We start from the raw sequence: 56745 nt of genomic DNA on the forward strand, positions 1-56745 counted from the left end.
GCCCCTGCCCCGAGTTGGAGTTGGGCCCTTCTGCTCGGCCCCTGCGGCGCTTCGCGTCCGGGCCGGCTCGCCATGGGCTGCTTGCTCCCGCAGGACCTGGCAAGCCCTCCTCCCCGTCATTGCGTTTCAGTCCGTGGGCGGTCCTGCGTTCGATGCGCGGGCGCACGGATTCGGTGCTCCGCGGCGCGGGAAGACGGGGCGCGCACCTGTAGCACTCAAACTCTCAAACTCGCGGATTCGTTGAGGAAACGCCTTCTGTTGGGCGTTTGACTCGTCGTCCGTGCTGGGTCTAGAGTCCCTCCACTCCGCTTGGTCTCTGCGCCGCCTGCCGCGGTGCGTACCCCCGGCGCCGGGCGGCTCCACGAGATGAAGAAGCCGACCTTCTTTGGGAAGTACCTGCTCCTCGAGCGCATCAACGTCGGCGGCATGGCGGAGGTGTTCATCGCGAAGGCCTTCGGTGTCGAGGGCTTCGAGCGCATCCTGGCCATCAAGAAGATCCTCCCGACGATGGCCGAGGATGAGGAGTTCATCACGATGTTCATCGACGAGGCGCGGATCAGCGTTCAGCTGAACCACGCCAACGTCGTGCACATCCACGAACTCGGGAAGCATGACGACACGTACTTCATCGCCATGGAGTACGTGGCGGGTCGGGACGTGCGGACCATCCTGGAGCGCTACCGTCGCCGCAAGGAGATCATGCCCACCGCTCAGGCGGTGTTCATCGTCTCCAAGATGTGTGAGGGCCTCGACTACGCGCACCGCAAGAAGGACGCGCGCGGTCAGGACCTCCACATCATCCACCGCGACGTGTCGCCGCAGAACATCCTCGTCTCCTACGAAGGCGAGGTGAAGATCATCGACTTTGGCATCGCCAAGGCCGCCAATCGCTCGCAGAAGACGCAAGCCGGCATCCTCAAGGGGAAGTTTGGCTACATGAGCCCGGAGCAGGTCCGGGGCATGCCCATCGATCGGCGCAGCGACATCTTCGCCGTCGGCGTGCTGCTGTACGAGATGCTCACGGGCGAGAAACTCTTCGTCGGCGAGTCCGACTTCTCCACGCTGGAGAAGGTGCGCAACGCGGACGTCCCCACGCCTCGCGAGTTCAATCCGAACATCTCGGCGGGGCTGGAGAAGGTGGTCATGAAGGCTCTCGCGCGAGAGCCTGAGGAGCGCTACCAGTGGGCGTCTGACCTGCAGGAGGACCTCATGCGGTTCCTCCTCGCGGGCGATGCCATCTACTCGTCGAAGCATCTGTCCGGGTACATGAAGGAGGCCTTCGCGGAGGACTTGCTTCGCGAGGCCGAGAAGATGGAGCGCTATGCCTCCGTCGAGCGTCCGGATCAGATTGAAACATCGGGCGTGACGGTCCCTCCGCCGTCGCCGCGCCCGTCTCGGGCCAGTCGCGCGGTCGCGGGGCCTGCTGCGGGCCGCTCGCCCACGGCGCCTGCCGCACCTGCTCCGGGGTATGTGCCCCCGCCCACGGCTGAAGAGCTGGCCGAGATGGATGGCGCGGCAGACAAGACGCAGATCGTCGACTCCACCAACGCCGCTTTCCTCTCACCTGAGACTCGGGTGGCCGAGAGCAGTGTGGTGGTGGATGACAGTGCCACGGGCCGCACCGAGAACCCGATGGCCAAGGTGAGCAGCACCAGCGCCGCCTATCCCAGCCCCTATTCAGGTCAGGAGTCCTCGCGCGCTCCCAAGAGCAAGAGCGGGCCCAAGGCTCAGGTGGTCATCGGCGACGAGGAGGGTGAGGGCTACGCCGGCGCCACGATGATTGGTCCGGCGCCGTCGGCGCCCCCTGCCCGAGGCCGGCCCGCTGCTCCCGAGCCGGAGGAGAGCACTGGGAACATGGTCGTTCCGTCCAACCTGCGCTCGAATGGCGCGCGTGGACGGGCCCGCCAGGAGGAGCCGCCCGAGGATGAGGTCGGCGACGGCTACGACGCGCCTCCGGAAGACGATGGGTACGGCCAGCAGGGGCCGGACGACTACGGTGACGAGGAGCGCGGCGCGGCCGAGCAGGACGAGGAGACCGCGGGCTCTCGGGCGCCGGGTGGGGCGAAGAAGCCCTCCAAGCCCGCGAAGAACCCTCCCGCGAAGCCTGTGAAGGCGAGCGCGCCTGCCAAGGCGAAGGCGTCCAGCGGGAAGGGGATCCCCAAGCCCGCCATCATCGGCGCTGCGGCGCTCGTGGCCTTGTTGCTGGTCGCGGGGCTCGCCGTCGTCATGCGGAAGCCCTCGACGGGCTCTGCGACGTTCGTCGTGACGCCGTCGGCTGGTGCCACCGTGAAGGTGGATGGGCGACCGGTGAAGATCAACGACGTCGTGGCGCTGAAGCCCGGTCGGCATCAGGTTGCGGCGATTGCTCCGGGGTATCAGCCCCTGGTTCAGCAGGTCGACGTGGTGGCTGGGCAGGAGGCCGCTGTCGTCAGCCTTCAGCTCGTCCCCTCGCAGCCTCCTGGGAACACGCCTCCACCGCCGCCCGAGCCGAAGCCCACTCCCGTGGCGGCTCAGGAGCCGTCTGGTGTGAAGCCGACCCCCGAGGTCAAGCCCACGGCCACGCCGGAGCCGGTCGAGAAGCCCGCGCCGGAGACCAAGCCGACGACCGTCGCCACCCCCGAGCCCACACCGCCGCCGAAGCCCGCGACCTTCACCGCTACGTTCGATGGCGATGATGGGGCGGAGATCTCCGTTGAGGGCAAGCCAGCGGGGAAGGCTCCGAGCGCTCGAATGCCTGGGCTGACAGTGGGCAAGTCCTACAAGTTCACGGCGCGCCTTGCGGGCTTCAAGCCGTACTCGGGCCGCTTCGAGTCGGATGGGAGCGATGAGCTCAAGGTGACCTTCGCGTTGGAGAAGGAGCCAGAGCGGGAGCCGCCACCTTCTCGGACGCCGAAGCCGGCGCCGCCGCCGCCCGTTGCCGCGGTGAAGGCTCCCCCCAAGGCCGCGGTGATGGGCAAGTTCGCTTGCAGCACCAAGCCCGCGGGCGCGCAGATCTGGGTGGACGGAAAGAACACCGGACGCGAGACCCCCGTGGCGTTGGGTAATCCGCTGATGCTGCCCGTGGGCAAGCGAAAGATTGTCTTCAAGCTCAACGGCAAGTCGACCAAGCCTCAGGTCGTTCCTATCTCTGAGGACGGGGTCGCCAAGCTGGTCAACGTGCCTATCGAATGAGCGTGCTGGCATCCGACACCCGCTCCGAATTGTTGAAAGGAGAGGGTGCTCGGGGCGTTATGACGCCCCCGCACGCGACGCTAAACGCTAAGGTGACGCGCCCATGACGACGACGCACATTCGGGGCAAGGCCGAGGCCGGCCCTGCTCAGCAGCCCTTTACCTATCCGCTCCGTAAGGAGTTCATCGAGCCCGACTGGCGCCGCATTCCTGGCTACAAGGACGTGACGGCCGCGGAGTGGGAAAGCGCTGTCTGGCAGCGCAAGCACACCGTCAAGAACCTGAAGGAGCTGAAGGCGACCCTGGGCGCCCTGCTTCCCGAGGACCTGGCGGAGAGCATCGAGCAGGACCAGAAGCAGCGCGCGACGATGTCGCTGCTCGTCCCCCCGCAGATGCTCAACACCATGAACCTGGAGGACCTCTGGAGCGATCCGGTCCGCAGGTACATGCTCCCCGCGCTGGCGGACCGTCGCACGGACTGGCCCAACCACCCGAAGGCCAGCCGCGACAGCCTCCACGAGCAGGACATGTGGGTCGTCGAGGGCCTCACGCATCGCTATCCCACCAAGGTGCTGGCGGAGATGCTGCCCACCTGTCCCCAATACTGCGGGCACTGCACGCGCATGGACCTGGTGGGCAATGACGTGCCCCAGGTGTCCAAGCACAAGTTCGCGGTGGGACAGAAGGAGCGCTACGAGCAGATGCTCGACTACCTGCGCCGCACGCCCACCGTGCGCGACGTGGTTGTCTCCGGCGGCGATATCGCCAACCTGCCCATCCAAGCCCTGGAGCCGTTCGTCAGCGCGCTGCTGGACATCCCGAACATCCGGGACATCCGTCTGGCCAGCAAGGGCCTGATGGCCATTCCGCAGCACTTCCTCCAGGATAGCGTCCTGCAGGGGCTGGACCGTCTGGCGAAGAAGGCCATCGAGCGGGGCGTGGACCTGGCGCTGCACACGCACGTCAATCACGCGCAGCAGCTCACGCCGCTCGTGGGCAAGGCCGTGCGCAAGCTGCACGAGATGGGCTTCCGAGACGTGCGCAACCAGGGCGTGTTGCTGCGCGGAGTGAACGACAGCTCGCAGGCCCTGCTGGACCTGTGCTTCACGCTGCTCGATCACGCGAAGATCCTGCCGTACTACTTCTACATGTGCGACATGATCCCCAACAGCGAGCACTGGCGGCTCTCGGTGGATCAGGCGCAGAAGCTCCAGCACGACATCATGGGCTACATGCCGGGCTTCGCCACGCCGCGCATCGTCTGTGACGTTCCCTTCGTGGGGAAGCGCTGGGTGCATCAGGTGGCCGAGTACGATCGCGAGCGCGGCATCTCGTACTGGACGAAGAACTACCGGACCAGCGTGGAGGCGAATGACGCCGACGCGCTCAGCCGGAAGTACGAGTACTTCGATCCGATCGACGTGCTGCCCGAGGCCGGTCAGGCGTGGTGGCGGGAGCAGCAGAAGGCGGCGTGATGATTTCCTCCGTGCTTCCGGTGACCGGTTCACCGGAGCCGCGTACCGCGCGTCCCTCGACGAGTGTTCAGGGGCGCGCGCGTCTGTTCCCCTCCGCGACCGATGCGGAGTGGAGCGATTGGCGCTGGCAGCAGCGCCACGCGGTGCGCAACTTGGAGCAGCTCGAGAAGTACATCGCGCTGACTCCCGATGAGCGTGCGGGCGTGCAGGAGACGTCCGAGCTGTTCCGCATTGGGATCAGCCCGTACTACCTGTCGCTCATTGATCCCGAGCATCCCTTCTGCCCGGTGCGCATGCAGTCCATCCCGGTGCGCGCCGAGGCACGGATCCGCCCGGGCGAGCTGACGGATCCGCTGGGCGAGGACAAGACGCGTCCGGAGGAGTGCATCGTCCACAAGTATCCGGACCGAGTGCTCTTCCTCGCCATCGACACGTGCTCGGTCTACTGCCGGCACTGCACGCGGCGGCGCATCACCAAGGGCGGTGAGGCGGAGCTGACCAAGGATCAGATTCGCCGGGGCATCGAGTACATCGAGCGTCACCCCGAGGTTCGTGACGTCCTCATCTCGGGAGGGGATCCGTTCCTTCTCAGTGAGGAGCGGCTGGAGTCCATCCTGGAGCCGCTGACTCGCATCCCGCATGTGGAGATGATCCGCATCGGGACGCGCGTGCCGGTGTGTCTGCCCATGCGTGTGACGGACTCGCTCGCGCGCATGCTGCGGCGCCATGCGCCCGTCTATGTCATCACTCACTTCAATCACCCGAAGGAAGTGACGGCCGAGGCTCGCGAGGCGTGTGAGCGATTGGTGGACCACGGTGTGCCGGTGGAGAACCAGGCCGTGCTGATGCGGCGGCTCAACTCGGACGCGCGCATCATCAAAGAGCTGTCGCACGTTCTGCTGCGCAGCCGGGTGCGGCCGTACTACCTGCACCAGATGGATGTGGCCGAGGGCTGCGAGCATCTGCGTACGCCCATCGCGAAGGGCGTGGAGATTCTCCAGCAGCTCCGCGGGTTCACGTCCGGGCTCGCGGTGCCACACCTCGCGGTGGATCTGCCCGGGGGCGGCGGCAAGGTGACGCTTCAGCCGGATTACGTCATCGAGCGCAGCGAGCACGAGACGGTCTTCCGCAACTTCAAGGGTCAGCGCTACGCCTACCCCGAGCCGGAAGAGACTGACTGCTCCTGCCCCTATGACGACGTGTGGCGAGCGCGCGACGCTCGGTGACAGGACTCCCGGGGGAGAAGGCCCGGGAGTTTCGAGGTTCAGCACTCACGCCTGAGTTGCTTGGCGCTGTCCTGGGCCAGACCTGTGATGCGGAGACTCTCGGAGGGAAGCGTCGAGGGGCTGCTTGCTCAGTGCGAGCGCTTGCCGTGCTTGGCGCTGCCTGACTTCTTCGCGCTGCCGCCCTTCTTGGAGGACCTCGAGACGGCCTTCGTGGGAAGGGGCTCGGCGTCCTCGGGGGCGGCGGCTACCTCTTCACCTGCGGCGGGGAGGGCTTCGCCCGGCAGGCCCACTTCGACGATGGGAGGGGCGTCCGCAGTGGCCTCCAGCTCCACAGGATCCGCGTCGCTGAAGCCCTTCTGGATGGGGATCTCGCCGTTGGCCGGGCCCTCGGGGGGCTTCTTCGCGGCCTCTTGGGCGGCGGCGACCTTGGCGGCCTCGTCCTGGCGCTTCTGCGCGGCGTCCGCCTGCGCGCTGTCCTCCCGGCCCATCCGCGCCGTGTAGCGCGCGTACTCCTTCGCGGAGACGCCGTGCTTGGCCAACACCTGCGAGGAAGCCTCCGACTGCTGGCGGATGACCTCCTTGCGCTCGGCGCTGCTCAGCTCGGATGGCTTCCGGTTGCCGTTGGCCGCGTCCACCTTGGCCTGGGCCTTGCTCTCGTCTCGGCGAATCTCCGCGACCTTCTCGGGCGTCAGGGCGCTGTCCTCCGCGCGGGAGGAGGCTGGCAACGCGAGGCACGCTGCGGCCAGGGCGAGAGAGAGACGGGGGGACATGGGGGCTCCTCGATGCGAACCGGGAAGACGCGGCATCTAAGCATGCCCCCGAGACGGGCGCACCACGCGATGCGTCCCTTGCTCGAGATGGGCCCGCGTCTTAGCCGTTCTGGCAGCGCGCGCACTCGTCGTTGGCGTTGGCGCACTGCTCGCGGGCTTGGGCGCAGCGGGGCGGGAGATCATCGCGGTCGGCGTTGCGCTCCGCGAGCGCGCAGAGGTGTTCCGCCGCGGCGCAAGTCTCTGGCGCGAGGGCGCAGCGGTCCCCGCAGGACAGGTCGTCCTCGTGGGCTCGCGATTCCAACTCCTCGAGACGGGACGAGGCCGCGTCGAGGGCCGCGTCGTCATCTCCAGCCACACGGGTGTCGACATGCTTCGCGCAGCCAGCCACGGCGAGGCCGACCGCGAGTGCCAGCAGGGAGGTCCGGAGCGTCCGCATGGCATTCCCCATAGGCACGGCTCGACAGGGCGTCCAGCCTCAACGCCGCTCGGGTGAGGACATGTGACGTTCGGGCCGCGGAGTGGGCTCCGGGGGGCGCGTCCAATACAGCCACGCGGTGACTGCCAGGAGGGCCAAGACCGCCAGCCTTCGGAGCCAGTCCTCGCGGCGTCGCTTGGGGGATTCGGCGTCCGCTCGGGCGGCGTCGGCCAGCGCGGCCTCGACCTCGGGGCCGGTGGCGTTCAGCCGACGACAAGCGTCCGCCACAGGCACCAGCGCGACGGGCAGCGGCGCCGAGTCTCGCTCCAAGGCCGTGTCCAGCATGCGCGCCCAGGCGGTCTCCTCATCCGCGCTCTCGGGGGGCCTGGCTGGCGCTCCGAGTCGTCGGCTCAGCGCGACTCCGGAGCGCAGGAGCAGCACCTGGAAGGACTCGATGGGGATGCCGTACCAGGTGGCGCACTCGGGGGAGGGGCGGCGCTCGACCAGTCGGCGGACCAGGACGGCGGCGGCGCGAGGCTCCAGGGCGCGCAGGCCGGTGGCGAGGGCGGCAGGGGCGAGGCGGGCCACGTCGGGGACAGAGGTGCTCACGGTGGGAGTCATAGGGCATCCCGCGGCCGTTTTCTTGAGGCGGCGACTTGCCCTCCTACACTCCCGAGCATGTTGCGACCTGTCGCACTGGCACTCCTGTTGCTCTCACCTCTGCCCGCGCTCGCCGTGGAGACCATGCGCATTGCCATGGAGGATGCCGATGGCGAGGTGCGCGTGAGCGGTCGAGGCCTCGCCATGGGGAGTGACGCGGAGGATGCCCAGTTCGTCCCGCTGTCGGGCGGACAGGCCTTGGTTCGCCGGCGTGGCGGGAGGCTGGAGGTCAACGGCGCGCCCGTCATGGGAGACGCCGTGCGCTTCCGCGCGGGTGCCGATGCCATTGATGCAGGTGTCCCGGGGGATCAGCCGCTGCGCGCAGGGGGCTCGCAGGTGCGCGGTGACGTGGTGGTTCGCACGTTCAAGGACGGGCTCCAGCTCATCAATGTCATCTCGTTGGAGGACTACCTGGCCGCGGTCCTGGGCAGCGAGATGCCCGTGTCCTTCCCGCTGGAGGCGCTCAAGGCCCAGGCGGTCGCCGCGCGCACGTACGCGCTCCAGAAGAAGCTGGAGGCCTACAGCAACGCCTTCCACCTGGGCAGCAGCGTGCTCCATCAGGTGTATGGCGGCGTCAATCGCGAGGACCCCAAGACGCGCGCCGCCGTGGAGGCCACTCGGGGCGAGGTGCTCACGTTCGAGCTGGCGCCCATCGAGGCCTACTTCCACGCCTCGTGCGGGGGGCGCACCGAGTCGGGGCTCGCCGCCCTCCAGCGCGACCTCCCGTACCTGCGGCCCGTCGACTGCCCATGTGGCCGGCTGCCGGCGAGCAAGTGGACCGCCACGATGTCCGACGGCGAGCTGCGCTCCGCCCTGCGCGCCTCTCCCGAGGGGCTGAAGGTGACGGGGCGCACGGACACGCACCGGGTGACGCGGGTGACGCTCGGGGATGGCTCGGTGGTGGACGGGGTGCAGCTGCGGCGCAAGCTGGGCTACACGCGGCTCAAGAGCCTGGACTTCGACGTCGAGCGCACTGCGCACGGCTACACGTTCTCCGGCCGGGGATACGGCCACGGCGCGGGGCTGTGCCAGTGGGGCGCCAAGGCCCTCGCGGACCAGGGCCGCGACTACCGGGCCATCCTCTCGCACTACTACCCAGGGGCTGAGCTCCAGCACCTGTACTGACCGAGCCTCACCGCGAGATTCCGTGACGGCGCGCGGGCTGCTACAAGCGCTGCCCCCGTGTCGTCACGCCTGTCTGACTACGATTTCGAGCTGCCCGAGGCGCAGATTGCCCAGGCGCCCCTGGCCACCCGCGATGCCTCGCGGTTGATGGTCGTCCGCCGCTCCACCGGCGAGCGAGCCCACCACCAGTTCACGGAGCTGCCGGACCTGCTGCGTCCGGATGACCTGCTCGTGGTGAACAACGCGCGTGTCATCCCCGCGCGGCTGATTGGCCAGAAGGTTGGGACCGGCGGTCGGGTGGAGCTGTTGGTGGTGCGGCCCTCGGCGCCGACGCTGACCTCCGCCGCGCTCGGCGAGGCGCCCGAGGCGCTCGATTGGGTGTGCCTGGGGCAGGCCTCCAAGGGACTCAAGCCCGGCCAGTCCGTGGCGTTCGCCGGTGGGCTGACAGCGGAGGTGCGCGAGGCGCTCGGGGGCGGCGAGTATCAGGTGCGCTTCCACGCGGCGCCGGGCACCTCCCTGGCCACGCTGCTGGATGCGGCCGGGCGATTGCCGTTGCCGCCCTACATCACCCGCGAGCCCGACGCCGCGGACGCCGAGCGCTACCAGACGGTCTATGCGCGCGCGTCTGGAGCGGTCGCCGCGCCCACGGCGGGATTGCACTTTACGGAGGCGCTCTTCGCGACGCTCGCGGCGCGAGGCGTCAAGCGGGTGGAGGTGACGCTGGACGTGGGCCCGGGGACGTTCCTCCCGGTGCGCGACGAGGCGTTGGATCTGCACCGCATGCACCCGGAGCGCTTCACCGTGCCGCAGGCCACCGCCGACGCGGTGAACGAGGCGCGGGCGCAGGGGCGGCGCGTGGTGGCCGTGGGGACCACGGTGGTGCGCACGCTCGAGTCCGCCACGGACGCGCAGACGGGGCGGGTGCGCGAAGGGCCCGGGGAGACGACGATGTTCATCCGGCCGGGCTACGACTTCCGGCAGGTGGACGTGCTCCTCACGAACTTCCACCTCCCTCGGTCCACGTTGGTGATGCTGGTGAGCGCGCTGCTCGGCCGTGAGCGCACGCTGGAGGCGTACCGGGACGCGGTGCGCTCGGGGTACCGGTTCTTCAGTTACGGCGATGCCATGCTGGTGACGGAGTGAGCGCGATGGGCGACGCGGTGCGAAAAGAGAAGGGTGACACGCGGGTGGCGCCGGGGCGGGTGGGCTTCGAGCTGCTCCACGAGGACGCGGGCACGAAGGCGCGCCGAGGCCGGGTCCTCACCCCGCACGGCCCCATCGAGACGCCCATCTTCATGCCGGTGGGCACCGTGGGCAGCGTCAAGGGCGTGGGGCCGGATGACCTGCTCGCGCTGGATGCGCAGATCATCCTCGGCAACACGTACCACCTGATGCTGCGCCCCGGAGAGCCGCTCATCGGGGAGATGGGGGGCCTGCACCGCTTCATCTCGTGGGAGCGGCCCATGCTGACCGACAGCGGCGGCTTCCAGGTGTTCAGCCTGTCCGAGAAGCGGAAGATCACCGAGGAGGGGGCCTTCTTCCAGTCGCACCTGGACGGGGCCCGGCACTCGCTCACGCCCGAGCGCTCCATCGACATCCAGGAGACGCTCGGCGCCGACATCATCATGGCCTTCGACGAGTGCCCGCCCTCCACCGAGGACCGCTCCTACCTGGAGAAGTCCCTGGCGCGCACGACGCGGTGGCTGCACCGGTGCGTGAAGGCCTGGAGCCGCGAGCGCTCGTCGCTGTTCGGCATCGTCCAGGGTGGCCTCCACGAGGACCTGCGCAAGCGCCACGCCGAGGAGGTGTGCGCGGTGGACCTGCCCGGGTACGCGCTGGGGGGCTACTCCGTGGGCGAGGCTCCCGAGGCGATGCACGCCGGGGTGGCGTACTCCGCGCCCCTCTTGCCGAGGGACCGGCCGCGCTACCTGATGGGGGTGGGGACGCCGGTGGACCTGGTGACGTGCGTCGAACACGGCGTGGACATGTTCGACTGCGTGCTGCCCACCCGTTGCGCGCGCAACGGGCTGCTCTTCACCTCGGAGGGCAAGCTCGTCATCCGCAATGCGGCATACGCGAAGGATCAGCGCCCGGTGGACCCGGCCTGCTCCTGCTACACCTGCAGGACGTTCAGCCGCGCCTACCTGCGCCACCTGTTCGCGGCGGGGGAAATCCTCGCCATGCGGCTCAACACCCTGCACAACCTGCACTACTTCCTCACGCTCATGGCGGATGTGCGCAAGGCCATCGCGGAGGACCGCTACGCCACGTTCGCCCGGGAGTTCCGGGCCAAGGCCCACGCCCAGGAGGCCGAGCGGACCCGTGGCCGGTAGACAACCGGTTGGATTGCCAGGGTTCCGGCGTTCACTTGCTCGCGTGGGACGCCCTTGCTAAGAGGCCCCCCTTTCGGATGAATTTTCGCCCCCCCGATTCCAGGGGGGAACGTTCCGGGTCCTTCCTCAACGAACGAGGCAGTGCGTGGCAGAGAGCTTTCTGATTCTGGCGCAGGCAGGTGGCGGGGGCCCGTTGCCCACCGTGGGATTCCTGATCTTCCTGGTGGCGATCATGTACTTCGTCATGATCCGGCCCCAGCAGAAGCAGCTCAAGGAGCACCGCAACCTCCTGGCGGGCCTGAAGAAGGGCGACGAGGTCGTCACCGCCGGCGGTCTGCTCGGGAAGATCCACCAGGTGGACGAGCGCACCGTGACGATCGAGATCGCCAACGGCGTGCGTGTCCGCATGCTCAAGACGTCCATCACCGCTCGGGGCGGGGTGGCGGAGGGCGCGCCGGCCAGCGCCGACGAGAAGAAGAAGGAGGAGAAGTAATGGACCGCGGCTGGTGGTGGAAGTTCAGTTTCATTGTCGCGGTGACGCTGGGGACCATCTGGTTCCTGGTTCCCACCTACTACTCGTTGGTCGTGCTCGATCGCTCCGAGCGCAACAACATCGCCGTGCTGGAGCAGCGGCTGCCCAAGTGGGCGCCCCCCGCGAAGTACCGCCTGAACCTCGGGCTGGACCTTCAGGGTGGCATCCACATGGTGATGCGGGTGGACACCAAGACGGCCCTGCAGAAGCGCACCGAGCGCCGCGGGCAGCAGATCGCCAACTTCGTCAACGACAAGAAGCTGGCGACGGTGACGGCGGACACGGATCCGGAGCGGCTCCAGCTGACGCTGACCGTCAGCCCCGAGAGCGCGATGGACGCCGTGGAGAAGGACGTCCTCAGCACCTTCGGTGACTTCAGCAAGGTCGGCCGCAATGGCGACAAGCTGGTGCTGGCGCCGGACGAGGGCCAGATGACGCGCTTCCGCGAGGAGGCCGTGGATCAGGCGATGCTCGTCATCCGCCGCCGCATCGACAAGTGGGGCGTGGCCGAGGTCGACGTGCGCAAGCTGGGCACGGACTCCATCCAGATCTCCCTGCCGGGCCGCAGCAACCCGGAGCAGGCCAAGGAGTTGGTGGGTACCACCGCGCAGCTCGAGTTCCGGATGGTGGATGACACCAATCCCCAGTTCTTCGCGGAGATGGTGAAGCAGCACCCGCCCTCTCCCGAGAGCAAGGTGACGCTGACGGACACCGAGGGCTTCCCGCAGCTGTCTTCGCCCAGCCGCGAGGCGCTGCTGGAGTACGCGAAGGGCAAGGTCCCGGACAACCGCCAGGTGCTGACCGAGTGCGTGGCCAACCCGGTGAAGAAGAACGACTGTCTGTCGTACCGCAGCTACCTGGTGGAGAAGGAGTCGCCGCTGACGGGTGAGAGCCTGTCGGGCGCGGATGCCTCCATCGGGCAGATGAACGAGCCCGAGGTGAACCTCGCGTTCGACGCCGCGGGCGCGCGCGAGTTCGAGAAGCTCACCGAGGCGGGCGTGGGCCGTCGCATGGCCATCGTGCTGGATGACAACGTGCACTCGGCGCCGCGCATCAACGAGAAGATTGGCGGCGGTCGGGCGCGCATCACCATGGGCCGCGCGGGCGCTCGCAGCTTCGATGAATGGCTGGGCGAGGCGCAGACGCTGGCGCTGGTGCTCAAGGCGGGCGCGCTGCCGGCCCCGGTGACGGTGGGCGAGATTCGTCAGGTGGGCGCGACGCTGGGTGACGAGCTCATCAAGAAGGGCAGCCTCGCGGCGGCGGTCGGTCTGGCGCTGGTGGTGGTCTTCATGGCCATCTACTACCGGAAGACGGGCCTCATCGCGGACGTGGCTCTGCTCCTCAACGGCCTGCTCATCCTCGCAGGTCTGGCGTTCTTCAACGCCACGCTGACGCTGCCGGGCATCGCGGGCTTCGTGCTGACGCTGGGCATCGCGGTGGATGCCAACGTGCTCATCAACGAGCGCATCCGCGAGGAGCTCAGCCACGGCAAGAGCGCGCGGGCGGCGGTGGACCAGGGCTACGATCGAGCCTTCTGGACCATCTTCGACGCGCACGTCACCACGCTCATCGCTGGCTTCATCCTGTTCTTCACGGGAACGGGGCCGGTGCGAGGCTTCGCCACCACGCTCATCGTGGGACTGCTGGCGTCCCTGTTCACGTCCATCGTGGTGACCCGCGTCATCACGACCTACTTCGTCCACGGCCGTAACGCGCAGACGGTGTCGGTCTAAGCCGGCGCCGCGCACGGGAAACCGCCATGCAGATCATCAAGCACAAGACGAACATCGACTTCATCGGCAAGCGCAAGCCTGCCATCTTCATCTCCACCCTGGTGAACCTGGCCATCATCGTGGGCATCGCCACGGTGGGGTTCAACTTCGGCGTGGACTTCGCCGGCGGCACGGTGGTGGAGCTGAAGTTCAACCACCCGACCACCGCCGCGGACGTCCGCGAGCGCGCCCAGAAGGGCGGCCTGCACGACGTGAGCGTGCAGGGCATCGGTTCCTCGGAAGAGAACGCGTTCCTGCTCCGCATGGGCGGCGTGACGCAGCTCACCGAGGAGGGCGCGGAGAAGGCCAAGCAGGCCATCCAGGGGCTGGGGCAGGTCCGCAACGTGTACGCGGACATGGCCAACGGCATCATCAACTTCCGCTCGGCGACCCCGCTGGCCGCCGCGGCCGTGAAGCAGGCCGTGGAGAGCACGGGCACGGGCGTGCAGGAAGTGCGTGACCTGGGCGCCTCGCAGGCGGGCAACGGCTTTGACTACCAGGTCGTCGCGAGCGGCATGGCGGACAAGGTGTTCGCCGCGCTGGGCGCCGGGCTGGACAAGCCGGACTTCGAGCAGCGCCGCGTGGACTACGTGGGTCCGCAGGTTGGCAAGCAGCTGCGCAACCGCGGTGTGATGGCGCTGCTGTACTCGATGTTCGCCATCCTCATCTACGTGGCGTTCCGGTTCGACTTCAAGTTCGGCCCGGGCGCGCTGCTCGCCATGGTGCACGACGTCATCATGGTCGCCGGCTACTACTTGGTGAGCCAGCGCGAGTTCAACCTGACGTCCATCGCCGCGCTGCTGACCATCGTCGGCTACTCGGTGAACGACACCATCGTCATCTACGACCGCATCCGCGAGGACATGGCCAAGTACAAGGGCAAGCCCCTGGCCGAGGTCATCAACATCGCGGTGAACGACACGCTGGCCCGCACCATCCTCACCTCGGGCGTGACGGCGCTGTCGCTCATCGGTCTGCTCATCTTCGGCGTGGGCGAGATCTGGGACTTCGCCATGGCGATGCTCGTCGGCATCGTCGTGGGCACGTACTCGTCCGTGTACATCGCGAGCCCGCTGACGCTGTGGCTGGATGAGCGCGCGGCCGCCCGCGAGGCCCGTCACCACGACGGCGCCAAGCACCAGCCCAAGGTCGCCTGAGTCGTCCGCGCGACACTCGCGCGGCGCAACGTGAGGGCCCTCCTCCCGAGGAATCGGGGGCGAGGGCCCTTCGTTTTTTCCCTCGGGCGCGATGCGTTTCTCGGCCTCGCGCAGAGGCTGCCGAGCGCGCGAGGGGGTGGCTGAACGCCTGAGCAGGAAGGAAATGTCGTGGTAAAGGTTGGACTCCCTTCGTCAGACGTCTGAGGTACTGTCCGCCGTCATGCGGTGGCTGATTCCAGACGTGGTGGAGCAGGAGGTGGGCGCGCTGGCCGGAGAGCTGTCGCTGCACCCACTGGCGGCGAAGGTGCTGTTGCACCGGGGGTACCGGACGCCTGAGGCGGCTGCCGCCTTCCTCTCTGACCGACTGGCGGACCTGCCGGACCCGTTCCGGATGAAGGGCATGACGGGCGCGGTGGAGCGCCTGACGCGCGCCCTGCGGCAGCGCGAGAAGGTCACCCTCTACGGTGACTACGACGTGGATGGGGTCAGCTCCACGTCGCTGCTCTACCTGTTCCTCAAGGAGCTGGGCCTCACGGCCGCGACGTACATCCCCCACCGGCTGGATGAGGGCTATGGCCTCAACCTGGGCGCGGTGGAGCGCATCGCCGCGGATGGGACACGGGTGCTGGTGACGCTCGACTGCGGCATCACCTCCGTGGCGGAGATCTCCCGCGCGAAGGAGCTGGGGCTGGACGTGGTGGTGGTGGATCACCACACGGTGCCGCCCACGCTGCCTCCCGCGGTGGCGGTGCTCAACCCGCACCAGCCCGGCTGCGAGTACCCCACGAAGGTGCTGTGCGCGGCGGGCGTGGCCTTCAACCTCTGCATGGGCCTGCGCAAGCGCCTGCGCGAGGATGGCTTCTTCGCCACGCGCAAGGAGCCCAACCTCAAGTCGATGATGGACCTGGTGGCGCTGGCCACCGTGGCGGACGTGGTGCCCCTGACAGGCGCCAACCGCATCCTCGTGGCGCATGGCCTCCAGGAGCTGTCCCAGGGGCGTCGTCCGGGCATCCGCGCGCTGAAGGAAGTGGCGGGCATGGACCCGGACGCCACCGTCACGGCGGGGCAGGTGGGCTTCCGCCTGGGGCCTCGCATCAACGCCGCGGGCCGCTTGCATGACGCGTCCCTGGGCCAGCAGCTCCTGTGCTCCGAGTCGCTGGAGTCCGCGCGCGCGCTGGCGGGCGTGTTGGACCGGGCGAACGCGGAGCGGCAGGGCATCGAGAGCGGCATCCTCACCCAGGCGCTGGCGCAGGCCGAGTCGCTGGGCGACGTGCGCGGCTTCGTGCTCTACGACGAGGGCTGGCACCCGGGCGTCATCGGCATCGTCGCCTCGCGCGTGGTGGAGCGCTTCTACCGGCCCACGGTGATGGTGGGCGTGAAGGACGGCATCGGGAAGGGCTCGGCGCGCAGCATCGAGGCGTTCCACCTGTTCGACGCGCTCAACGGCTGTGCCGACCTCTTCCTGCGCTTTGGTGGCCACAAGCACGCCGCGGGCCTCACCATCGAGGCGGACCGCCTGCCGGCCTTCCGTGAGGCCTTCGAGCGCATCGCCGCTCAGCGCCTCTCGCCCGAGGACCTCATCCCGCGCTGCAAGGTGGATGCGGTGGTTCGACCTGGAGACCTGGACGCCACGGCGGTGGAGTCGCTGCAGCGGCTCGGGCCGTTTGGTCAGGGCAATCCGGAGCCGGTGCTCGTGCTGCGGCACCAGGTGGCCCGTCCGCGCGTGTTGCCGGCGAAGTCGGGTGGTGGGGCGGGGCACCTCAAGCTCGCGCTGCTGGACGCGCCCGAGGTGGACGCCATTGGCTTCGGCATGGCGGACCGCGTGTCGCTGGTGGAGGGGCCGGTGGATCTCGCCTTCCAGGCCGGCTTCGACACGTTCCGCGGGCAGAGACGGTTGTCCCTGCGGCTCAAGGACGTGCGCCAGGCGGCGTGACGGCTACGCGAGTCCCCAGCGCACCCGACCTGGGGTCATCAGCGCGCCGGCCCGTGCCAGTTCGTTGAGGCGGAAGCGCTCGGCTTGATGCTCGAAGGCCCGGCGACAGCGCTCCGAGCAGAAGAAGTACCGACGCTTCTTGTACTCGGCGGAGGGCTGCTCCTCCGTCTCGTCGAGCTGCTTGCCACACACGGGATCCCAATACTTCCCCTGGCCCTGCACGCCTTTCATGGCTCGCCTCCCACCTGGAGGGCCCGCGCCCTCCACACCCACGCCCCATCGTGATGAGAAGCAGGGGGTGTGCCAGGGCTCAACTCCCTGGAACGCCAGGGAGCGAGGAGGCGAGAAGGGAAGCGGCAGGCAAAAACTACCGGCCGCTTCCCTCGGGTGGAGCGTCAGAAGCCGACGCCCGCGCTGGCGCCCAGGTAGAAGTCATTGAGGTAGCCGCGACGCAGCCCCATGGCCTCCAGGCGGAAGGTGAGGTGGAGGTTCCCCTCACGGTTGAGGCTGGGGCGTCCGCGCAGACCCACGCCGTACTGCACCACGGGCTTGAGGCCGTTCACCTTCGTCTCGGCGTCGCCCACGGTGATGGAGGTGTTCTGGTAGGCGAGGCCGGCGCCGGCCTGGGCATAGAAGCCGAAGCTCGACTGGCCCAGGCGCAGCAGGTACGCGGGCGCCACCGTGAGGTAGTGGATGCGCGTGTCGCCGCGGATGAGCGTGGTGCCGTCGCTGAGGCTGCCGTAGAGCCAGCGCAGGTCCGCGAAGAGGGCCTCGTGCAGCGTCTCGTTGTCGATGAGGCGACCGAACTCCCAGGTGACGCGCAGGCCCGCCGCGAGGCGCTTGTCGGAGCCGTTGCCGCGAGCGCTGTCGAGCAAGAGCAGGCCGCCCATCAGCTCGGCGGCGATGCCGAGGTTGGGGTCGTCCAGGCGGGACATCTTCTCGAAGCCTTCCTTGTCGTCGCCGTGCTCGGCGGCGTTGCGGAAGTCATCGGTCTGGTCGACGGTGCGGCGGCGCTGGGCGTACGGGTCCTCCGCGTCGTTGGTCGTGCGCGCGGGCTCGTCGTCCGGGTAGTCGTAGGGGGCGTCATCCTGCTGGGCCAGGGCGGGCGTGGCGAGGAGGAGGGCGCCGGCGAGGAAGGTCTGGAACCAGGTCTTCACGAGGGCGGTCCTCACTGTTTGATGGGCATGCACTTGTTGCCACCAGCGGCGCTGGGAGGGCAGAGGTTGGTCCCCGTGAGCCGGTCGGACGCGATCTGCAGGTGGTCCATGAGCTGATTGCACACGGCCTTCTTCAGGTCCGTGTCCGTCAGGTGCGAGATGATGGGCTTCACGGCCTCGGCCAGCGTGAAGCTGTTCTGGTCGTTCTGGTACTTCTTCATCACTTGGTAGAGACCGGGCGTGACGGTGCTGTCGTCGTTGTACGCGGCCGCGACGGCGCGCATCAGCACCTTCTGTTGATTGGTGGACTGTCCAGCCTGATAGAGCGCGGTGGCCAGGATGGTGCCCAGCCGGTACTCGTAGCCGTTGCCGGACCACGTGGAGAGGTCCATCGAGTACAGGTTGTTGAGGAGCGTGGCATCCAGGCAGCGGTCGGCGCGCGCCAGGTCGCGGCGCTCCACTTCATCCGTGAACGGGCCCTCGAACGAGGTGGCCATGAAGCGGGTGTCGCAGCCGCTCTCCGTGAGGCAGGTGGAGCCGTAGGCGTGGTAGTCCGCCAGGCCCTCGTCCAGCGCCTTCACGATGTTGGCCCCGGGGCTCGGGCTGTCGCTGGCCCAGACGCTGAAGACCTCCGGGAGGCGCTGACCGCCATAGGCCAGGCGGTTGAAGACGTGGTGCGAGTACTCGTGCGCCATGATGCCCGCGTTGAGGGGCAGGGGCGCGCGCTGGATCTGATCGAACGGCAGCACCAGGAAGGCGCGCAGCGGCGAGTAGAAGATGGCGTTGTCCTTGCCCGGCTCCTTGCTCACCTGCGTCTGGATGAAGTCCGGGAAGTAGTGGACCGTGGGGGCCGGACCGAAGTCGGCGACCTTCACGTTGGCCACGGTGCGGAAGTACTCGTTGGCCTTCTCCAGGTTGTAATACGACGTCACCATGTTCCAGGTGTGGAAGTCCGCGGGCCACAGGACGCCGCCCTGGTTGATGTAGCTGGCGGACACGTCGTGCCCCGACTCCTTGATCAGGATGTCCGGCAGCGTCGCCTCCGTGGCCGTGGCGAGCTCGGGGTCGTTCGGGTCGATGACGATGCGCGCGCCACCCTGGAAGTCGGCGATGGTGCCCTTCAGGCCGACGATGTCCTCGATGGTGGTGAGTTCGACTTCCTTGGGTGCGTACTGGCCATTGCTGGAGCGCACGAGGGCGCGGACCTTGACCGGCGCCGGTTCATTGGGCGCGCAGCCGACGGCCAGCCCCAGCACGGCGGCGGCGGCGGTGACTGTTCGGAGCATGGCGTCGTTTTACTCCGGACGGACCGGAACGTGTATTCCCCTGGGAGTGAAGGGACGCGGACTCGGGCGGGCTCGGATTCCTTGACGCGCTGTTTCCTCTATCCGCTATGGTGCTCCGCCTTCTTTCTTCCCCCCGAAAACCAAGCAGGCGGGTGTCATGGCGGTCCCGTTCATTTCCGAGGTCAAGCGTACCCACACTTGCGGCCAGCTCACGGCCGCCAATGTCGGCGAAGAGGTCGTCCTCTTCGGCTGGGTGCACAACCGCCGCGATCACGGCGGCGCGGTCTTCATCGACCTGCGAGACCGGGACGGGCTCACCCAGGTCGTCTTCGAGCCGGACCACGCCGAGGCCCATGAGACGGCCGGGCACCTGCGCCTCGAGTACTGCATCGGCATCAAGGGCAAGGTCGTCTCGCGCGGCCGCAACGTGAACCCGAACATGAAGACCGGGGAGATCGAGATCAAGGCGAGCGATCTCACCATCTTCAATCGCTCGGAGCCCACGCCCTTCCTCATCGAGGACAAGGTCGACACGTCCGAGGAGAAGCGGCTGGCGTACCGCTACCTGGACCTGCGCCGCGGGCCGCTGCAGCGCACGCTGATGACGCGCTCGAAGATGAACTCGCTGACCCGCTCGTACATGGTGGGCAACGGCTTCATGGAGCTGGAGACGCCGTTCATGGGCAAGTACACGCCCGGTGGCGCTCGCAACTTCCTGGTCCCCAGCCGCATCAACCCGGGGAAGTTCTACGCGCTGGCGGAGAGCCCGCAGCTCTACAAGCAGCTCTTCATGGTCGCGGGGTTCGACCGGTACTTCCAGATCGTCAAGTGCTTCCGTGACGAGGACCTGCGGGTGGACCGGCAGCCCGAGTTCACCCAGGTCGACGTGGAGATGAGCTTCGTCACGCAGGACGACATCTTCACCATCATCGAGGGCCTGCTGAAGAAGCTGTGGGGCGAGGTGCTGGGCATCGACATCCCCACGCCCTTCATGCGCATGGACTTCTACGAGTCCATGGCGAAGTACGGCAACGACAAGCCGGACCTGCGCTTCGGGCTGGAGCACGTCGTCCTCACGGACCTCATCCGCGAGCACGGCGAGGCGGGCGGCGTGCCGATGATGTGGGAGGCGGTGCAGCAGAAGGGCATCGTCAAGGCGATGGTCGTCCCGGCGGAGAAGGCGCTCAGCCGCGCGGAGAGCGACAAGCTGGAGGACTTCGTCAAGCAGGCGGGCGCCAAGGGGCTGGCGCGCGCGAAGGTGAGCGAGACGGGCGAGTGGACGCAGTCGCCGCTGAAGACCATCAGCCCCGCGCTGCGGCAGGCCATCAACGCCGCGTGCAACGCGAAGACGGGCGACCTCATCCTGTTCCAGTTCGGCCGCGAGTCGCTGGTGCACACGGTGATGGCGAACCTGCGCGTGCACGTGGCCAAGAAGCTGGGCCTCATCCCCGAGTACGGCAGCGGCGGGCAGTGGAAGTTTCTCTGGGTCGTCAACCCGCCCCTGTTCGAGTACGACGAGGAGACGCACACCTGGGCGGCCGCGCACCACGCCTTCACGCGCCCGCATGACGAGGACGTGCCGTACCTGCTCACGGATCCGGGCCGGGTGAAGTGCCACCGCTACGACGTCGTCCTCAACGGCTTCGAGATTGGCGGCGGCTCCATCCGCCTGCATGACCCGAAGGTCCAGGCCGAGGTGTTCAAGGCGCTGGGCATCCAGGACGAGGAGGCGCGCGCGAAGTTCGGCTTCCTCCTGGACGCGCTGAAGTTCGGCGCGCCGCCGCACGGTGGCATCGCGCTGGGCATGGACCGCCTCGCCATGCTGCTCACGGGCGCCGAGTCGCTGCGCGACGTGATTCCGTTCCCCAAGTCGAAGACGGGCACGGACCTGATGACGGGCGCGCCGGGCGACGTGGACGAGAAGCAGCTGCGCGAGATCCACGTGCGCACCGTGCCGCCGCCGCAGAAGTAGGCCACGCGCGCGGTCGCTTGAGAGGGAGGGGGCGCTGCCTTACGGTGGTGGCCCCTCTTTCGTTTCCGCGGTGCCGCCGCCATGGACCTCACGCTCTGGGCCGCCTTCACTCTCACTCAGTTCCTGTTCGCCATCACCCCGGGCCCCGCCGTGCTGCTGGTGGTGACGCAGGCGATGTCCCGGGGCTTCCGGGCAGGCATGGGCTCGGCGCTAGGCGTGCAAGCGGGGAACGCGGTGTACTTCCTCATCTCCGTGGCGGGGTTGGGCGCCGCGCTCGCGGCCTCGCAGATGGCCTTCAATGTCATCCGCTACGCGGGCGCCGCGTACCTCGTGTACTTGGGCGTGCGCACGTTCCTGTCCGCGGGCGAGAGCGCCACGCGCGAGCTGAAGCCGCCGCCGCTGTGGCGCAGCCCGTTCGCGCAGGGCTTCACGAAGCAGCTCGCCAATCCCAAGTCGATTCTGTTCTTCGGCTCACTGTTGCCGCAGTTCATCCACCCGGGGCCTCACGCGGGTTGGCAGTTCGCCGTGTACGGCATCACGTGCATCGTGGTGGAGGTCCCCGTGCTCGCCGTCTACGCGCGGCTGGGCGTGGCGGGTCAGCGACTGTCGAGTTCGGCGCGCGCCCTCGTCTGGCGTGAGCGGCTGTCGGGCGCGGCGCTCGTCTCCATTGGCGCGGTGCTCGCCACCATGCGCGGCGCGGCCCAGAAGTAGCGGCGACCTGGCGAGCCCCTGACTGCTCGGAGGGCTGTCCTAGGGGGCATGTAATCCCTACGGGCTTTCGGCCCCACCTTGGCGCCATGCGCGCCAAGTGGCTGTCTTGACTGGGGCTGGCAGGGCACCCGTGTGGCATTCCCCTTGCTCGACATCCCGGGACGCGAGGAGTTCGGGTCACGCCTTGGGGGGCGTGAGTCGCGCGGCTGCGGCGCCGACTCCTCGAGAAAGGGAGTGCGATGTCTTCTTCCGTCGAGGCTCATGAGCCGGGACACCTGCCGCTCTATCTCAAGGAGATTGGCAACCACGCGCTGCTCACCGCCGCCGAGGAGCAGGCGCTCGCGCGTTCATTCATCCAGGGGGACCTGCAGGCGGGCCACAAGCTCGTCACCTCCAACCTTCGCTTCGTGGTGAAGGTGGCCTACGAGTACCGCTCGTATGGCTTGCGGATGGCGGACCTCATTCAAGAGGGGAACATCGGCCTGATGAAGGCCGTGCAGAAGTTCGACCCGGACAAGGGCATCCGCCTCATCTCGTATGCGGTGTGGTGGATCCGCGCCTTCATCCAGAGCTACATCCTCAAGAGCTGGTCGCTCGTGAAGCTCGGAACGACGCAGGCTCAGCGCAAGTTGTTCTTCGCGTTGGCCCGCACGCGCCGCGAGCTGGAGCGCGGCGGCAACGGCACACCCACCGAGGTGGACGCGGCCGCCATCGCGCGCAAGCTCAACGTCAAGGCGTCCGAGGTGCGCGAGATGGAGCAGCGCATGGGCGGACACGACTTGTCGCTCGACGCGCCGATGGGCGGTGAGGACGCCACCAGCCACCTCGACTTCCTGGAGTCGGGCCATGTCACCCAGGACGACGAGGTGGCCGAGCGACAAGAGGCGGACGTCACGCGCGAGCTCATCGCGCAGGCCATGTCGCGGCTGGATTCGCGCGAGCGCTTCATCATCGAGCAGCGGGTGATGAGCGAGTCGCCGATGACGCTGCGCCAGTTGGGCGAGCACTTCGGCTTCAGCCGCGAGCGCGCGCGTCAGCTGGAGATTCGCGCGAAGGAGAAGCTCAAGGTCCTGCTCGCCGAGTTGATGGCCGTGCGCGACGGCGACACCGCCGCCGCGTGAGCAGGCTCCCGTTGTGACGGGGGCGGCCCAGCACTTGGGCCGCCCCCGTTTCTTTTCCCCGGACGTCCTCCGCCAGGAGCGCGGTGTGCTGCTCCCGCGGGCGGTGCGTGGAGCGCTACTTGCCGCCTCGCCGCTTGGCGTGGCTTCGGTCTCGGCCTGCCTCGGTGCGCTGCTTCAACCAGCGTCGGTGGTCGGCCTGCGCGAGGGGATCCGTGAGCCTCGCCTGTCGCGCTTGTTCGCGCTGGAGCTTCTCGAAGTTCTCGAGGCGCTCCGCGGTGAGGGTGCCGCTGGCCACCGCTTCGCGCACCGCGCACCCAGGCTCCGCGCGGTGCTGGCAGTTGGAGAAGCGGCAGTTCGCGGACTGGTCGATGATGTCCGCGAACGTCGCGTCCACGCCTTCCTCGTCGGCGCCCCACAGCCCCAGCTCGCGCATGCCCGGCCCGTCGATGAGCATGCCTCCGCCGGGAAGCTCGAACAGCTCGCGATGGGTGGTGGTGTGCCGGCCCTTGTCGTCCTCGGTGCGGACGGACTGGGTGGCGAGGCGCGCCTCGGCCAACAGGTGGTTGACCAAGGTGGACTTGCCCACGCCCGAGGAGCCGAGCAGGACGCCCGTCTTCCCCTCCGGGAGCCAGACGCGCACCGCGTCCAGGCCCACGTCGTGCGGCGCGCTCACCGCGACGACGGTGACACCGGGGGCCAGCGCCTCCACTTCGCGGACGCGCTCGGTGGGGTCCTCCAGCAGGTCTGCCTTGGTGAGCACCACCACGGGCGTGGCGCCGCTCTGCCAGGCCAGGGTGAGGGCGCGCTCGATGCGGCGGGGATTGAAGTTCGCGTCCAATCCCGCCACGAGGAAGGCCACGTCCACGTTGGCCCCGATGAGCTGGGGCTCGTGCTCGGTGTCGGCCTCGCGCCGCGCCAGGAGGGAGCGGCGGGGGAGGACGGCGTGCAGGCGCGCGTCACCCTCTCCGGTGGGCGGGGGCGCCAGGGCCACCCAGTCGCCGATGGTGGGGAGCGCCTCGGTGCTGGCGGCGTGATGCAGGAGGCGGCCCGCGGTGCGCGCCAGCCAGGTCCGCTCGGCGGTGCGCACGCTGAGCAGCCCGCGCGTGTAGCGCACGACGCGACCGGGGACGAGGGACAACGCGGACTGCGATGACAGGCGTGAGAATGCGTCGGCGAGGTCGGGGCCCCAGCCGAGTGAAGTCAGTGAAGCGATGGACACGGAAAGAACTCCAGGCAGAGCGGTGCCTACGGCGCACCTGGTTTCAGGGCGCCCAGCCGGGAGCGAAGCCACGCGGTGCCGGACCTTCGGGACCGGCCTAGGCGGCGAGCGCCCGCTGAGCGAACAGGACTGCGGCCGAGGCAAGGACAAGGGGCGAGTTCATGGTGCCTCCGACAGTTCGCGTGCGGCGTCCATCGCCGCGCTGCGCCCGCATCCATAGCACCGATGACGCCGGCGCGGCATGCGGGACGTCTCGTGCCCAACGTCTCGGATGAGGGCCCCGCCGCGGTGCACTCGCGCCGTGGCTCGGGCTCCGTGCCGCGCGGGGTGTTGTCCGACCACGCGCCTGGGGGGATGTCATGAGCAAGAAGTTCCCGACCGCGGCGGAGGCCCGCCTGTGCGTCGACCGCATCGTTCCGCTGGACCTCAAACGTGAGGCCGCTCGGAGCGCCATCGCGCAGAACCCGCTGAATGACCCGGCGCCCTACCTGCTCAAGGTGAAGCGGCCGGGCGTGTCGCTGCACCCGCTCAAGATGGCGCTGGAGACGGGCAAGCGATGGAAGCCCGGGCAAACGCTCCGGGTGCGCTTCCTCGATGGCAGCAGGCTCCAGCGCCAGCGCGTGACGGAGCAGGCGAACACCTGGATGGCGGACGCGAACGTGAAGTTCCAGTGGGTGGCGAGCGGCGCCGCGGAGATTCGCATCTCGTTCACGGCGGATCCGGGCTCCTGGTCGGCCGTCGGCACCGACTGCCTGCTGACCCAGTACTTCCCGAAGTCCGGACCGACGATGAACTTCGGCTGGCTGCAGGACGACACGGATGACGTCGAGTACCGCCGCGTGGTCGTCCACGAGTTCGGTCATGCGCTGGGCTGCATCCACGAACACCAGAATCCCAAGGGCGGCATCGTGTGGAACGTGCCCGCGGTCATCGCGATGTTCAGCGGCCCTCCGAACAGCTGGTCCGAGGCGGAGATCCGCTCGAACATCATCGACAAGTACTCGTTGGATCAGCTCAACGCGACGCGCTTCGACGTGAAGTCGATCATGCTCTACGCGTTCCCGAAGGAGCTGATCAAAGGCCCGGCGTCGCTGCTGGCCACGGGGACACCGGAGAACACCCAGGCCTCGGCGCGAGACAAGGCCTTCATCCGCAAGATGTACCCGTAGCCCGAGCCGCTACGCCGCGAAGGCGCGGATGGCGGCGATGAGCTTCGCGACGGAGTCCTCGCTCACGCTGAGGGGCGGCATGAGGCGCACCACCTCGGGGTCGTGTGAGCCGCCCACCAGGATGCGCGCGCCGAGCAGGTGCTTGCGCAGGGCCGCCGCATGCGGTCCCACGCGCAGGCCCAGGAGCAGGCCCGCGCCGTGAATCTGGCGCACCACCGTGCCGGCCAGCTCGCGGCGCAGCACCGCCTCCACGTGAGTGGCCCGGTCCATCAAGCGCTCGTCGTGGAGGATGTCGAGCGTGGCGATCATCGCGGCGCACGCGAGCGGGCCCCCACCGAACGTCGAGCCCAGGTCCCCGGACTTGAGTCGGCGCGCCACCTGCTCGGACACCAGGGTTGCCCCCATGGGCACGCCCGAGGCCAGGGCCTTGGCGGACGTGAGGAGGTCCGGCGTCACGCCGAAGTGCTGCGCGGCGAACGGCGAGCCCGTGCGGCCCATGCCCGTCTGGATCTCGTCGAAGATGAGCAGCGTGCCGCTCGCGTCGCAGGCCTGGCGCAGCGCGCGCAGCCACTCGGGCGTCGCGGTGCGCACGCCGGCCATGGACTGAATGGGCTCGACGATGACCGCGGCCACGTCCGTCAGGTCCACTTGTGCCAGCGCCGCCACGTCGTTGAAGGGCAGCGTCTTCGCGGGCGTCAGCAGGCCCGAGAGCGGCTGGGTGATGGGCGCGTCGTCCGTGACGGAGAGCGCCAGCAGCGTGCGGCCGTGCCAGCCACCCTCGCAGCCCGCCAGCTTCTTTCGGCCCGTGAGCAGGATGGCGATCTTGAGCGCGTTCTCGTTCGCCTCCGTGCCGGAGTTGCAGAAGAAGACGGACGCGATGGCCTCGGGCGCGAAGTCGACCAGCTTCTGCGCGGCCAGGTCACGCACCGGCAGCGACGCCGCCATGGAATAGAACATCAGCGCGCGCGCCTGCGTGGCCACCGCCTCGGCCACGCGCGGGTGCGAGTGCCCCGTCGCGCACACGCAGTGCCCGCCGTACCAGTCCAGGTAGGCGTTCCCCTCTGCGTCGAACACGCGGTCCCCCTCTCCGCGATGAACCGCGAAGGGGTAGGGCGCATAGGTCGGCAGGAGCGCCGGGACTTTGGACGACACGGTCATGGACAGAGCCTTTTTGCGCGCGGGGGAGCCGCGGCCGCTGGAGAGGCGCCGTGAATATTATGCGACCCACCCCGGTGCAAGCGGCACGTGAGGCTCTGCGTCACGGAGTGCGGGTGGTTGGCTTATGCAGGAATATGCACCGGCCTGGCGGGCGGAGGACTCAGCGCTTCCGCTCCAGGCGGTGCTCCTCGCCACGCACCAGGGCGCGCGCGACTGCTTCGGCGCCGCTGCGCAAGAGGTCCGCGGGAGGCGCGGACCAGGACTCGAAGCGGAAGGCATCGCGCCAGAGCTTCTTGGCGGTGTGATCCAGCCGCAGGCCCTGGGACTCGAGCAGCCAGTCCAGCGCTTCGTCCGCGAAGAAGTACCAGGCCTCCTCGCAGAAGGTGGCCTTCTCGGTGAGCTCGACCACGCGCACCAAGGCCTCGGCGATGGCCAGTGCGCGGATGTCCGCGTCGGTCTCCACCGAGGGCAGCTCGCGCGACAGCTTGTCGAAGAGCGCCCCGAGCTGGCTCAACCACGCGTGGGCCTTGCCCAGCGCCTGGAGCATGTTCTGGACGTTGTGCTCCACGCCCAGGTTGGTGATGGGCTTCTCGTTGAAGAACGTGTGGCACCAGCAGTAGCCGCCGAGGCTCTCGTTGCCGAGCTGCACGCCGGTCGTCGTGTACCAGGGGCCCAGGTTCTGGGAGAGCAGGGCTTGGACGTCGCGGGCCATGCCCTCTCGCACGTCGTCAGTGAGCTTGCGAGTCCCCGGTGGCACGCGTGGCGTCAGGTACTCGCGCAGGAGCGCGGCGATGCGCTCGGGCTGATAGCCGTCCAGGCTGTTGTGGACGGCCTCCCAGGAGTCGGTCGGGGTGCGAGGCATGGCGAGGTCCTTTCAGCACGCATTCAGGCACGGAGCGGCGGGGCCCGCGATGGCTCGGGCCATTCGTCGCGCGAAGCGGAGGTAGTTCTCGGCGTCGCCCGGACGCTTGGGGTGCAGCACCAGCGGGTGCAGCGCGGGCGTGGGAAGTCGGGCCCGACGCAACAGGTACTCGAGCCACACGCGCGCCGCTCGCGCGTTGCCGTCCGGGAACGGGTGGAAGAAACACAGGTCCAGATACAACCGAGTGGCCTGTGCCACGGGATGGCATTCATCCCGCGCGTCCTCCTCCACCTTGCGCGCGAACGTCGCCTCCAGCTCCGGGGTGTGGCGATAGCGGTGCGTGCCGCGGTGCGCAAAGGCCTCGCCCTGGCGGAAGTGGACGGGGTGGCCCATCAGCAGGGACTGGGTCTCTTCCAGTCGCGCGTAGGTGAGGGGCGCACCGGAATCGGCGAGGGCTCGCACCTGCGCGAGGGCGGAGTGGAAGCGCGGACCTCGCGCGTCCTGGACGGGCTCATGGGCGGGCAGGTCGAAGTTCGCGAGGTAGTCCTCCTGCGCGCCGGTCTCCTCGAAGGGGCGGGAGGACGCGGCCTCCAGGTCCGCGCGCAGCGAGGGCAGGCGCCAGTCCAGCGCGAGCGTGGCCTGGAGGTGTGGCGCGAGCTGCTCGGTGGCGTCCGGCGGTTCCATCCAGACTCCGGAGGTGGCGAGGCGACCGGCGCAGCATCGCATGGCCTGGATTTGTGGTCGCGGAGTGGAGTGAGGCGCCACAACCGCGTAAACAGAGGGCCATCTCGGAGGGGCAGGTGACGATGAAGACGTTCCTCGTGGTCAACCCGCGCAGTGCCAACGGGCAGACGGGGAAGCGATGGGCGGAGATCTCCGCTCAGGTGAGCCGGGCGCTGGGCGACTTCGGGCACGCATTCACCTCGGGCGGCATGGATGCCGCGAGGCTCGCGCGCCAGGCCATCGAGGAAGGCTACGAGAGCATCGTCGCGGTGGGCGGAGACGGCACGCTGAACGAGGTCACGAACGGCTTCTTCCGCGACGGGAAGGCCATCAACCCGAACGCGGCGCTGGGGCTGATTCCGCGTGGCACGGGCGGCGACTTCCGCCGCACCTTCGGGTGGGACCTGGAGCTGGACTCGGCGCTGGAGCGCCTGCGCACCGACAAGACCGAGCCCTTCGACGTGGGCCGCATCGACTTCACCAACAACGAGGGCCAGCCGGAGACGCGCTACTTCGCGAACATCGCCTCGTTCGGCGTCAGCGGACTGGTGGCGAAGGAGGTGAACCAGAGCAGCAAGGCGCTCGGTGGCAACCTCAGCTTCGTGTGGGGCACGGTCAAGGGCCTGGTGAAGTACGCGGACCGCACGGTGCGCTTGTCCGTGGATGGCGGGCCCCCTGAGTCGGTGTCCATCACCACCGTGGCCGTGGCCAACGGGCGCTACTTTGGCAGCGGCATGTTCGTGGCGCCGGACGCGGTGACGCACGATGGGTACTTCGACGTCACGCTCTGGTCTGGCTATGGCCTCAGCGACTTCGTGCTGAAGTCGAAGGGCGTCTACAACGGCGATCACGTCAACTGGAAGGGCACGCGCCGGCTGCGCTGCCGCACGCTGCGCGCCGAGCCCGAGGATGGTGACGTGTTCCTCGACGTCGATGGTGAGACGCCGGGGCGCCTGCCGTGCACGATGACGCTGGTCCCCTCGGCCATCCGGCTCAAGGTGTAGCGCGCCGTCGCCGCTCTTGTCGGCGCGCGAGCGGACCTGCCCATTGCTTCGAGAACGTGGTGCGTCGCCTCGGTTTGAGGCAACCTCCTGCATTGTGTGCGCCCCGGTGTTGTCCTGGATGGACACCCGGGGAGATGCGGGAAGGAGCAGACCATGGCGCCACAGCGAGGACCGGCACAGCTCGACCTCTTCACCGGGGCCGCCGTGGAGCCACCCGCCTCCGCGCGTGCTCGGCGCGGCCAGCCGGTGGGGCCCGCGGAAGTCTCCGACGCCGTGCGTGCGCTGGGTGAGGCGCTGCCACAGGGCATCTATCTGGGCACCTCGTCGTGGACGTTCCCGGGCTGGGCGGGAATCGTGTTCGATCAGGACGCGAGCACCTCGCAGCTCGCGCGGGAGGGCCTGGCCGCCTACGCGCGCCATCCCATCCTGCGCACCGTGGGAATCGATCGAACGTTCTACGCGCCCATCCCCGCCACGGCCTTCGCGGAGTACGCGGCGCAGGTGCCCGAGCGCTTCCGTTTCCTCGTGAAGGCCCACGAGGCCTGCACGCTGGCCCGCTTCCCCCTGCATGAGCGTTATGGCACGCAACGAGGCCAGCCCAACGAGCGCTTCCTGCACGCCGCCTATGCGGCCGAGCACGTGGTGGGCCCCTTCGTCGAGGGGCTGGGCGAGAAGGCCGGGCCGCTCGTCTTCCAGTTCCCGCCGCAGGACCCGGCGGTGCTGGGCGGGCCCGCGCGCTTCGTGGAGCGCCTGCATGCCTTCCTCGCCGCGCTGCCGAAAGGGCCGCTCTACGCGGTGGAGGTGCGCAACGAGTCGCTGCTCACCGAGGACTTCGCCCAGGCCCTGGCGGACACAGGGACGAGCCCCGTGCTCGCGGCCTGGAGCCACATGCCGCCCGTGGCCCGTCAGGCGCGGCTCACCCGGACGTTCGAGGCGCGCGCGGTGGTGGCGCGCTGGATGCTCCCTCCGAACCTGGGCTACGAGGAGGCACGCGCTCGCTACGCGCCCTTCGACAAGCTGGTGGAAGAGGACGCGCCCACGCGCGATGTGCTCGCCCGCGTGTGTCTGGCCGCGGTGCGCGCGGGCCGCCCCGCGTTCCTCACCATCAACAACAAGGCCGAAGGCAGCGCTCCGCTGTCCGCCATCCGGCTGGCCGAGCGCGTCATGGCCTACCGCGAGCAGGGCGGCCAGCGGGCCGTCCCCGGGCAGTCGTAGCTTGCCTGCGAGCGCATCTGTTGCTTACCGTGAAGCGTCATGAATGCCATCACCGTGGCGGCGCTGCTCATTCAGCTCACGACTGCCGGTGGCGCGAGCGGATCCGGCGCGCGCCCGGTGCCACGTCCCGCGACTCCGGGGCGTGGGGGTGACCTGGGCAAGGACATCACCGCCCTGAAGAATGAGATCTCCTCCCTCAAGGAGGAGTACCGCGCCGCGCGCCAGAATCAGCGCCTGGCCGCCGAGCAGAAGCAGCGGCTCGAAGAGGCCCGCTACGCGACGCCGACCTACGAGAGCCAGAAGTAGGCGGAGGCGATCATCGACCGCTTCTCCGTGACGCGGGCCTTGTTGGCCAGCTCCGCGAGCTGCCGGTCCTTGGAGGCGTAGCGCTTCTCCTCCTCGTTGCGCAGCGAGGACAGCTTGCGGCGGTAGTCGCGCTCCATCCTGTCCGAGTGCGCTCGCGCCTTGGCCCGCTCCGCGATGTCCTCGGTGTGGGCCACCACCTTGCGCGCCTCGAACCACGCCTCGCGCGCGGCGTCCACGGACTCGCGCGACTCCAGGAGGCAGTCCTCGACGTAGCGGTCCGCGCGCTCCTTGGCCTTGTCCAGCTCGATCGCGTTGCGGCGCTCGGCGGCGCGGATGATCTCATCCTTGGCGGCCATGAGCGCCTGCTCGTGCATGAGCTGCACGGACACGGGCGCGGGCTGACGGCGCTTCTCTTCCTTCGCCGCCAGCTTCACGAAATGGCTGCCGTCAGCCAGAGGCAGGGCGCGGAAGTTGCCGTCCCGGTCCTTCACGACGACCAGGTGCACGAGCTTCTCCTCGGGCTTCAGTCCGGTCGTCTCGAACTTGTAGGCGAACCACCAGCCCTCGCTGCCCGCCAGGCGCGCGAGCCGTGACGGCAAGCCCGCCGCATCGAGCTGCAGGTAGCTGATGGCGTCCTGCGTCCGGTCGCGCACCGCGTACGCGGCCTTGGCCACCTGGAGCCGCCCCGAGGCGCGGCTGCCCAGCACGGAGCCCGTCAGCGCGCGCGCCTCTTGCTGGCGCTTGGCCAGGCTCTCCTTGGCCTGATCTCCCGCCACGCGCAGGCGCCGGCGCACGTCACCGTCGAAGCGCTCCAGCACCACCGAGCGCATCTCCGTCATGCGCTTGCTGATGGTGCCTTCCAGCTCGCCGCGCAGCTTGTCGAAGGCGGTGTTGATCTCGTCTGGGTGCCGGCACGACTGGTAGATGTCGAGCACGCGGCGCTCGAAGTCGACGCCGCTCTCCAGCGCGCCCAGGATTTCATCCGATGCGCCGAACACGCCGTCGAAGAGGCTGAGCTTCTTCTCCAGCAGCTCGAACAGGCGTGCGTCCGCCGCGTTCTGCCGGTTGAGGAAGTTGACCACCAGCACGTCGCGCTGCTGGCCGTAGCGGTGGCAGCGGCCGATGCGCTGCTCCACGCGCTGCGGGTTCCAGGGCAGGTCGTAGTTGACGACCAGGTTGCAGAACTGGAGGTTGAGTCCCTCGGCGCCCGCCTCGGTGCAGATGAGGATCTGCGTCTTGTTGCGGAACTCGTCCACCAGCGCCCGGCGCTCTTCCGGGGTGCCGCCCGCGTCGCCCGACAAGAGGGAGATCTTCCCCCGGTAGCCGTGCTCGGACAGCAGGTCGGTGAGGTACTGCTGCGTGCGCTTGGACTCGGTGAAGATGAGCGCCTTCTCCGGCCAGCTGTGCGCCCGCATCACCGTGAAGGTGCGATCCAAGGCGCGCTTGAGGGCCTCGCCCTTGGCGTTGATCCGGATGGAGTCCGCGAGGTCCGCGTACTGGCGCAGCTCCCAGACCTCCTGCTCCAGCGCGCGCAGGCTGGGCGACTTCGCCGGATCATCCGACCACTCCTCGCCCTCCTCGACGAACTGCTTGGCCTCCTCGGGCTCGAAGAGCGACAGGGCCTGCTGTCCCAGCCGGGCCGCTTCCAGGCGCTTCTGGAGGTTGTCCGAGAGCCGCCGCAGGGTGGGGGCGATGGCGTACGTGGAGGAGGCCAGCAGCTTGCGGTAGCAGAGCGTCAGCAGCGTCTTCTTGCCCGGCTCGATGGCGCACGACTCCGCCCGCCGGAGGTACTCGCTGACCTTCTCGTAGAGGTCATGCTCCTCGGGCGAGGGCATGAAGTCTTCCACGATGCTGCGCCGGTTGGTGTAGCGCACGTACTCGCGCACCTGACGGCGCAGCGTGCGCTGGACCACCGGGGCCAGCCGCTCCTTGAGTTCGCAGGCGGCGGACTCGGACATGCCGCCGCCCTCGTCCACACGGTAGCGGCTGCGGAAGGCGTGCTCAGGCCCGAGGATCTGCTCGTCCAGGAGCGACGTCAGCCCGAACAGCTCCATGAGGTTGTTCTGGAGCGGGGTGGCGGTGAGCAGCAGCTTGGGGCGGCCCGCCAGGGACGCGCGCAGCGCCTGGCCCGTCTTGTTGTTGGGCCGGTGCGCGTTCCGCAGTCGGTGGGCCTCGTCGATGATGACCAGGTCCCACGGAATCTCGGCCACCAGGTGCGACTTGTTGGCGGCGAACGGGTGCGAGCAGATGACGGGGAAGGGTTGATCGAAGCAGTTGCCGTTGGCGCGCACGTTGCGGCCGTCGATCAGCACGCTGTCCAGGTCGAACTTCTCGCGCAGCTCGGCGTTCCACTGCGCGCGCAGCACGGCGGGCGCCAGGATGAGGATGCGCGCCTTGCCCTCGGCCATGAGCTGGCCCACCACGAGGCCCGCCTCGATGGTCTTCCCCAGGCCGACCTCGTCCGCGAGCATGCAGCCGCCGCGCGACAGCGCGTCGAGCGCGAACATGGCCGCCTCGACCTGGTGCGGGTTGAGGTCCACCTTGGCCTCGGACAGCGCGCCGGCGAGCCGGTGCTGCGAGTCCGCGCTCTTTGCCAGCAGTTCCTCCGCGAGCAGCCGCTCGTGGAAGGGCGTCAGCGTTCGCGAGGACTCGCCATCACCGCGCGGCGGTGACGCGTCCGCTTCGACCTCGACCCTCAAACCCCTCGCGACCTCCGCCAAGACCCTGTCTCCATCCGTCGTGTCGAGCCCGTCCGCCAGCCGGGCGATCCGGTAAAGCGCGCCATTTTGTTGACCGCAACATGCATGTAAAGGGGGTCTTCTCCGAAGCCGAAAAATCGGCCTCCGCGCGATCGGCGCACGCTCGCGTCGGCGGCATCTACACCCTCCGCAGCGCGCGGTGCATGAAAAGTTCCAAGGGGCTTGACGAACGGGCTCAGAGTAGTCCGCGAGCCTTGACATCCAGGTACGCGTTGAGCGCCGCGGCGCCGAAGCCGTGCGCGGGGGCTCGCACCACGAGCGCACCCGCGTCGCGCAGGGTGTTGGCGGTGCGGAGGTATTCGCGCTCCAGTCGGCTGGCGACCTGTCGCGCATAGGCAGCGGGAACGTCCGCGGGCACGTCGGTGGCGGCGGCTTCCAGGTCCTCGTCACGCAGCGAGGCCACCAGGGGGAGGTGGCGCGGACGCAGGGCCAGCGTGCGGGTCAGGAGCGCTCCGGATGCGCCCGGATCCACCAGGTCAGTGAAGAGGACCACCAGCGCGCGGCGCGTCTGGCGCGCGAAGGCGAAGTCGAAGGCCCGGCCGTAGTCGCTCTCTTCCAGGTCCGCTTCGACGCGGTAGAGCGCCTCGGTGATGAGTCGCAGGTGCTCGCGGCCCTGTCGCGGAGGGAGGAACGCGCGCACGTCGCTGGCGAAGGCGAGCACGCCCACGCGATCGCCCGCGTCCAGGCTCACGCGCGCCAGTCGCAGCGCCGCGTCCACGGCGTGGTCGAGCTTGCGGCGTCCGCCCACTTCGCCGGCCATGTGACGGCCGCAGTCGAGGAGCAGCAGCACGGGCTGGTGCCGCTCGGGTTGCCAGGTGCGCACGCGCATGTCGCCGTGGCGCGCGGAGGACTTCCAGTCGATGTGCCGGTAGTCGTCACCGGGCCGGTACTCTCGGAGGGACTCGAACTCGCGTCCCTCGGTGGCCTTGAGTCGGACGGTGCGCGCGGAGGATGCGTCCTCGGACCGAGTGAGCGCGAGGGCCTCTCGCGAGAGGGCCGTGAGGTCCGGGTACACCTTCACGTCCTGCGCCGCGGGCACGTGCACTTGTCGCGCGCACAGGCCCAGGGGGCCCATCAACCTCAGGTGCAGGTCGCCGAAGTGGGCATCGCCGCGCGCGGTGGGATGGACGCGATAGGTGACGGTGGTGGGGACGAGCCCCGGCTGCGCGATGAAGGGCTGCCGGTGTCCATCGCTCCGCAGCTCGGGCGGTGGCTCGTCGCGCACTTCGCCTCGGAGGGCGGTGGCGCCTCGCGCGTGGATGCGCACGCGAACCGGGTTGTCCACGCCCGAGGAGAGGATGGGGTCCACATCCCGATGCACGACCACATCATCGGCGCGGGGGGCGCGAACGAAGTCCAGCGCGATGAGTGAGAGCACCGCGACGTCGAACGCGAGCACGAGCCATCCGAAGGCGGATGACACTCCCGCGAGCGCCGCGGGGATGAGGCCCGCGACGAGGAGCGACACCGCGAGGCCCGTGGGGACCGGACGCCCGATGCTCACCTCGGCACTCGTACCCGCTCGAGCGTCTGGCGAAGCACCTCGTCCGCGGTGATGCCCTCGACCTCGGCTTCGGCCTTCAGCAGGAGGCGGTGGTTGAGCACGCTTCCCGCCACGGCCTTCACGTCATCCGGGGTGACGAAGTCGCTGCCCTGGAGCGCGGCGCGGGCCTTGGATGCGGCCAGGAGCGCCTGGGCCGCACGAGGGCTGGCGCCCAGACGCACGCGCGGATTGGTGCGAGTCTCGCGCGCCACCTGCACCACGTACTGGAGGATGGACTCGTCGCACGCGACACGGGCCGCGTGCCGTTGCAGCTCCACCAGGGTCGGGGCATCCAGCACGCGCTCCACGTCGATGGGGCGGCCCTCTCGCTGGTGGAAGGCGCGCAGCATGGCGCCCTCGGCGTCCGCGTCCGGATAGCCCACCCGCACGCGCATCAAGAAGCGGTCGAGCTGCGCCTCGGGCAGGGGATAGGTGCCCTCCAGCTCCAGCGGGTTCTGCGTGGCGACGACGAAGAACTGCGGAGGCAGAGGATGCGTCACCCCGTCGATGGTGACCTGCCGCTCCTCCATGGCCTCCAGGAGCGCGGCCTGCGTCTTGGGCGGGGTGCGGTTGATCTCATCCGCGACCAGGACCTCCGTGAAGATGGGGCCCTTCATCAGGCGGAAGCCGTGCTCCTGCGGCTGGAAGATGTTGGTGCCGAGGATGTCCGCCGGCATCAGGTCCGGCGTGAACTGGACGCGCGAGAACAACAGGCCCAGCGCGCCCGCCATGCTGCGCGCGGTGAGCGTCTTGGCCACGCCGGGCACGCCCTCCAGCAGCACGTGTCCACGCGCGAGGAACGCCGTCACCAGGTCCGCCAGCACGCGCGGCTGGCCCTGGACGGCGGCGCCCAACGAGGCGAGGAGGCGATCGAGGGGCGTGGCGCTCGTCATGTCGGGAGTCCGCTACTGCGCGGACTTGTCCTTGAGGCCCATGAGCGTCCCGCCCAGCGCGGCCAGGGCGCCCAGCACCGCGAGGAAGACGCCCATGCTCGGCGAGGAGTTCATCATCTCGGTGTTGCCCATGGGGGTGGGCACGCGCGCGGTGTCCGAGGCCAGCTTCATGAAGATGAGCCCCCAGAGCAGCGTCACGATGGACATGCCGAGCTGCGCGAGCCACGGCACCATCGGGTTGAGCTGCGCGAGCGAGCGCCGCACGCGGACGCTGATGGCGATCATCACGCCCACGGACAGCAGGCACGCGCCGACTCCCGCGCTCATCAGCCCCAGGATGTCGCCATCCGCGGCCGTCTCCTTCCACGGCAGGAAGCACGAGAGGACGACCGCCGCGGCGCCCCAGAACGCGATGCGGTCCGCGCCCTTCAGCTCCCGCAGGAAGTCGCGACCCTGGAGCATCAGCACCTCGGGGTCCTCGATGGCGCTGCTGCCGGGGCGCCGCTCGGCGCGCTCCCACGCGTCCTCGACGTCGGAATACGAAGGCTCGGGAGGAGGGGCCGGAGCGCGGCGCGGAGCGGGGGCGGCGGCGCGACCACCACTGCCCGAACTGCTCGGCCGGGCCGCCGGGGCGGGGCGCGAGGGCGGACGCTGGGCGCGCTCGCGGGTGATCTGCTCCATGCTCTTCACGTTCGTCGCGTCATCCGACGGCGCAGGGCGAGCGGGCTTGGCGGGCCGCGCACGCGCCGCGGGCTTGGCCGCCGCGCGAGGATCCTCGGCCGCGCCGGTGGACTCATCATCATCCTGCTCGGGCGGCGGTTCGGCGGAGAGGAAAGCGGAGTCGATGATGTAATCGCAGACGGGGCAGATGGACGAGCCTTCCGCCACCTGGGTGTCGCAGCCAGGGCAGTTCAGGGCCGGCGCTCCTGAGAGAGAAAACGTGCGCGCATCTTCGAGGCGCCGGGCCATGGCTGTCAAACCCCGTGAGTCCTAACCCCTGGATTTTCGCGGAGAATTGACCTACGCCAAGCCCATGCGCCGCCTGCCCGTCGACCTGTTCGTCCGCCTCGCGCTGCTCTCCGCGCTCGCGGGGTGTGCCCACTCCAATCCCGCGTCCCCAGGCTCCGCGAATTCGGCGCGGGCGCGCCAGGACATCGCGCGATGGGAGGATCAGCGCTCGCTTGGGGATGGCCAACTCGTGGCGTGGGCCGTGGGTGCCGAGGAGCCGCTGGTGCGAGCGCGAGCATTGCGCGCGCTGGCCCGCATCCAGGACGCCTCGACGCTCGACGCGGTGGTGGCAGGACTGACAGCGCCGGCGCCCGAAGTGCGAGACGAAGCGGCCTTCGCGGCAGGCGAGCTGGCCTTGTCCTGGGAGCCGCTGCCCGAGGCCGCGCGCGAGCAGCTCACCACGGTCCTGGTCGCCGCCGAGTCCCGAGAATCCGAGGGCCGCGTGCGCGCCTCTCTGGTGGAGGCGCTCGGGAAGCTGGGCACGCGCGACGCGATTCGGCACCTCACGGGGCGGATGACGGAGGGCCCGACGGAGTGGCGAGCCCGCGCTGCGCTGGCGTTGGGCGTGGTGGCGCGGCGCGGAGGTGCGGCGGGCGTGCGCGAGGTTCCGATGGCGCCCGCGGCGCAGCTCCTCGCGGCAGGGCTTCCTGAGGAAGCGCGCTACGCGGGCGCGTACCTCCTGGCGAACCTCCGCCGAGCCGAGACCCTGGCGGCCCTGCGTGCGTGTCTGGGCGATGTGGCGCCGGACGTGCGCGCGCTGTGCGCGAAGGGAATGGGTGACGTGGGCGGACCTGAGGACGCCGCGACGCTGGCCGCGCTGCTGGCGAGAGAGACGACGCCCCGAGTGGCGGCGGAGACCGCGCGGGCCCTGGCGAAGCTCACGGCGTCATGCAGCGGGCCCTGCCTGCCCATGGATGCGCTGAGGGGCCTCACGCCCAGCCTCGAGCACGTGGCGCGAGGCGAGTCTGCCTGGAGTCATCCGGTGCTGGCGGTGGCGCAGCTGGGCCTTCCGGGATTCGCTCGGCCGCTGTGGGTCGAACTGCGGAAGGAACTCGCGGGAGCGATGGCGCACGCGTCGTCGGAGGTCGCGCGAGCAGACCTCGCATGGCTCGATTGTCGTGTGGCCGCGGCGATGGATCAGCAGACGGGCGCGCTCGCCGAAGTCCTGCGTTGCGGCGACGGCAGGGTGCCCGAGCCGAGGCGCCTGGCGCTGGGCCTGCGTGAGGTCGCGCGTGCCAAGGGCGCGGGAGGCGCGGACTTCGCCGTGGCGTTGCTGAGCCACCCGGACACGCGCGTGCGCCTCGCCGCGTTGGAGGCAGTTTCCGAGCGCCCCGTTCCGGGAGCGGCCGATCCCGTGCGCGCGATGCTTGATGGCACGGATCTCGTGGAGGCAGGCGCCGCGGCGTCCGTGGCCGGTCGACTGAAGGATGCCCAGGCGCTGCCCGCCGTGGAGCGTCTGGCCGCGCGAGTGGCCCAGGCGTCGGATCTCGCGGAGCCCGTCGCGGGCGCGCTGGTGGCGCTGAAGGGGAAGGGCGCCGAGCCGCTTCTGCGCGAGTGGCTCCAACATCCCCACGCGAACGTGCGCCGCGTGGCGGCCGACGCACTCACCGAACTCACCGGCCAGCCAGTGCGCTCGGCGCGCGTGGCGCTCCCCTCAGAGACGGTCGCGCCCGCTCAGCCCGTGGGGGCCCGGCTGCGCTTCCACACGGCGAAGGGGAACTTCGAGGTCGCCCTGGATACGGAAGAGGCCCCTGTCACCTCGGGCAACCTGCTCGCGCTGGCCCGCCGCGGTTACTTCCAGGGCGTCGCGTTCCATCGCGTCGTCCCGGACTTCGTGGCGCAGGGCGGAGATCCGCGCGGCGATGGGGAAGGGGGCCCTGGCTACTCCATCCGCTGCGAGATGACGCGGCGACTCTACCGCCGAGGCGTCGTGGGCATGGCGCTGTCGGGCAAGGATACGGGCGGCAGCCAGTTCTTCTTCACGCACGCGCCGCAGCCCCACCTGGACGGTCGCTACACCGCGTTCGGTGAGGTCATCTCCGGGATGGATGTGGTGGACGCGTTGCTGGAGGGCGACGTGATGACCTCGGTGGAGGTCATCGAGCCCGGCGCCTGAGTTCGCGCTTCAGCTTCCGCTCGCCCTCGCGGGCGGAACGGGCGGGCCGCCACCGAGCGGCTCGAGGTTCCAGCGGCGGTTCTCCGCCTCCTCCATCTGCTCGACGTCATGGCGGATGCGGGCCCACTCGCTGTCGGGGATGCGCAGGAAGGCCTCGGCGAGCGCCGGGTCGAACTGCGTCCCGGCACACCGGCGGATCTCATCCTTGGCCACTGCCAGCGGCCGGCCCTTGCGATAGGGCCGGTCCGAGGTGATGGCATCCAGCGTGTCCACGAGACAGAAGATGCGGGCCCCGATGACGATCTCTTCACCCGCCAGGTTCTGCGGGTAGCCCTTGCCGTCCCACCGCTCCTGGTGCTGCATCACGATGAGCGCCGCGTCGTGCAGGTAGGGCATCTTCGCGAGCATGCGGTAGCCGAACTCGGGGTGCTTGCGCATCTCCACCCATTCCTCGGGCGTCAGCGGACCGGGCTTGAGCAGGATGGAGTCGCGCACGCCAATCTTGCCAATGTCATGCAGCAGCGCGCCTTGCTCGACCACGTCCAGCGCGTAGCCGGCCAGCCCAATCTCCTCGGCCACCCGCCGCGCATAGAGCGAGACGCGACGCGAGTGCCATTGCGTCTCGGTGTCGCGATAGTCGAGCGCGCTGATCAGCCCGTCCAGAAGGCCCGTGGTGCGCTCCACCACGCGATGCTCCAGCTCGCGGTTGATGGCGAGCAGCTCCGCGTTCTTCTCCGCCACCTCGCGCGTCAGCCGCTCGTTGGCCTCCACCAGTCGGTAGTGCTCGACCGCCTGACGCACGCTGCTGGTCAACTCGCTGAGCGCCCAGGGCTTGCCCAGCAGGCGGAACACCTCACCCCGGTTGACCGCCTCGGAGGCGGTGCGGAAGTCCGCCGCCGCCGTCAGCATCAGCCGGACTGCGCGCGGGTTCTTCTCACGCAACGCGGACAGCAATTCGATGCCGTTGAGGTACGGCATCATGAAGTCCGTGAGGACGACGTGGAAGCCCACCTCTCGCGCGGCGAGTACGGGATCACTGTGCGTGACGACGTCGTACCCCTCCGTCTGCAGGATCCGAGACAGCGCGGCCAGGATGAGCACGTCGTCATCCACCACGAGGATGCGGTCCATGTCGGCGAGGTCTCCAGTGCGGCGGGCCTTCTCGCAGGCCGTCCCGGCCTTATACATCCCTTGCCTCCCGCCCAAACAGGACCCCCCCTGACGATTCCGGGCCTCCAAGCCATGGAAATCCTTGGAGAATGTTCCAAACTGGAAGTCTTGCGGATCCAAGTGATGCTTGCCTGCCCGGCAATGCGTGGTCTATGGTGACGAAATCGCCTGTTTGTTGATGTAACCCCTTGTAATTCTGGAGCAATCTCCGATGGCTAGAGCCCCCGCAGGGCCGGTGCCGGTGGTGGTGATGGGGCTGGGGTTCATTGGGCAGGAAATTGCCAAGGCAGCCCTGTCCTCTCAGGAGGTCGAGCTCATCGGCGCAGTGGATACCCAGCCGGCACTGGTGGGTCGCGCGCTCGGTGAGGTGCTCGGTCTCCCCGCACCCAAAGTGAAGGTGATGGACACGCTGGAGCGCGCCGTGGGGCGCCGTCAGGGCGTGGTCCTCTTGCATGCGACCGGCTCCCGGTTGCCCGACGTGATGGCGCAGCTGCTCGAGGCGCTGAAGCTGGGCCTGCCGGTGGCGAGCACCTGCGAGGAGCTGGCCTTCCCGTACCTGAAGCACCCCGAGCTGGCGGACAAGCTGGATCGCGCCGCGCAGCGCGCCGGCGTGGCGGTGGTGGGCACGGGCGTCAACCCGGGCTTCGTGTTGGACCGGCTCATCGCGACGGCAGGGCAGGTCTGCGGTCCGGTGCGCAAGGTGACGGCGACGCGGGTGGTGGACGCGCGCACGCGCCGCGAGGCGCTCCAGCGCAAGGTGGGCGCGGGGCTGAGCGAGGATGAGTTCTTCGCCTTGGTGGACAGCGAGCAGCTGGGCCACGTGGGGCTGGTGGAGTCCGCCGCGCTCGCCGCGCTGGGGCTGGGGCTGGACTGTGACGATTACGAAGAGGAAGTCGCGCCCGTCTTCGCGGAGGAAGACATCTCCGGGGGCGCGTTCGCGGTGAAGAAGGGTCGCGTGGCGGGCATGTTCCAGTCCGTGGTGGGACTGGAGGATGGCCAGGAGCGCGTGCGTCTGGAGTTGACTATCGCTGTGGGGGCGGAAGACCCCAAGGATCGGATTGAAATCGACGCGGATCCTAAGTTGGTGCTGGAAGTTCCGGGGGGTGTGGCGGGGGACCGGGCCACCGCGAATGCGCTGGTGAATGCCGCGCCACGCTTGACGGCCGCCGAAGCAGGGCTCCTCACGGTGCTCGAGCTTCCGGCAGGACGGTAACTGTCAGGAGAGGGACATGCTCGACAAGAACGCGATCGGCCGTGCCTCGCCGCCGACGCTGAATGAAGTGGAGAAGGGGTCCATCCGGCGCTTCGCGGAGGCCATCGGAGACTACAATCCCATCTACTACGACGAGGAGTACGCTCGAGCTTCGGGCTACCCCACCATTGTCGCGCCCCCTACCTTTCCCGCGTCGTTCCACTCCGCCGCCGACCTTCGAGAGCTGCTCGGCGTAGGCATCAAGAGCTTGCTGCACGCGGAGCAGGGCTTCGACTACGAGCGTCCCATCTTCGCCGGAGACCGCATCTTCGTCTCCACGCGCGTGGCGGACGTCTTCGAGCGGCCCGGCATCGCGGGGAAGATGGACATCGCAGTCATCGAGGACGAGGGCCGAGACGAGGAAGGCAACCTCGTGTTCCGTGCCCGCAGGACCCTGGTGGTGCGTGCTTCCAAGGAGACTCCCTGATGCCCGCGCGCAAGCTCTATTTCGAGTCCATCCGCGTCGGTGACGAGCTGCCGGCCCTGGCCAAGGCTCCCATCGACCGCGTGCAGTTGTCGCGCTACGCGGGGGCCTCCGGCGACTACAACCCGGTGCACGTGGACGAGGTCTACGCCAAGAGCGTGGGCATGCCGTCCGTCTACGCGCCGGGGATGCTGGTGATGGGCATGCTCGGCCAGCTCATCAGCGACTGGGCCCGGGGCGGCCAGCTGCGGCGCTACAACGTCCGCTTCATCAAGATGGTCTGGCCCGGGGACACCGTGGTCTGCAAGGGCCGCGTGAGCGACCGGCACGGCTCCGGCGGTCGCTACTTCGTGGAGATCGACCTCTGGGCGGAGAACCAGCGGGGCGAACTCGTCATGAAGGGCGGCTCGCAAATCCAGCTCTTCTTCTCGCTCGAGGACGAGAGCCGGCAGCGCTCCGGTCAGGCCCCCATCGTCGTCGAGGTGCCCCGCGAGAGCCTGGCCACCGCCAGCGCCAACGCGGGCGGGTCCTCCGTGCCCCGCGCCCCGGAAGAGGGCGAGGACTCGGGCGAGCCCCGCACTGGCGCCTCGTCCAAGAAGACCGCCCCCCGAGAGAAGCCCGCCGCCAAGACGGCGACCCTGCCCTCGGCACGCAAGCCCAAGAAGTAGGCCCGCCCGGGGAGCAACCCTGCGTTCAGCCCGGTGGCTCTGACCGCCCCTCAACGCAGGGTGTCATTCAAGGTTGACTCAAAAATCAGGCGACGCCAAACTTCCTGCGTCCTTACCGGGCCTCTGACCCCAAACCGCTCTTCCGCGTGGCGAGCGGCGGGCAGCGAGCCCTCACGCAGGAGTGGCCATGTCCGCCGGCATCAACACCTACAAGACCGACCTTCGAGAGATCTTCTTCACGCTGTTCGAGCAGTTCGGCTTCGGCCAGGTCGCGGGCCAGGTGCCCTACGAGGCCTGGGGTTCGGACGAGGCTCGGGCGGTGTTGACGGAGACGTACCGCTTCGCGCGCGAGGTGCTGGGGCCCCTCAACTCGGTGGGTGACCGCGAGGGCTGCCGCGTGGAGAAGGGCTCGGTCTTCACGCCCACGGGCTTCAAAGACGCGTGGAAGAAGCTCTACGAGCAGGGCTTCAAGACGGTGGCGGTGAGCCCGGACCACGGCGGCCAGGGCGCTCCGATGATGCTCCAGGTGACGGTGGAGGAGATCCTCTCGGGCTCCAACACGGCGTTCAACATGTACCCGGGCCTGGCGTTCGGCGCGGCCGAGGTCATCGCCGAGTGCGGCACGCCGGAGCAGCAGAAGCAGTTCGTGGAGCGCATGCTCAACGGCACGTGGGGCGGCACCATGTGCCTCACCGAGCCGCACGCCGGCTCGGACGTGGGCGCGGCCAAGTCGACGGCGCGGCGCAACCCGGACGGGACGTACAGCATCCGCGGGACGAAGATCTTCATCTCCGGCGGCGACCACGACATGGCGGACAACATCATCCACCTGGTGCTCGCGCGCATTGATGGTGCGTCGCCCGGCACCAAGGGCCTGTCGCTGTTCATCGTCCCCAAGCGCCGCATCAACGCGGACGGCTCGGCGGGCGCCGCCAATGACGTGGCGGTGGGCTCCATCGAGCACAAGATGGGCATCAACGGCTCGGCCACCTGTGTCATCAACTTTGGCGAGAGCGACAACTGTGTCGGCGAGCTGGTGGGCACCGTCGAGCACGTCGGCATGAGCCAGATGTTCAAGATGATGAACGGCGCGCGCATCGCCGTCGGCATCCAGGGCCTCGGGCTCGCGTCGGCCGCGTACTACAACGCGCTCGACTACGCGAAGGACCGCAAGCAGGGCTCGCACTTCACCAAGTGGAAGGACCCCACCGCGCCGCGCGCCGCCATCATCGAGCACCCGGACGTGCGCCGCATGCTGCTGGAGATGAAGGCCCACATCGAGGGCATCCGCTCGCTCATCATCAAGCTGGCCATGCACCTGGACAAGGCGCGCCAGCTCGCGGGCAAGGATGACGACGCGGCCAGCTACCACCGCGGCCAGGTGGAGGTGCTGACCCCGCTGGTGAAGGCGTACTCGTCGGATCAGGCCTTCCGCCTGTGCGCGCAGGCCATCCAGGTGTACGGCGGCGCCGGCTACATCCAGGACTACCCGGTGGAGCAGTACACGCGCGACTCGAAGATCTTCTCCATCTACGAGGGCACCAACCACATCCAGGCCATGGACCTGGTGGGCCGGAAGATGGGCCAGGCGGGCGGCGCGCACTTCCAGCAGTTCATGGGCGACGTGGGCACCTTCGTGGAGACCCACCGCGAGCACGCCGTCTTCGGCGATGCGGTGAAGACGCTGGCCGCGGCCCAGGAGGGCCTCATGTCCAGCGCGATGGCGCTGTTCGGCTGGTCGCAGGACGGGGCCAAGTTCCCGCTCATCCCGCTGTCCGCCAACCGCTTCCTGCAGATGATGTCCGAGGTCGCGGTGGGCTGGCTGCTGCTGGATGCCGCCATCGTCGCGGAGAAGGCCGCGGCGTCGCTGTCCGCGGACCACCCGGACAAGGCCTTCTACGACGGCAAGAAGTACAGCGCGCTCTGGTACGCCCGGAACGTGCTGCCCAACGTGGAGCACGCCGCTCGGCTGATCGCCCTCGAGGACACCTCCCCGATGGACATCACCGACGCGGCCTTCGCCTCCGTCTGAGCCGAAGGGCGGGGTGCGCGGGGGCTACTCGCCCTCGCGCACGCCGATGGCGAGCTGGGCCAGTCCGGCCTTCTTCGCCAGCTCCATCACCTGGACCACCGTGCCGTGGGGAACACCCTCGTCCGCCTGGACGATGACCACGGTGTCCGGGTTCTGTCCCCGGGCCTGCTCGAAGGCCTTCTTCAGCTCGTCCTGGGACACCACGTTGCCCGCCACGACGAAGCGGCCATCCGCCAGCACCGCCACGGACAGGTCCGTGGTGCGCGCGGTGACGTCCGCGGCGCCGCCCTTGGGCAGGTTCACCTTGAGGCCCGTCTTCACGCCGCCGCCGGGGCCCTGCTGGACGATGACGGTGCTCGTCACCATGAAGATGATGAGCAGCACCAGCATCACGTCCGTCAGCGGCGTGATGTTGATCTCCGCGAACACGCCCTCGTTCTCGTCATCCGACCCTGGCGTCTTTCCCATGCCCATGGCGCGGTCTCCTTACGTCGAAGAGGGCGCGGGCTGCGCGTCCGGGCGGGGAGGGGAGGCGGGGGCTTCCACGACGGGGGGCACGCCCGCGGCGCGCTCCTTGAGCAGCTCGACGAACTCGTCGCCCAACAGGCGCAGCTCCACGAGCACGCGCGACAGCCGGGCCTGGAAGTAGTTGTAGAAGACCATGGCCATGACGGCCACGAGGATGCCCACGGCGGTGGCCACGAGCGCCTCGGAGATGCCCGTCATCACCGCCGACGTGCCGCCGGTGCCGCCGGCCTCCACGTCCAGGCCCAGGTCCTTGAACGAGCGCATGATGCCAGCCACGGTGCCGAACAGGCCCACGAACGGCGTCGTCGAGCCGATGGTGGCGAGGATCCACAGGTTGCGGCGCAGCTTGAGGCCCACCTGGGCGCGCTCGCGCTCCACCGCGGACTCGATGCCCGAGCCGCCCGTGGTGCGGGCCCGCTCCCAGCGCTCGAACCCCGCGAGGAAGATGTCGGCGGCCACCGCGTCGGAGCGCTCGGCCGTGGTGCGCGCGGCGGGCACGTCCCCTCGCAGCAGGTGCTTGTGGATGGTCTCTCCCAAGGCGCGCGAGCGCTCGCTCACCCCCCAGAGGGCGAGCAAACGTTCGATGGCCACGCCCAGCGCGACCACCGAGGCGGCCAGGAGCAGGGCAAGGGTGACACCGCCGAGGCGAAGGTAGTGCAGGAGATCGTTCAGGCTCATGGAGGATGACCGGGCAGGGCCGCCTGGCCCAGACTAGGACATATGAACCGCGCAGCCGCTGCAATCTTCCTGGCCCTGCTTTGTTCGGCCTGCCCCAAGCGACTCGAGTTTGGTCCAGAAGGCCGCATCAGCGACCCGCAGGTGCTCTACCAGCACGTGCGTGAGCGCCAGGCGCAGGTCGTCACGTTGGAGGGCGACGCGAAGGTGCACATCGAGTCGCCGCAGGGCAGCGGCACGCTCAGCATGTTCGTGGGCATCAGTCGCCCCGCGCTCGTCCACCTGGAGACGTTCGACTTCTTCAACCGGCCCGTCGCCTCGCTCACCAGCGACGGCGAGCGCTTCGGTCTGCTCCAGGCCCGCGAGAACACCTACTACCAAGGGCCCTCGAGTCCGGAGAACGTCTCGCGCTTCCTGCCCGTGGTGTTGCCGAGCGAGGAGCTGGTCGCCGTCATGCTCGGCCAGACCCCGCTCATTCCCCCGGAGCGGATGACGCTGGAGCTGGATGAGAAGAACCGGGTCTATGTGCTCACGCTCTACCGAGGCCCCGCGCGTCAGACGCTGCGCGTCGATCCGCGCTACCTGCGCGTGGTGAAGAGCGAGGTGAGCGGCGTGCCGGGCTACGACCTGGCGTTCGATGACTTCAAGCTGCGCGGCGAGCTGCTCTTCCCGGGGAAGGTCTCCCTGGATGCCGCCGCGGCCAATACCAGGCTGGAGCTTCGGTATCAGCGGGTGACACTCAACGGCCGGCCGGATCTCACACTCTACGAGTTGGCGGCCCCCGAGGGCGCGAAGGTGGTGGACGTGGACGCTCAGGGGCGCGAGCTGTCGGGCCCCCACCCGGTGGGTCCTCCGCCACCGGTGCCGGGCTCCTAGGCGGCCGGGCGCGGAAGAATCAGTGGTTTGGCCCAACTCGGGTACACTGGCCCCTACGACATGGCACAGATCAAGCTTGGCGAACTGCTGATCAAGGCGAACGTGCTCCAGGAGAGCCAGCTCAAGGCCGCGCTCGCCGAACAGGCGAAGTGGGGCGGAAAGCTGGGGGAGATCCTGGTCCGGATGAACCTCGTGTCCGAGGACATCCTGGTCCGCGCCCTGTCCAAGCAGCTCGGAATGCCCGCCGTGAACCTGGAGGCGGTGCAGAGCGTTCAGCCGCACGTGAAGGCGAAGATCTCCACGCAGACGGCGCGGGACTTCTCCGTGCTGCCGCTTCAGCTTCGGGATGAGGGCAAGACGCTGGTGGTGGCCATGTCGGATCCGCTCAACGTGCGGATGCTCGACGAGCTGCGCGCCATCACCAAGTGTCGCATCGTGGTGAACGTGGCGGGGCGGACGTCCATCGCGCGCGCGTTCGCCCGCATCTACGAGGAGACGGCCGAGCTGGAGGACGCGGACACCAACTTCAAGGTGGTGGACGCGCAGGGTCGCACTGTCGTCAAGAACCTCAAGGACCTGGACCCTGCCGCGGCCGCGGTGGTGAGCGCCGGGCCTCCTCCTCCGACGAGCGCGGCGCCCCGGAGCGCCGCGGCGCCTCGCGCGCAGGCGCCCGTGGTGGAGGCTCCTCCAGCCCGCGCTGGCGGCAGCCCGGCGGACATGCTCCGCAGCGTCGAGGACGTTCAGCGCAAGGAAGTGGCCGCGCTCAAGGCGATGGTCGAGCTGTGCATCGAGAAGGGCATCTTCTCGCGCGAGGAGTACCTCGCGAAGGTCAAGCGGTAGCCCTCACCCATGCGCAAGAAGATTGGCGAGCTGCTGGTCCAGGCCGGCGTGGTGACCGAGGAGCAGGTCAAGACCGCGCTGGCGTCCGTGCGTCGCGGCCAGGGACGGAAGCTGGGCGAGGTCCTCATCTCCCAAGGCGCGTGCAACACGACGGACATCGCGCGGGCGCTGGCGACTCAGTACGAGCTGCCCTTCGTGGAGCTGCCCGAGAACATCCCCGTCGCGGTGGCGTCGCTCGTGTCGGTGGACTTCCAGTCCGAGCACCGCATCCTCCCGTTCCGCCTGGAGTCAGAGGGGCGGGGCGAGAAGCTGCACGTGGCGGTGGAGGATCCGGCGGACCTGACCATCGTGGACGAGCTGCGGTTCCAGCTCAGCAAGCAGCTGCGCATCTTCGTCGCGTCACCTGACGACATGGACACCGCGCTGGCGCGTGCCCGGGGAGAGCCCTTGGACATCGTGGAGGCAGAGCCACTCGACGAGGAGCCGGTCGCTGCTCCGCCGCGTCCGCGTCCAGCCGCGAGCGCCGCGGCGATGCCCTGGGAGCTGCCCCCGCCTCCGCCGGACGAGTCCAAGTCCTCAGGCGTCGATGTGCTGGAGGACTTGCTCGGGGCGAAGGCGCGCCCGAGTCCCGCGAAGCCGCCGCCGCCGCCCGTTCCGGATGAGGATGAGGCGGAGTCCGGGTCGGGCAAGCCGCGCGTCCCGGTGGTGATGTTCGGGGGCGCCGCGCAGGGCTTGCGACCGTCGGTGGTGCTCACGCCCACGCCCAGCTTCTCGGACGAGGACCTGGCGGTGCTGGACGACCTCGACCGCCTGTCCAAGGGCGAGGAGCCGAGCCTCGACACGGAGAAGGTGAAGCCCGCGCGCATGGTGGCGAGCCTCATCCGGTTGCTGATCCGCAAGGGACTCATCCAGGAGTCGGAGTTCCTGGAGGAGCTGGCGCGGAAGTGACCGTCGGGACGCACCCCGCCTCCGCCGAGCCCGTGCTGGAGGTGCGAGGGCTGACCACGGAGCTGCGGTTGGAGGGCGGCCCGGTGCGCGCCGTGGACGGCGTGTCGTTCTCGGTCCCAGCGGGGAGCACGCTCGGCGTGGTGGGCGAGAGCGGCTGCGGCAAGAGCCTGACCGCGTTGTCGGTGATGCGGCTCGTCCCCGAGCCTGTCGCGCGCATCGTCTCAGGTGAAGTCCGCCTGAGTGGTGTGGACCTCCTGTTGCTCCCGGAGGCGCGGATGCGCGAGGTGCGCGGACGCGCGCTGGGCATGGTGTTCCAGGAGCCGATGACCTCGCTCAACCCCGTGCACACGGTGGGCGAGCAGCTCGCCGAAGGACCTCGGCTCCACCTGGGGGAGTCCCGCCGTCGCGCGCGCGAGCGGGCCGTGGAGTTGCTGCGCACCGTGGGCATTCCGGCGCCCGAGGAGCGCGTGGACGCCTATCCGCACCAGCTCTCCGGGGGCATGCGCCAGCGGGTGATGATCGCGATGGCGCTCGCGTGCGACCCCTCGGTGCTCATCGCGGACGAGCCAACAACTGCATTGGACGTCACGGTCCAGGCGCAGATTCTGGAGCTGCTCAAGCGCGTGCAGGCAGCGCGTCACATGGCCGTGCTGCTCATCACCCACGATCTGGGCGTGGTGGCGGGGCAGTGCGACACCGTCGCGGTGATGTACGCGGGCAGGGTGGTGGAGCACGCGCCCGTGCGCGAGCTGTTCGCGCATCCCGCGCACCCGTACACGGCGGGGCTGTTGCGCTCGATTCCCTCCTGGGATGCGGCACGCGGGGAGTCGGCGGAAGGCGCGCGTCCCCGGCTGCGCGCCATCCCGGGCATGGTGCCTTCCCTGCGACAGCTCCCGAAGGGCTGTGCCTTTCGCGAGCGCTGCGAGCGAGCCGTGGAGCGCTGTGCCCAGGTCGCGCCGCCGCTGGAGGTGAAGCGAGGGACGCAGCTCGCCGCATGTCATCAGCCGGTGCCCGTGTCATGACCGCGCCGCTCGTCCAGGTCCGGGGCTTGAAGGTGCACTTCCCGGTGCGTCGAGGACTGCTAGGGCGGACCCACGGGTGGGTGCGCGCGGTCGAAGGCGTGGACTTCGACGTGGCGCGAGGCGAGACGCTCGGCGTGGTGGGCGAGAGCGGTTGCGGCAAGAGCACCCTCGGGCGCGCATTGCTCCAACTGGTGGACATCACCCAGGGCTCCGTTCGTTTCGACGGGCAGGAGCTGGTGGGGCTCTCTCAACGGCGCGTTCGTCCGCTGCGGCGGCGCATGCAGCTCGTCTTCCAGGACCCGTTCGCGTCGCTCAATCCCCGGATGACCGTGCGGGACATCCTGAGCGAGCCCTTCGTCATCCACGGGCTGGCGCGCGGCGCGGAGCGAGCGCGCGAGCTGCACGGTCTGCTGGACGTCCTCGGGTTGCCGAAGGACGCGCTGGAGCGCTATCCGCACGAGTTCTCCGGCGGTCAGCGCCAACGCATCGGGATTGCACGTGCCATCGCGTTGCGCCCGGAGCTGGTGGTGGCGGACGAGCCGCTGAGCGCGCTCGATGTCTCCATCCAGGCGCAGATCGTCAACCTGCTGGCGGACCTTCAGCGCGAGCGAGGGCTGACCTACGTCTTCATCGCGCACGACCTCAAGGTCGTGGAGTACCTCTCCACCCGCGTGGCGGTGATGTACCTGGGCCGCATCGTGGAGCTGGCTCCGGCGCGGCGGCTGTCGCAGGGGGCTCGGCATCCGTACACCCGCGCGTTGCTGTCCGCGGTGCCCGTGCCCGACCCGATGCATCCGCGCACGCGCCAGGTCCTGCCGGGCGAGCCGCCGTCCCCGCTGTCTCCGCCGGCGGGGTGCGCGTTCCATCCTCGGTGCCCGCAGGCAATGGAGCGGTGCCGGCGCGAGTCACCCCCGCTGTATCCGTTGGCCTCGGGGCACTCGGTCGCCTGCTTCCTCGCGGAAGGCGACGCGCTCGGTGCCGCCCAGGCTTCTTCCCTCGCAGGAGGTTCCGGTGTTCTGGCTCAGCCATCATCACCCGGATGAGTACAACCGCACCTACCTGCTGGGCGGCGTGCGCGTGTGCGCGCGTTGCCTGGGCACGTATCCGGTCCTGGTCGCTGTCTTCCTCGCGCTCTTCGCCCTGCGCGCGCCGCTGATGTTCGGCGCGGAGGTGCCGGTGGGGCTCGTGCTCGTGACGCCCGCGGTCGTCGACTGGGCGGTGGGACGCTTCCGGCCTGGCGCAGGGTCCAACGCCCTGCGCTCGTTGACCGGCGTATTGCTGGGCGCGGGGCTCGGACGCTCGCTGTTCATTCACGTCCAAAGGCCATTGCCCACGGTCCTCTTGGCTCAAAGCGCGCTGGTGACAGCCGTCGCAGTCCCTGTCATTCTGGCTACTTACCGGAAGCCACGTCCGGAATAGACCCTGACCGCGGCATGGTCCGTTAGAGGGCCTGGGCGGTGGGAAGGGAAAGCACCCGTGGCTCCATGAGCAATGGGGGAGTGTTGGGACCGGAGATCTCAGACGAGCGGCTGATGCTCGCCTTCCAGGCGGGAGATGCTCGTGCATTCGAGGCCCTGGTGCGCAGGCACCGGGCGCCGGTCTTCAACTTCATCCTGCGCTTCGTCGGTCACCGGTCGCGGGCGGAGGACGTGCTGCAGGAGACGTGGCTCAAGGTCGTGCGCAGCGCCCGGGAGTACGAGCCCAAGGCCAAGCTGACGACGTGGCTCTACACCATTGCGAGGAACCTCTGCGTGGACAGCACGCGCAAAGAGAGCTACCGCCAGACCTCCTCCTTGGAGGCACCCGCCGCCGGCACCGACGGCGACGAGGGGCGTGCGCTCGGGGAGAGCCTTCCGGACGAAGGCGCCAGCCCGGAGCGGGGCGCTCACAACGCGCGGCTGCGACCCTTGTTGGAGCGTGCGCTCGCCAGCCTTCCAGAAGAGCAACGCGAGGTCTTCATCCTCCGTGAGTACAGCGGCATCCCCTTCAAGGAGATCGCCGAGGTGACGGGCGTGTCCGAGAACACAGTGAAGAGTCGGATGCGCTACGCGCTGGAGGCGCTGCGCCGACGCCTGGGCGAACTGGGCGTGGACGGCGATCTGGCGGAGGATGGAAGGACGGTGGCGGGATGAAAGCGCAGAATCCACACGCGCACGAGGACCGGCTCCTCGACTTCGCCTATGGCGAGCTGCCAGGCCCCGAGGCTCAGGCCGTGGAGGCGCACCTGCAAGGGTGTGTCCGGTGCGCGCGGGCCCTGGAGGACATCCGAGGCGTGCGCGTCACCATGGCCCAGCTCGCCGACGAGCCCGCGCCCGACGCGGGGCTGGAGTCCTTGCTCGCTTATGCGAACCAGGCCGCCCGTCGCGCGGTGGCGGGGCCCGAGCCCAAGCCTTCGCGGTGGCGTCGCTGGCTCCTGCCCGTGGCGGGACTGGCCGCGGTGAGCACCCTGGGCATCCTGTCCATCACGGTGAACGAGAACCTGAAGCTGGCCCCTCCGCTGAAGGAGGCGGACGTCGTGGGTGCCAAGTCGCCCGGCGCGCCGCCCGCGGTCAGCGCGACGCCTGGACTCGAGGCCAAAGCCAAAGGCGCAGTGGCTCCGGCCGCGGCGCCGCGCGACGAGGAGGCCTTGCTGGACAAGGCTGCTCCGAAGCGCAGGGATCGAGGGGCCTACCCGGATCGCTCGGCGGAGTGGATGAACGCCGGCAGCGGGGGGGGGCTGGACACGCGCGCCGAGAAGAGCGCGCCCTCGAAGAAGCAGGTGCTGGAGCTCGGTCAGAAGGACCGGCCACCGCCGCCTCCTCCTCCCGCGCCCACGGCGGCCGTTGTCACTCCCGAGCCCTTGGCGCAGGCCGTCGCCGGACCGCGCTACGACGACTTCGCCAAGGAGGAGCGCTCGTCCTTGCGCATCGGAGGTGCCTCTCGCGCACAGGCAGTGGCGGGCGAGGCGGAAGCCTCCGACGGGCTCGCGGAGAATGCCCCCAGCGCCTCCGCACCAGCCGGTCGAGGAGTCCCAGCCGAAGCTCCGAAAGATGTCGAGGCGCCGAAGCCTGTCGTGGTGTCCAAGCCCGTGAGCAAGGCTGCCCCCGCTCCGTCGCGGCCGTCCGAGCAGGACATGGAGCTCCCGCGCACCTCCGTGGGGAGCGTCATGCCCGGCAAGGCGGATCCGTCAAATCAGGCCCCCAGTCAGGCTCCGATGGCGACTCCCTCGTTGACCTGGCAGGACCTGTCTCGGCAGGCGCAAGCGGCGGCGAGCCAGGGGGATGACGTCCGCGAGCTGCGCCTCCTGCGACAGGCCTTGAGTTCCGGAGCCCCCCGGACGGAGCGCATTCGCATCCTCAACCGCATGTGCGAGCTGGAGTCCGCCCTGGGGCAGGACGACGCGGCGGAGGCGACCTGCAATCGTGCCTTGGCCGAAGCCCCCAACTCGCGAGCAGCCGAGGTGGCGCTGAAGCGGATGCGCAAGAAGTCCGCGCCGGAGCCGGCCCCGGCGGCTGCCTCGCCGGCGCCCCCTCGGACTGAGCCGCCCAACGGCGGAGCCCGCTGAGAGGGTTTGTGTACTTGGCGTGAGAAATTGAGACACCCTGAGCGAGGGTGTTTCGCGACAGTCCATTTGACCGATGCGTCATGTGGGCTGTGCTCTCGATAATGACGACATGAGGCGGTCTGAGAAGGTTGGGGTGGGGGAGTCTGGCCAGGTGGCCGTCGAGTCGGCACTCGTGATGCCGCTCATGGTGTTCCTGGCGCTTGGAATCATCCAGCTCACGATGATCCAGCACGCGAAGCTGATGACGGAGTATGCGGCGTATCAAGCCGCGCGCGCGGGCATCGTCTGGAACGGCAACAACGAGCGCATGCACGACGCGGCCATCGTCGCGTTGCTGCCCACCATGGGGCGCACGGACGACATCGTCGAGCTGGGCAAGACCTGGGGAAAGCACCAGCTCTATGACAAGGCGATGCGCGCGCTGGCGTGGGGCGGCGGCGTCGTGCCGGAGTCGCTGAACGGCTCCAACCTCTTCGGCATCATCCGGGTGGACACCGTCAACCCGGCCTACTTCACGCCCATCGACACCATCTGGAAGCTGCGCGCGGGCTACAACTGGCAGGAGCTGGACTTCGACGGCGCGGACAGCTTCCCGGAAGTGCCCGGCCTCGAGTCGAAGATCATCAAGTTCTTCAACCTGCCCGAGCCGGACGAATCCGAGACCGTCTACCGCAAGGCCACGCGTCTCACCATCCGCCTGCGCTACTGGTACGAGATGCGCGTGCCGTTCGCCAACTGGGTCATCTTCTACGCGTGGTACGCCTCCAACGCGCAGGTCGCGCTGCGCGGCGCCATTGATCGCCCGACGCTGGAGCAGAAGGCGAACATGACGAACCGCACGAAGGACATCAGCGCCCTGCGTGGCAAGGCGCGAGGAATGGACCACGAAGAGGGCTACAACACGGTCTACGCCCCGGAGATGTGGGTCCTCTGGGGGCTGGCGGATGGCAGCATCCCCCTCGTCTCGAAGCTGGTCGGCAAGCGCTACTTCCTGCCCTTGACGGCCACCTACACCATGCGGATGCAGTCCAACTTCCACCGCAAGTGGATCATGCACCTCAAGCCCGACTGGGGCCTGTAAGAGGAATTGCCCCATGTTCACCCGGACCCTCCGACAGAGTTTTCGTCGCCAGGAAGGCCAGGCGCTGGTGCTTGCCGCGCTGTTGGTACTGGTGATGTCCATCGCGGTCGTCACGACCGTCAACATCGGTCATACCGTCCACGAGCGCATCCGCCTGCAGAACACCGCGGACGCGGCCGCCTACTCCATGTCCGCCATGGAGGCGCGGGCGTTCAACTTCTACGCCTACGCCAACCGCACCCAGGCGTCGCACTACGTCTCCGCGATGATGTGGCAGTCGCTGCTGTCACTCATCTATTTCGCGGAGGCCTTCCTCGCGGACACGTATGGATTCATGAAGACGCTGAATCCATGCGCCGGTAAATCCAAGAACATATTCTGGAAGGTCGCTTGTCCCATCCTCGAAGCCTTGCCTTACATCGGGCAGGTTTTGAAAATCATAGACAAGGCGATGGATGCCTGGCGGATGATCGTCAAGGCATTCCATATGCTTGTCCGGACGACCAACCCAGACAAGCTCATTGGCAAATTCATCATTCCCACCCACCGGGTACTCAACAGCGTCCTGTTCTTCGCCTCGCAAGCGGTGATGATGTCGGCGTCCACGCACGTATTGCAGACCACCGACACGGTCATTGCGGACAATGACAAGAACATCAACTCGCTGGTCAGCCAGGGGGTCACGGGCGTCATCAGCCAGTGTCTCTTCGATCAGGCTCACTTCCCGGAGGCAGGTGGGCGTCCGCTGGGCGTGCCTGTCAATCCGTTCAAGCCGATCAAACCCGAGGCGTGGCGACACGATGAGAAGGAGGCGCGCGCCAAGCGAGCCATGGGCGCGGTGGCCAACGCCACCCGCTATGCGTGCGACTCGAAGGGCAGCCTGGGCGTGGGCAGCGTGGACCTCATCTCCTGCCAGGAGCGCTTCATCACGTCCCGTCGCCTGGGAGACCTGATTCCGCTGCCGGACTGGCTGGGCATCCTCCGCGACTGGCTCAACAACGAGATCGACATCCCCGGCGTGTTCAGCTTCGGCAAGCTGGGCCAGACGCGTCTGCTCACGGTCAACAACCCGGACCGGGCGAAGATCGTCAAGACCAACACCGCCCGCAACTACATCCGGGATTGGCGTGAGGGCATCGCGCCGTCGCTCGGCAGCATGGCCCAGGGCGACAACATGGGCTCGGATGACTTGTATTGGCTGAAGTTCGGACCGGCCAACATCCCGGGCTTCCGCAACCCGCTGTCCTGCAAGACCGACGTGAAGGACCCCAGCGAGTGCTGGGGAGATCCGCGCAAGGGTCTCAAGGACACGGGCGGCAAGTACATGCCGTACCAGTACATGGCCAAGACGAGCATCTGGGCCATGAACGCCACCGAGGGTTCATTCCAGAACGGCGGCGTGCACTGGCGCGTGCATCCTCAGCGCATGCCCACCGGTGACACCACGTGGCGCGGGTACACGCGCCCTAGTGGCCCCGAGGGTGAAGTGGGCGTCACGGAGCACAAGATCTGCACCTTGCCCGTGTGCTTCCTGGGGGCGGGGAAGATCAGCGTGTACACGGCGAACGTGCACCCGGCCGAGGACACGAATCACCCGTGGGGCGGCGTCGTCCCGTTCATGCACTTCGAGCCCGGTCAGTTCGACGGTGTCTGCGCTCGCAAGGCGAGCACGGAGACGGCGGCGAAGCGCGACCGGTTCGACTTCAACCAGCCGTCCACCTGGGTGGCGCTGAACAAGTCGCCGGACGAGGTCATGAACAAGGACCTCAAGGACAAGGACGCTGGCACGAACGCGCCCGCGCAGCTCAACGACCAGGGCAAGGTGAAGTTCGCCTTCACGAGCGACAGCAAGGGCCTGGAGATGAAGAACGACCGGAAGAAGTTCGCGGGCTTCGTCGAGGGACTCAACGTCATCACCCGCGGCCAGACGTACTACCACCGGCCGGGCAACTGGACGGAGCATCCGAACTTCTTCAATCCCTACTGGCGCCCGCGACTGGCGTCCGTGTACCAGGGCCGAGGCACGCTGCCGCTCATCACGACGCTGGAGTCACAGCTCCCCACCCAGGTTCGCGGCATCGCGGCCAAGGTCATCACCCATTGAGCCTCGCCATGTTCCACGCGCGCACACGGAAGCCGTCGCGACGGGGCGCCGCCACCGTCGAGTTCGCGGTCATCATCCCCGTGCTGGTGATGATCCTGATGTTCAGCATGTACCTCACCGAGTTGGTGAGGGCGAAGCTGAAGCTCCTGGAGATGGCGCGGTACACCACCTTCGAGATGACCAGCTACACGCTGAGCGACATCGCCAAGGCGGAGCATGACGCCGCCTTCGATGACGCGAAGAAGGAGGCGCTGGAGGAGGCCCTCGAGCGCTACAAGGACATGGACTCGGTGGAGCCCAATGCCCGCGCGGGTAACTTCATCGCGAACTACACGAACGTGAAGGCCGAGGTCACCAACCGCGAGGTGCCGTTCATCGAGGGTGGCCTGGTGCTGGGCAACTCGGGGGAGGGCTGGGCCTCGGACGTGCTGGGCGCGGTGAATGGTGGCGCCAAGGGTCTGCTCAACTTCTGGAAGCTCAACACCAAGGGGTGGGTGGACACGAGCGTGAGCATGAAGTTCGCCAACTCCATCCTGCCCAAGCGGTACCTGGAGGAGTCTGGGTCGGGTGGCTTCTTCAAGGTGAACACGTTCGGCAATCGCAACCTGGCGAACCTGGAGCTGAAGTCTCACTTCTCCATGTACGCCACGGGTTGGAACCTGCCGGACGGTGGCGACGCGGTCATCAATGGCAGACGCGCGGGTGGCCATACGGCGGGCGGAGATCCGCACGGCCTCTACCAGCAGGTCAATCGCATGACCTTCCTGGGCGTGAAGGCGAAGATCGAGAGT

50 protein-coding genes (1 of these 50 only partly in view) are annotated in these 56745 nt (G+C 68.8%); 33 read left to right on the forward strand and 17 right to left on the reverse strand.

All coding sequences use genetic code 11. The features are described from left to right. Positions 1-366 precede the first annotated feature (366 nt). From JGU66_24575 to JGU66_24585, 3 genes are all read left to right on the forward strand, one after another. The gene (locus tag JGU66_24575; GenBank protein ID MBJ6763960.1) at positions 367-3171 is read left to right on the forward strand and encodes a protein kinase; all 2805 of its coding nucleotides are present in this window, start codon (positions 367-369) and stop codon (positions 3169-3171) included. Between the two features lie 103 nt (positions 3172-3274). Further along, on the forward strand, positions 3275-4645 hold the full coding sequence (locus JGU66_24580; protein ID MBJ6763961.1) for a lysine 2,3-aminomutase: 1371 nt from the start codon (positions 3275-3277) through the stop codon (positions 4643-4645). Next, a complete protein-coding gene (locus JGU66_24585) occupies positions 4645-5871 on the forward strand; it encodes a KamA family radical SAM protein (GenBank protein MBJ6763962.1) in 1227 nt (408 codons plus the stop codon). Before JGU66_24580 ends, JGU66_24585 begins: the two co-directional genes overlap by 1 nt. 128 nt (positions 5872-5999) lie before the next feature. On the opposite strand, the gene JGU66_24590 is transcribed toward JGU66_24585, so the two are convergent. The 3 genes from JGU66_24590 to JGU66_24600 all read right to left on the reverse strand — a co-directional run bounded on the left by JGU66_24590 (position 6000) and on the right by JGU66_24600 (position 7665). Beyond that, positions 6000-6641 (reverse strand): hypothetical protein, encoded by a 642-nt coding sequence (locus tag JGU66_24590; GenBank protein MBJ6763963.1) that lies wholly within the window; start codon positions 6639-6641, stop codon positions 6000-6002. A gap of 100 nt (positions 6642-6741) precedes the next feature. Then, the gene (locus JGU66_24595; protein MBJ6763964.1) at positions 6742-7077 is read right to left on the reverse strand and encodes a hypothetical protein; all 336 of its coding nucleotides are present in this window, start codon (positions 7075-7077) and stop codon (positions 6742-6744) included. A gap of 39 nt (positions 7078-7116) precedes the next feature. After that, on the reverse strand, positions 7117-7665 hold the full coding sequence (locus JGU66_24600) for a hypothetical protein (protein MBJ6763965.1): 549 nt from the start codon (positions 7663-7665) through the stop codon (positions 7117-7119). Between the two features lie 69 nt (positions 7666-7734). Between JGU66_24600 and JGU66_24605 the strand changes: the two genes are divergently transcribed. The 7 genes from JGU66_24605 to recJ all read left to right on the forward strand — a co-directional run bounded on the left by JGU66_24605 (position 7735) and on the right by recJ (position 16568). Continuing rightward, complete coding sequence (locus tag JGU66_24605) at positions 7735-8841, forward strand: SpoIID/LytB domain-containing protein (protein MBJ6763966.1); 1107 nt, start codon at positions 7735-7737, stop codon at positions 8839-8841. A gap of 57 nt (positions 8842-8898) precedes the next feature. After that, positions 8899-9984: a tRNA preQ1(34) S-adenosylmethionine ribosyltransferase-isomerase QueA gene (gene queA, locus JGU66_24610; GenBank protein MBJ6763967.1), complete on the forward strand. Its 1086-nt coding sequence runs from the start codon at positions 8899-8901 to the stop codon at positions 9982-9984. 5 nt (positions 9985-9989) lie between these two features. Continuing rightward, a complete protein-coding gene (gene tgt / locus JGU66_24615) occupies positions 9990-11174 on the forward strand; it encodes a tRNA guanosine(34) transglycosylase Tgt (protein ID MBJ6763968.1) in 1185 nt (394 codons plus the stop codon). A gap of 145 nt (positions 11175-11319) precedes the next feature. Then, the gene (yajC, locus tag JGU66_24620; protein MBJ6763969.1) at positions 11320-11667 is read left to right on the forward strand and encodes a preprotein translocase subunit YajC; all 348 of its coding nucleotides are present in this window, start codon (positions 11320-11322) and stop codon (positions 11665-11667) included. Next, positions 11667-13439, forward strand: a complete 1773-nt coding sequence (secD, locus tag JGU66_24625) for a protein translocase subunit SecD (GenBank protein ID MBJ6763970.1) — start codon at positions 11667-11669, stop codon at positions 13437-13439. The genes yajC and secD overlap by 1 nt, the downstream gene beginning before the upstream one ends. A gap of 26 nt (positions 13440-13465) precedes the next feature. Beyond that, positions 13466-14635: a protein translocase subunit SecF gene (gene secF / locus JGU66_24630; GenBank protein ID MBJ6763971.1), complete on the forward strand. Its 1170-nt coding sequence runs from the start codon at positions 13466-13468 to the stop codon at positions 14633-14635. Between the two features lie 220 nt (positions 14636-14855). After that, a complete protein-coding gene (gene recJ, locus JGU66_24635) occupies positions 14856-16568 on the forward strand; it encodes a single-stranded-DNA-specific exonuclease RecJ (protein MBJ6763972.1) in 1713 nt (570 codons plus the stop codon). A gap of 3 nt (positions 16569-16571) precedes the next feature. On the opposite strand, the gene JGU66_24640 is transcribed toward recJ, so the two are convergent. The 3 genes from JGU66_24640 to JGU66_24650 form a co-directional block, all read right to left on the reverse strand. After that, entirely contained in the window at positions 16572-16799 is a 228-nt protein-coding gene (locus tag JGU66_24640; protein ID MBJ6763973.1) for a YHS domain-containing protein, read from the reverse strand. Between the two features lie 164 nt (positions 16800-16963). After that, positions 16964-17725, reverse strand: a complete 762-nt coding sequence (locus tag JGU66_24645) for a hypothetical protein (protein MBJ6763974.1) — start codon at positions 17723-17725, stop codon at positions 16964-16966. A gap of 11 nt (positions 17726-17736) precedes the next feature. Continuing rightward, positions 17737-19011: a hypothetical protein gene (locus JGU66_24650; protein ID MBJ6763975.1), complete on the reverse strand. Its 1275-nt coding sequence runs from the start codon at positions 19009-19011 to the stop codon at positions 17737-17739. A 157-nt stretch (positions 19012-19168) separates the two neighbouring features. Here JGU66_24650 and aspS point away from each other — a divergent pair, with 157 nt between their 5' ends. The 3 genes from aspS to JGU66_24665 all read left to right on the forward strand — a co-directional run bounded on the left by aspS (position 19169) and on the right by JGU66_24665 (position 22815). Further along, positions 19169-20983 (forward strand): aspartate--tRNA ligase, encoded by a 1815-nt coding sequence (aspS, locus tag JGU66_24655; GenBank protein ID MBJ6763976.1) that lies wholly within the window; start codon positions 19169-19171, stop codon positions 20981-20983. 81 nt (positions 20984-21064) lie between these two features. After that, entirely contained in the window at positions 21065-21694 is a 630-nt protein-coding gene (locus JGU66_24660) for a LysE family translocator (GenBank protein ID MBJ6763977.1), read from the forward strand. Between the two features lie 239 nt (positions 21695-21933). Then, positions 21934-22815: an RNA polymerase factor sigma-32 gene (locus JGU66_24665; GenBank protein ID MBJ6763978.1), complete on the forward strand. Its 882-nt coding sequence runs from the start codon at positions 21934-21936 to the stop codon at positions 22813-22815. A gap of 115 nt (positions 22816-22930) precedes the next feature. Here the strand turns inward: JGU66_24665 and rsgA are convergent, their stop codons facing one another. After that, complete coding sequence (rsgA, locus tag JGU66_24670; GenBank protein ID MBJ6763979.1) at positions 22931-24028, reverse strand: ribosome small subunit-dependent GTPase A; 1098 nt, start codon at positions 24026-24028, stop codon at positions 22931-22933. A 365-nt stretch (positions 24029-24393) separates the two neighbouring features. On the opposite strand from rsgA, the gene JGU66_24675 reads away from it, so the two are divergent. Then, on the forward strand, positions 24394-25203 hold the full coding sequence (locus tag JGU66_24675; GenBank protein MBJ6763980.1) for a matrixin family metalloprotease: 810 nt from the start codon (positions 24394-24396) through the stop codon (positions 25201-25203). Positions 25204-25212: 9 nt separating this feature from the next. Here the strand turns inward: JGU66_24675 and JGU66_24680 are convergent, their stop codons facing one another. The 3 genes from JGU66_24680 to JGU66_24690 form a co-directional block, all read right to left on the reverse strand. Further along, positions 25213-26361 carry an aspartate aminotransferase family protein gene (locus JGU66_24680; GenBank protein ID MBJ6763981.1) on the reverse strand — a complete coding sequence of 383 codons (1149 nt, stop codon included), beginning with the start codon at positions 26359-26361 and terminating at the stop codon, positions 25213-25215. Between the two features lie 160 nt (positions 26362-26521). Next, on the reverse strand, positions 26522-27223 hold the full coding sequence (locus JGU66_24685) for a hypothetical protein (GenBank protein MBJ6763982.1): 702 nt from the start codon (positions 27221-27223) through the stop codon (positions 26522-26524). Between the two features lie 12 nt (positions 27224-27235). After that, a complete protein-coding gene (locus JGU66_24690; protein MBJ6763983.1) occupies positions 27236-27907 on the reverse strand; it encodes a Fic family protein in 672 nt (223 codons plus the stop codon). A 122-nt stretch (positions 27908-28029) separates the two neighbouring features. On the opposite strand from JGU66_24690, the gene JGU66_24695 reads away from it, so the two are divergent. From JGU66_24695 to JGU66_24705, 3 genes are all read left to right on the forward strand, one after another. Beyond that, positions 28030-28950, forward strand: a complete 921-nt coding sequence (locus tag JGU66_24695) for a YegS/Rv2252/BmrU family lipid kinase (protein MBJ6763984.1) — start codon at positions 28030-28032, stop codon at positions 28948-28950. A 153-nt stretch (positions 28951-29103) separates the two neighbouring features. Continuing rightward, positions 29104-30165: a DUF72 domain-containing protein gene (locus JGU66_24700; protein MBJ6763985.1), complete on the forward strand. Its 1062-nt coding sequence runs from the start codon at positions 29104-29106 to the stop codon at positions 30163-30165. A gap of 39 nt (positions 30166-30204) precedes the next feature. Next, positions 30205-30471: a hypothetical protein gene (locus tag JGU66_24705; protein ID MBJ6763986.1), complete on the forward strand. Its 267-nt coding sequence runs from the start codon at positions 30205-30207 to the stop codon at positions 30469-30471. Here JGU66_24705 and JGU66_24710 read toward each other — a convergent pair. The 4 genes from JGU66_24710 to JGU66_24725 form a co-directional block, all read right to left on the reverse strand. Further along, positions 30453-33191, reverse strand: coding sequence for an ATP-dependent helicase (locus tag JGU66_24710; protein MBJ6763987.1), 2739 nt, complete (start codon positions 33189-33191; stop codon positions 30453-30455). The genes JGU66_24705 and JGU66_24710 overlap by 19 nt on opposite strands. A 214-nt stretch (positions 33192-33405) precedes the next feature. After that, positions 33406-34734, reverse strand: a complete 1329-nt coding sequence (locus tag JGU66_24715; protein MBJ6763988.1) for a DUF58 domain-containing protein — start codon at positions 34732-34734, stop codon at positions 33406-33408. Continuing rightward, the gene (locus JGU66_24720) at positions 34731-35666 is read right to left on the reverse strand and encodes a MoxR family ATPase (protein ID MBJ6763989.1); all 936 of its coding nucleotides are present in this window, start codon (positions 35664-35666) and stop codon (positions 34731-34733) included. Before JGU66_24720 ends, JGU66_24715 begins: the two co-directional genes overlap by 4 nt. A 12-nt stretch (positions 35667-35678) precedes the next feature. Further along, a complete protein-coding gene (locus JGU66_24725; GenBank protein MBJ6763990.1) occupies positions 35679-36635 on the reverse strand; it encodes a hypothetical protein in 957 nt (318 codons plus the stop codon). A 64-nt stretch (positions 36636-36699) separates the two neighbouring features. On the opposite strand from JGU66_24725, the gene JGU66_24730 reads away from it, so the two are divergent. Continuing rightward, positions 36700-38790, forward strand: coding sequence for a peptidylprolyl isomerase (locus tag JGU66_24730; GenBank protein ID MBJ6763991.1), 2091 nt, complete (start codon positions 36700-36702; stop codon positions 38788-38790). A 9-nt stretch (positions 38791-38799) separates the two neighbouring features. Here JGU66_24730 and JGU66_24735 read toward each other — a convergent pair whose 3' ends face one another. Further along, positions 38800-39921: an HD domain-containing protein gene (locus JGU66_24735; protein ID MBJ6763992.1), complete on the reverse strand. Its 1122-nt coding sequence runs from the start codon at positions 39919-39921 to the stop codon at positions 38800-38802. A gap of 250 nt (positions 39922-40171) precedes the next feature. On the opposite strand from JGU66_24735, the gene JGU66_24740 reads away from it, so the two are divergent. The 4 genes from JGU66_24740 (at position 40172) to JGU66_24755 (ending at position 44336) form a co-directional block, all read left to right on the forward strand. Beyond that, positions 40172-41173 carry a dihydrodipicolinate reductase gene (locus JGU66_24740; GenBank protein MBJ6763993.1) on the forward strand — a complete coding sequence of 334 codons (1002 nt, stop codon included), beginning with the start codon at positions 40172-40174 and terminating at the stop codon, positions 41171-41173. Between the two features lie 16 nt (positions 41174-41189). Then, positions 41190-41639: a MaoC family dehydratase N-terminal domain-containing protein gene (locus JGU66_24745; protein ID MBJ6763994.1), complete on the forward strand. Its 450-nt coding sequence runs from the start codon at positions 41190-41192 to the stop codon at positions 41637-41639. Beyond that, positions 41639-42304: a MaoC family dehydratase gene (locus JGU66_24750; GenBank protein MBJ6763995.1), complete on the forward strand. Its 666-nt coding sequence runs from the start codon at positions 41639-41641 to the stop codon at positions 42302-42304. The genes JGU66_24745 and JGU66_24750 overlap by 1 nt, the downstream gene beginning before the upstream one ends. Before the next feature lie 187 nt (positions 42305-42491). After that, a complete protein-coding gene (locus tag JGU66_24755) occupies positions 42492-44336 on the forward strand; it encodes an acyl-CoA dehydrogenase (protein ID MBJ6763996.1) in 1845 nt (614 codons plus the stop codon). A 24-nt stretch (positions 44337-44360) separates the two neighbouring features. Here JGU66_24755 and JGU66_24760 read toward each other — a convergent pair whose 3' ends face one another. Together JGU66_24760 and JGU66_24765 are read right to left on the reverse strand one after the other, a co-directional pair. Further along, on the reverse strand, positions 44361-44810 hold the full coding sequence (locus JGU66_24760) for a biopolymer transporter ExbD (protein MBJ6763997.1): 450 nt from the start codon (positions 44808-44810) through the stop codon (positions 44361-44363). Between the two features lie 12 nt (positions 44811-44822). After that, the gene (locus JGU66_24765; GenBank protein ID MBJ6763998.1) at positions 44823-45542 is read right to left on the reverse strand and encodes a MotA/TolQ/ExbB proton channel family protein; all 720 of its coding nucleotides are present in this window, start codon (positions 45540-45542) and stop codon (positions 44823-44825) included. Positions 45543-45584: 42 nt separating this feature from the next. Between JGU66_24765 and JGU66_24770 the strand changes: the two genes are divergently transcribed. From JGU66_24770 to JGU66_24820, 11 genes are all read left to right on the forward strand, one after another. Continuing rightward, a complete protein-coding gene (locus tag JGU66_24770; protein ID MBJ6763999.1) occupies positions 45585-46415 on the forward strand; it encodes a DUF4292 domain-containing protein in 831 nt (276 codons plus the stop codon). Between the two features lie 60 nt (positions 46416-46475). After that, positions 46476-47255: a general secretion pathway protein GspE gene (locus JGU66_24775; protein MBJ6764000.1), complete on the forward strand. Its 780-nt coding sequence runs from the start codon at positions 46476-46478 to the stop codon at positions 47253-47255. Positions 47256-47264: 9 nt separating this feature from the next. Further along, positions 47265-48203, forward strand: a complete 939-nt coding sequence (locus JGU66_24780; protein MBJ6764001.1) for a general secretion pathway protein GspE — start codon at positions 47265-47267, stop codon at positions 48201-48203. A gap of 32 nt (positions 48204-48235) precedes the next feature. Then, positions 48236-49225, forward strand: coding sequence for an ABC transporter ATP-binding protein (locus tag JGU66_24785; protein MBJ6764002.1), 990 nt, complete (start codon positions 48236-48238; stop codon positions 49223-49225). Next, complete coding sequence (locus tag JGU66_24790) at positions 49222-50268, forward strand: ATP-binding cassette domain-containing protein (protein ID MBJ6764003.1); 1047 nt, start codon at positions 49222-49224, stop codon at positions 50266-50268. Before JGU66_24785 ends, JGU66_24790 begins: the two co-directional genes overlap by 4 nt. Further along, complete coding sequence (locus tag JGU66_24795; GenBank protein ID MBJ6764004.1) at positions 50237-50644, forward strand: DUF2085 domain-containing protein; 408 nt, start codon at positions 50237-50239, stop codon at positions 50642-50644. Before JGU66_24790 ends, JGU66_24795 begins: the two co-directional genes overlap by 32 nt. A gap of 65 nt (positions 50645-50709) precedes the next feature. Beyond that, positions 50710-51357, forward strand: coding sequence for an RNA polymerase sigma factor (locus JGU66_24800; GenBank protein MBJ6764005.1), 648 nt, complete (start codon positions 50710-50712; stop codon positions 51355-51357). Beyond that, a complete protein-coding gene (locus JGU66_24805) occupies positions 51354-52769 on the forward strand; it encodes a zf-HC2 domain-containing protein (GenBank protein ID MBJ6764006.1) in 1416 nt (471 codons plus the stop codon). The genes JGU66_24800 and JGU66_24805 overlap by 4 nt, the downstream gene beginning before the upstream one ends. 109 nt (positions 52770-52878) lie before the next feature. Further along, positions 52879-53850 carry a pilus assembly protein gene (locus JGU66_24810; protein MBJ6764007.1) on the forward strand — a complete coding sequence of 324 codons (972 nt, stop codon included), beginning with the start codon at positions 52879-52881 and terminating at the stop codon, positions 53848-53850. Between the two features lie 13 nt (positions 53851-53863). Continuing rightward, on the forward strand, positions 53864-55954 hold the full coding sequence (locus JGU66_24815; protein ID MBJ6764008.1) for a Tad domain-containing protein: 2091 nt from the start codon (positions 53864-53866) through the stop codon (positions 55952-55954). Between the two features lie 8 nt (positions 55955-55962). Then, positions 55963-56745, forward strand: the 5' portion of a protein-coding gene (locus tag JGU66_24820) for a pilus assembly protein (protein MBJ6764009.1). The gene runs 381 nt beyond the window's last position; the window shows 783 of its 1164 coding nt (coding positions 1-783); it begins with the start codon at positions 55963-55965; its stop codon lies beyond the right edge, outside the window.

Source organism: Myxococcaceae bacterium JPH2, assembly GCA_016458225.1.
Lineage (GTDB): Bacteria > Myxococcota > Myxococcia > Myxococcales > Myxococcaceae > Citreicoccus.

Excerpts from the sequence above, each read along its gene's own strand:
- JGU66_24810 (MBJ6764007.1), top strand. The coding sequence starts at position 52,879 with ATGAGGCGGTCTGAGAAGGTTGGGGTGGGGGAGTCTGGCCAGGTGGCC.
- JGU66_24690 (MBJ6763983.1), bottom strand. The coding sequence starts at position 27,907 with ATGGAACCGCCGGACGCCACCGAGCAGCTCGCGCCACACCTCCAGGCC.
- JGU66_24705 (MBJ6763986.1), top strand. The coding sequence starts at position 30,205 with ATGAATGCCATCACCGTGGCGGCGCTGCTCATTCAGCTCACGACTGCC.
- JGU66_24720 (MBJ6763989.1), bottom strand. The coding sequence starts at position 35,666 with ATGACGAGCGCCACGCCCCTCGATCGCCTCCTCGCCTCGTTGGGCGCC.
- JGU66_24595 (MBJ6763964.1), bottom strand. The coding sequence starts at position 7,077 with ATGCGGACGCTCCGGACCTCCCTGCTGGCACTCGCGGTCGGCCTCGCC.
- tgt (MBJ6763968.1), top strand. The coding sequence starts at position 9,990 with ATGGGCGACGCGGTGCGAAAAGAGAAGGGTGACACGCGGGTGGCGCCG.
- JGU66_24730 (MBJ6763991.1), top strand. The coding sequence starts at position 36,700 with ATGCGCCGCCTGCCCGTCGACCTGTTCGTCCGCCTCGCGCTGCTCTCC.
- JGU66_24650 (MBJ6763975.1), bottom strand. The coding sequence starts at position 19,011 with ATGCTCCGAACAGTCACCGCCGCCGCCGCCGTGCTGGGGCTGGCCGTC.
- JGU66_24735 (MBJ6763992.1), bottom strand. The coding sequence starts at position 39,921 with ATGGACCGCATCCTCGTGGTGGATGACGACGTGCTCATCCTGGCCGCG.
- JGU66_24590 (MBJ6763963.1), bottom strand. The coding sequence starts at position 6,641 with ATGTCCCCCCGTCTCTCTCTCGCCCTGGCCGCAGCGTGCCTCGCGTTG.
- JGU66_24660 (MBJ6763977.1), top strand. The coding sequence starts at position 21,065 with ATGGACCTCACGCTCTGGGCCGCCTTCACTCTCACTCAGTTCCTGTTC.
- JGU66_24815 (MBJ6764008.1), top strand. The coding sequence starts at position 53,864 with ATGTTCACCCGGACCCTCCGACAGAGTTTTCGTCGCCAGGAAGGCCAG.
- JGU66_24780 (MBJ6764001.1), top strand. The coding sequence starts at position 47,265 with ATGCGCAAGAAGATTGGCGAGCTGCTGGTCCAGGCCGGCGTGGTGACC.
- JGU66_24675 (MBJ6763980.1), top strand. The coding sequence starts at position 24,394 with ATGAGCAAGAAGTTCCCGACCGCGGCGGAGGCCCGCCTGTGCGTCGAC.
- secD (MBJ6763970.1), top strand. The coding sequence starts at position 11,667 with ATGGACCGCGGCTGGTGGTGGAAGTTCAGTTTCATTGTCGCGGTGACG.
- JGU66_24700 (MBJ6763985.1), top strand. The coding sequence starts at position 29,104 with ATGGCGCCACAGCGAGGACCGGCACAGCTCGACCTCTTCACCGGGGCC.
- JGU66_24790 (MBJ6764003.1), top strand. The coding sequence starts at position 49,222 with ATGACCGCGCCGCTCGTCCAGGTCCGGGGCTTGAAGGTGCACTTCCCG.
- JGU66_24745 (MBJ6763994.1), top strand. The coding sequence starts at position 41,190 with ATGCTCGACAAGAACGCGATCGGCCGTGCCTCGCCGCCGACGCTGAAT.
- JGU66_24775 (MBJ6764000.1), top strand. The coding sequence starts at position 46,476 with ATGGCACAGATCAAGCTTGGCGAACTGCTGATCAAGGCGAACGTGCTC.
- recJ (MBJ6763972.1), top strand. The coding sequence starts at position 14,856 with ATGCGGTGGCTGATTCCAGACGTGGTGGAGCAGGAGGTGGGCGCGCTG.
- JGU66_24685 (MBJ6763982.1), bottom strand. The coding sequence starts at position 27,223 with ATGCCTCGCACCCCGACCGACTCCTGGGAGGCCGTCCACAACAGCCTG.
- JGU66_24580 (MBJ6763961.1), top strand. The coding sequence starts at position 3,275 with ATGACGACGACGCACATTCGGGGCAAGGCCGAGGCCGGCCCTGCTCAG.
- JGU66_24805 (MBJ6764006.1), top strand. The coding sequence starts at position 51,354 with ATGAAAGCGCAGAATCCACACGCGCACGAGGACCGGCTCCTCGACTTC.
- aspS (MBJ6763976.1), top strand. The coding sequence starts at position 19,169 with ATGGCGGTCCCGTTCATTTCCGAGGTCAAGCGTACCCACACTTGCGGC.
- JGU66_24755 (MBJ6763996.1), top strand. The coding sequence starts at position 42,492 with ATGTCCGCCGGCATCAACACCTACAAGACCGACCTTCGAGAGATCTTC.
- JGU66_24800 (MBJ6764005.1), top strand. The coding sequence starts at position 50,710 with ATGAGCAATGGGGGAGTGTTGGGACCGGAGATCTCAGACGAGCGGCTG.
- JGU66_24760 (MBJ6763997.1), bottom strand. The coding sequence starts at position 44,810 with ATGGGCATGGGAAAGACGCCAGGGTCGGATGACGAGAACGAGGGCGTG.
- JGU66_24740 (MBJ6763993.1), top strand. The coding sequence starts at position 40,172 with ATGGCTAGAGCCCCCGCAGGGCCGGTGCCGGTGGTGGTGATGGGGCTG.
- JGU66_24765 (MBJ6763998.1), bottom strand. The coding sequence starts at position 45,542 with ATGAGCCTGAACGATCTCCTGCACTACCTTCGCCTCGGCGGTGTCACC.
- JGU66_24695 (MBJ6763984.1), top strand. The coding sequence starts at position 28,030 with ATGAAGACGTTCCTCGTGGTCAACCCGCGCAGTGCCAACGGGCAGACG.
- JGU66_24585 (MBJ6763962.1), top strand. The coding sequence starts at position 4,645 with ATGATTTCCTCCGTGCTTCCGGTGACCGGTTCACCGGAGCCGCGTACC.
- secF (MBJ6763971.1), top strand. The coding sequence starts at position 13,466 with ATGCAGATCATCAAGCACAAGACGAACATCGACTTCATCGGCAAGCGC.
- JGU66_24750 (MBJ6763995.1), top strand. The coding sequence starts at position 41,639 with ATGCCCGCGCGCAAGCTCTATTTCGAGTCCATCCGCGTCGGTGACGAG.
- JGU66_24665 (MBJ6763978.1), top strand. The coding sequence starts at position 21,934 with ATGTCTTCTTCCGTCGAGGCTCATGAGCCGGGACACCTGCCGCTCTAT.
- JGU66_24575 (MBJ6763960.1), top strand. The coding sequence starts at position 367 with ATGAAGAAGCCGACCTTCTTTGGGAAGTACCTGCTCCTCGAGCGCATC.
- JGU66_24680 (MBJ6763981.1), bottom strand. The coding sequence starts at position 26,361 with ATGACCGTGTCGTCCAAAGTCCCGGCGCTCCTGCCGACCTATGCGCCC.
- JGU66_24640 (MBJ6763973.1), bottom strand. The coding sequence starts at position 16,799 with ATGAAAGGCGTGCAGGGCCAGGGGAAGTATTGGGATCCCGTGTGTGGC.
- JGU66_24770 (MBJ6763999.1), top strand. The coding sequence starts at position 45,585 with ATGAACCGCGCAGCCGCTGCAATCTTCCTGGCCCTGCTTTGTTCGGCC.
- JGU66_24725 (MBJ6763990.1), bottom strand. The coding sequence starts at position 36,635 with ATGGCCCGGCGCCTCGAAGATGCGCGCACGTTTTCTCTCTCAGGAGCG.
- JGU66_24605 (MBJ6763966.1), top strand. The coding sequence starts at position 7,735 with ATGTTGCGACCTGTCGCACTGGCACTCCTGTTGCTCTCACCTCTGCCC.